Source organism: Thermogemmatispora aurantia (assembly GCF_008974285.1).
GTDB lineage: Bacteria > Chloroflexota > Ktedonobacteria > Ktedonobacterales > Ktedonobacteraceae > Thermogemmatispora > Thermogemmatispora aurantia.
Window position 1 is genome coordinate 1 of sequence record NZ_BKZV01000010.1, and the last position, 57,671, is coordinate 57,671.

44 protein-coding genes, 2 tRNA genes and 2 rRNA genes (1 of these 48 running past the window's edge) are annotated in these 57,671 nt (G+C 61.6%); 25 read left to right on the forward strand and 23 right to left on the reverse strand.

Annotated elements, in window-relative coordinates; genetic code table 11:
- The 5 genes from KTAU_RS20660 to KTAU_RS20680 form a co-directional block, all read left to right on the forward strand.
- A 16S ribosomal RNA gene (locus KTAU_RS20660) occupies nt 1-115 on the forward strand; the annotation flags it as partial.
- Between the two features lie 411 nt (nt 116-526).
- Nucleotides 527-600 (forward strand) — tRNA-Ile (locus tag KTAU_RS20665).
- Between the two features lie 13 nt (nt 601-613).
- Nucleotides 614-686 (forward strand) — tRNA-Ala (locus KTAU_RS20670).
- Between the two features lie 69 nt (nt 687-755).
- Nucleotides 756-872: ribosomal RNA gene (gene rrf / locus KTAU_RS20675) — 5S ribosomal RNA — on the forward strand.
- Between the two features lie 250 nt (nt 873-1,122).
- The gene (locus KTAU_RS20680; protein ID WP_151730141.1) at nt 1,123-1,605 is read left to right on the forward strand and encodes a hypothetical protein; all 483 of its coding nucleotides are present in this window, start codon (nt 1,123-1,125) and stop codon (nt 1,603-1,605) included.
- 33 nt (nt 1,606-1,638) lie between these two features.
- Here the strand turns inward: KTAU_RS20680 and KTAU_RS20685 are convergent, their stop codons facing one another.
- The 3 genes from KTAU_RS20685 to KTAU_RS20695 all read right to left on the reverse strand — a co-directional run bounded on the left by KTAU_RS20685 (nt 1,639) and on the right by KTAU_RS20695 (nt 4,453).
- Nucleotides 1,639-2,766, reverse strand: a complete 1,128-nt coding sequence (locus KTAU_RS20685; protein WP_151730142.1) for a class I SAM-dependent methyltransferase — start codon at nt 2,764-2,766, stop codon at nt 1,639-1,641.
- Nucleotides 2,767-2,899: 133 nt separating this feature from the next.
- Nucleotides 2,900-4,000 carry a DNA polymerase III subunit delta gene (holA, locus tag KTAU_RS20690; protein WP_151730143.1) on the reverse strand — a complete coding sequence of 367 codons (1,101 nt, stop codon included), beginning with the start codon at nt 3,998-4,000 and terminating at the stop codon, nt 2,900-2,902.
- A gap of 81 nt (nt 4,001-4,081) precedes the next feature.
- On the reverse strand, nt 4,082-4,453 hold the full coding sequence (locus KTAU_RS20695; protein ID WP_174844085.1) for a PTS sucrose transporter subunit IIBC: 372 nt from the start codon (nt 4,451-4,453) through the stop codon (nt 4,082-4,084).
- A 273-nt stretch (nt 4,454-4,726) separates the two neighbouring features.
- On the opposite strand from KTAU_RS20695, the gene KTAU_RS20700 reads away from it, so the two are divergent.
- A complete protein-coding gene (locus KTAU_RS20700) occupies nt 4,727-5,095 on the forward strand; it encodes a hypothetical protein (RefSeq protein WP_151730144.1) in 369 nt (122 codons plus the stop codon).
- Here KTAU_RS20700 and KTAU_RS20705 read toward each other — a convergent pair.
- The gene (locus tag KTAU_RS20705) at nt 5,050-6,030 is read right to left on the reverse strand and encodes a DUF92 domain-containing protein (RefSeq protein WP_151730145.1); all 981 of its coding nucleotides are present in this window, start codon (nt 6,028-6,030) and stop codon (nt 5,050-5,052) included. The two genes, KTAU_RS20700 and KTAU_RS20705, sit on opposite strands and share 46 nt — an antisense overlap.
- Nucleotides 6,031-6,511: 481 nt before the next feature.
- On the opposite strand from KTAU_RS20705, the gene KTAU_RS20710 reads away from it, so the two are divergent.
- The 4 genes from KTAU_RS20710 (at nt 6,512) to KTAU_RS20725 (ending at nt 11,859) form a co-directional block, all read left to right on the forward strand.
- Complete coding sequence (locus KTAU_RS20710) at nt 6,512-7,867, forward strand: hypothetical protein (RefSeq protein ID WP_151730146.1); 1,356 nt, start codon at nt 6,512-6,514, stop codon at nt 7,865-7,867.
- 25 nt (nt 7,868-7,892) lie between these two features.
- Nucleotides 7,893-9,767 carry a glutamate mutase L gene (locus KTAU_RS20715; protein WP_151730147.1) on the forward strand — a complete coding sequence of 625 codons (1,875 nt, stop codon included), beginning with the start codon at nt 7,893-7,895 and terminating at the stop codon, nt 9,765-9,767.
- A gap of 174 nt (nt 9,768-9,941) precedes the next feature.
- Entirely contained in the window at nt 9,942-10,985 is a 1,044-nt protein-coding gene (locus KTAU_RS20720) for a hypothetical protein (protein ID WP_151730148.1), read from the forward strand.
- Nucleotides 10,986-11,100: 115 nt separating this feature from the next.
- Complete coding sequence (locus tag KTAU_RS20725) at nt 11,101-11,859, forward strand: methyltransferase domain-containing protein (protein WP_151730149.1); 759 nt, start codon at nt 11,101-11,103, stop codon at nt 11,857-11,859.
- 112 nt (nt 11,860-11,971) lie between these two features.
- On the opposite strand, the gene gpmI is transcribed toward KTAU_RS20725, so the two are convergent.
- Nucleotides 11,972-13,561, reverse strand: coding sequence for a 2,3-bisphosphoglycerate-independent phosphoglycerate mutase (gene gpmI / locus KTAU_RS20730; protein ID WP_151730150.1), 1,590 nt, complete (start codon nt 13,559-13,561; stop codon nt 11,972-11,974).
- Nucleotides 13,562-13,929: 368 nt separating this feature from the next.
- Between gpmI and KTAU_RS20735 the strand changes: the two genes are divergently transcribed.
- Together KTAU_RS20735 and KTAU_RS20740 are read left to right on the forward strand one after the other, a co-directional pair.
- Nucleotides 13,930-15,396: a CCA tRNA nucleotidyltransferase gene (locus KTAU_RS20735; RefSeq protein WP_151730151.1), complete on the forward strand. Its 1,467-nt coding sequence runs from the start codon at nt 13,930-13,932 to the stop codon at nt 15,394-15,396.
- Complete coding sequence (locus KTAU_RS20740) at nt 15,383-15,886, forward strand: hypothetical protein (RefSeq protein ID WP_151730152.1); 504 nt, start codon at nt 15,383-15,385, stop codon at nt 15,884-15,886. The genes KTAU_RS20735 and KTAU_RS20740 overlap by 14 nt, the downstream gene beginning before the upstream one ends.
- Before the next feature lie 98 nt (nt 15,887-15,984).
- Here KTAU_RS20740 and KTAU_RS20745 read toward each other — a convergent pair whose 3' ends face one another.
- From KTAU_RS20745 to KTAU_RS20765, 5 genes are all read right to left on the reverse strand, one after another.
- Nucleotides 15,985-16,668, reverse strand: a complete 684-nt coding sequence (locus KTAU_RS20745) for a helix-turn-helix domain-containing protein (protein ID WP_151730153.1) — start codon at nt 16,666-16,668, stop codon at nt 15,985-15,987.
- A gap of 119 nt (nt 16,669-16,787) precedes the next feature.
- Nucleotides 16,788-18,353 carry an APC family permease gene (locus KTAU_RS20750; protein WP_151730154.1) on the reverse strand — a complete coding sequence of 522 codons (1,566 nt, stop codon included), beginning with the start codon at nt 18,351-18,353 and terminating at the stop codon, nt 16,788-16,790.
- A 580-nt stretch (nt 18,354-18,933) separates the two neighbouring features.
- Nucleotides 18,934-20,277 (reverse strand): hypothetical protein, encoded by a 1,344-nt coding sequence (locus KTAU_RS20755; protein ID WP_151730155.1) that lies wholly within the window; start codon nt 20,275-20,277, stop codon nt 18,934-18,936.
- A 266-nt stretch (nt 20,278-20,543) separates the two neighbouring features.
- Entirely contained in the window at nt 20,544-23,636 is a 3,093-nt protein-coding gene (locus KTAU_RS20760) for an FAD-binding and (Fe-S)-binding domain-containing protein (RefSeq protein ID WP_228026570.1), read from the reverse strand.
- A 183-nt stretch (nt 23,637-23,819) separates the two neighbouring features.
- Nucleotides 23,820-24,770, reverse strand: coding sequence for a nucleoside hydrolase (locus tag KTAU_RS20765; protein ID WP_151730156.1), 951 nt, complete (start codon nt 24,768-24,770; stop codon nt 23,820-23,822).
- 463 nt (nt 24,771-25,233) lie between these two features.
- On the opposite strand from KTAU_RS20765, the gene KTAU_RS20770 reads away from it, so the two are divergent.
- Nucleotides 25,234-26,169, forward strand: a complete 936-nt coding sequence (locus KTAU_RS20770) for a DUF4352 domain-containing protein (protein WP_151730157.1) — start codon at nt 25,234-25,236, stop codon at nt 26,167-26,169.
- Between the two features lie 49 nt (nt 26,170-26,218).
- Here the strand turns inward: KTAU_RS20770 and KTAU_RS20775 are convergent, their stop codons facing one another.
- Nucleotides 26,219-26,797, reverse strand: coding sequence for a pyridoxamine 5'-phosphate oxidase family protein (locus tag KTAU_RS20775; RefSeq protein WP_151730158.1), 579 nt, complete (start codon nt 26,795-26,797; stop codon nt 26,219-26,221).
- A gap of 349 nt (nt 26,798-27,146) precedes the next feature.
- On the opposite strand from KTAU_RS20775, the gene KTAU_RS20780 reads away from it, so the two are divergent.
- Both KTAU_RS20780 and KTAU_RS20785 read left to right on the forward strand, forming a co-directional pair.
- Complete coding sequence (locus KTAU_RS20780) at nt 27,147-30,536, forward strand: Eco57I restriction-modification methylase domain-containing protein (protein WP_170293471.1); 3,390 nt, start codon at nt 27,147-27,149, stop codon at nt 30,534-30,536.
- Nucleotides 30,537-30,837: 301 nt separating this feature from the next.
- Nucleotides 30,838-32,244 (forward strand): DUF512 domain-containing protein, encoded by a 1,407-nt coding sequence (locus KTAU_RS20785; protein WP_151730160.1) that lies wholly within the window; start codon nt 30,838-30,840, stop codon nt 32,242-32,244.
- A gap of 35 nt (nt 32,245-32,279) precedes the next feature.
- Here the strand turns inward: KTAU_RS20785 and KTAU_RS20790 are convergent, their stop codons facing one another.
- From KTAU_RS20790 to KTAU_RS20800, 3 genes are all read right to left on the reverse strand, one after another.
- Nucleotides 32,280-33,041 carry a class I SAM-dependent methyltransferase gene (locus tag KTAU_RS20790; protein WP_228026571.1) on the reverse strand — a complete coding sequence of 254 codons (762 nt, stop codon included), beginning with the start codon at nt 33,039-33,041 and terminating at the stop codon, nt 32,280-32,282.
- Between the two features lie 96 nt (nt 33,042-33,137).
- Nucleotides 33,138-33,776 (reverse strand): biotin transporter BioY, encoded by a 639-nt coding sequence (locus KTAU_RS20795; protein WP_151730161.1) that lies wholly within the window; start codon nt 33,774-33,776, stop codon nt 33,138-33,140.
- A gap of 201 nt (nt 33,777-33,977) precedes the next feature.
- Nucleotides 33,978-34,631, reverse strand: coding sequence for an SOS response-associated peptidase (locus KTAU_RS20800; RefSeq protein WP_151730162.1), 654 nt, complete (start codon nt 34,629-34,631; stop codon nt 33,978-33,980).
- A gap of 277 nt (nt 34,632-34,908) precedes the next feature.
- Between KTAU_RS20800 and KTAU_RS20805 the strand changes: the two genes are divergently transcribed.
- Nucleotides 34,909-36,288: a dipeptidase gene (locus KTAU_RS20805; protein WP_151730163.1), complete on the forward strand. Its 1,380-nt coding sequence runs from the start codon at nt 34,909-34,911 to the stop codon at nt 36,286-36,288.
- A gap of 417 nt (nt 36,289-36,705) precedes the next feature.
- Here the strand turns inward: KTAU_RS20805 and KTAU_RS20810 are convergent, their stop codons facing one another.
- The 3 genes from KTAU_RS20810 to KTAU_RS20820 form a co-directional block, all read right to left on the reverse strand.
- Nucleotides 36,706-37,956: a sigma-70 family RNA polymerase sigma factor gene (locus KTAU_RS20810; protein ID WP_151730164.1), complete on the reverse strand. Its 1,251-nt coding sequence runs from the start codon at nt 37,954-37,956 to the stop codon at nt 36,706-36,708.
- Nucleotides 37,957-38,307: 351 nt separating this feature from the next.
- Nucleotides 38,308-39,024, reverse strand: coding sequence for a DedA family protein (locus KTAU_RS20815; RefSeq protein WP_151730165.1), 717 nt, complete (start codon nt 39,022-39,024; stop codon nt 38,308-38,310).
- Nucleotides 39,021-39,542 carry a hypothetical protein gene (locus tag KTAU_RS20820; RefSeq protein WP_151730166.1) on the reverse strand — a complete coding sequence of 174 codons (522 nt, stop codon included), beginning with the start codon at nt 39,540-39,542 and terminating at the stop codon, nt 39,021-39,023. Before KTAU_RS20820 ends, KTAU_RS20815 begins: the two co-directional genes overlap by 4 nt.
- 42 nt (nt 39,543-39,584) lie before the next feature.
- Here KTAU_RS20820 and KTAU_RS20825 point away from each other — a divergent pair, with 42 nt between their 5' ends.
- Complete coding sequence (locus tag KTAU_RS20825; protein ID WP_112430273.1) at nt 39,585-40,034, forward strand: dUTP diphosphatase; 450 nt, start codon at nt 39,585-39,587, stop codon at nt 40,032-40,034.
- An 8-nt stretch (nt 40,035-40,042) separates the two neighbouring features.
- Nucleotides 40,043-40,408 (forward strand): DnaJ domain-containing protein, encoded by a 366-nt coding sequence (locus tag KTAU_RS20830; RefSeq protein WP_228026572.1) that lies wholly within the window; start codon nt 40,043-40,045, stop codon nt 40,406-40,408.
- 203 nt (nt 40,409-40,611) lie between these two features.
- Here KTAU_RS20830 and plsX read toward each other — a convergent pair whose 3' ends face one another.
- The 3 genes from plsX to KTAU_RS20845 all read right to left on the reverse strand — a co-directional run bounded on the left by plsX (nt 40,612) and on the right by KTAU_RS20845 (nt 45,325).
- Nucleotides 40,612-41,661: a phosphate acyltransferase PlsX gene (plsX, locus tag KTAU_RS20835; RefSeq protein WP_151730168.1), complete on the reverse strand. Its 1,050-nt coding sequence runs from the start codon at nt 41,659-41,661 to the stop codon at nt 40,612-40,614.
- An 86-nt stretch (nt 41,662-41,747) separates the two neighbouring features.
- Nucleotides 41,748-42,119: a response regulator gene (locus KTAU_RS20840; RefSeq protein ID WP_052887378.1), complete on the reverse strand. Its 372-nt coding sequence runs from the start codon at nt 42,117-42,119 to the stop codon at nt 41,748-41,750.
- Nucleotides 42,120-42,661: 542 nt separating this feature from the next.
- Nucleotides 42,662-45,325: a type ISP restriction/modification enzyme gene (locus tag KTAU_RS20845; protein WP_151730169.1), complete on the reverse strand. Its 2,664-nt coding sequence runs from the start codon at nt 45,323-45,325 to the stop codon at nt 42,662-42,664.
- A gap of 433 nt (nt 45,326-45,758) precedes the next feature.
- On the opposite strand from KTAU_RS20845, the gene KTAU_RS20850 reads away from it, so the two are divergent.
- Nucleotides 45,759-47,441, forward strand: a complete 1,683-nt coding sequence (locus KTAU_RS20850) for a DUF4129 domain-containing protein (RefSeq protein ID WP_170293472.1) — start codon at nt 45,759-45,761, stop codon at nt 47,439-47,441.
- 456 nt (nt 47,442-47,897) lie between these two features.
- On the opposite strand, the gene KTAU_RS20855 is transcribed toward KTAU_RS20850, so the two are convergent.
- Entirely contained in the window at nt 47,898-48,566 is a 669-nt protein-coding gene (locus KTAU_RS20855) for a transaldolase family protein (RefSeq protein ID WP_151730171.1), read from the reverse strand.
- A 4-nt stretch (nt 48,567-48,570) separates the two neighbouring features.
- On the opposite strand from KTAU_RS20855, the gene KTAU_RS20860 reads away from it, so the two are divergent.
- Complete coding sequence (locus tag KTAU_RS20860) at nt 48,571-49,647, forward strand: methyltransferase (protein ID WP_170293473.1); 1,077 nt, start codon at nt 48,571-48,573, stop codon at nt 49,645-49,647.
- 2 nt (nt 49,648-49,649) lie between these two features.
- The gene (locus KTAU_RS20865; RefSeq protein WP_170293474.1) at nt 49,650-51,260 is read left to right on the forward strand and encodes an amidohydrolase; all 1,611 of its coding nucleotides are present in this window, start codon (nt 49,650-49,652) and stop codon (nt 51,258-51,260) included.
- Between the two features lie 87 nt (nt 51,261-51,347).
- On the opposite strand, the gene KTAU_RS20870 is transcribed toward KTAU_RS20865, so the two are convergent.
- Nucleotides 51,348-51,878, reverse strand: a complete 531-nt coding sequence (locus KTAU_RS20870) for a protein-tyrosine phosphatase family protein (protein ID WP_151730174.1) — start codon at nt 51,876-51,878, stop codon at nt 51,348-51,350.
- 267 nt (nt 51,879-52,145) lie between these two features.
- On the opposite strand from KTAU_RS20870, the gene KTAU_RS20875 reads away from it, so the two are divergent.
- The gene (locus KTAU_RS20875) at nt 52,146-53,321 is read left to right on the forward strand and encodes an aminotransferase class I/II-fold pyridoxal phosphate-dependent enzyme (RefSeq protein WP_151730175.1); all 1,176 of its coding nucleotides are present in this window, start codon (nt 52,146-52,148) and stop codon (nt 53,319-53,321) included.
- Between the two features lie 67 nt (nt 53,322-53,388).
- On the opposite strand, the gene KTAU_RS20880 is transcribed toward KTAU_RS20875, so the two are convergent.
- On the reverse strand, nt 53,389-54,453 hold the full coding sequence (locus tag KTAU_RS20880; protein ID WP_151730176.1) for a LacI family DNA-binding transcriptional regulator: 1,065 nt from the start codon (nt 54,451-54,453) through the stop codon (nt 53,389-53,391).
- 551 nt (nt 54,454-55,004) lie between these two features.
- Here KTAU_RS20880 and KTAU_RS20885 point away from each other — a divergent pair.
- The 3 genes in view from KTAU_RS20885 to KTAU_RS20895 are tightly spaced (at most 13 nt apart) and all read left to right on the forward strand, a layout consistent with a single transcriptional unit that may run on beyond the window.
- A complete protein-coding gene (locus KTAU_RS20885; RefSeq protein ID WP_151730177.1) occupies nt 55,005-56,528 on the forward strand; it encodes a sugar ABC transporter ATP-binding protein in 1,524 nt (507 codons plus the stop codon).
- A 13-nt stretch (nt 56,529-56,541) separates the two neighbouring features.
- Nucleotides 56,542-57,582: an ABC transporter permease gene (locus KTAU_RS20890; protein WP_151730178.1), complete on the forward strand. Its 1,041-nt coding sequence runs from the start codon at nt 56,542-56,544 to the stop codon at nt 57,580-57,582.
- On the forward strand, nt 57,579-57,671 hold the beginning of the coding sequence (locus KTAU_RS20895) for an ABC transporter permease (protein WP_151730179.1). Its footprint extends 1,098 nt past the window's final position; 93 of the gene's 1,191 nt are visible here — the first part of the coding sequence; it begins with the start codon at nt 57,579-57,581; its stop codon lies off the right edge, out of view. Before KTAU_RS20890 ends, KTAU_RS20895 begins: the two co-directional genes overlap by 4 nt.

Consider the following 57,671-nt stretch of genomic DNA (forward strand, 5'->3'; position numbering starts at 1 on the left):
CCGCTGGGCGAACCCCTCAGCAGAGGGGAGGCAGGCGTCGAGGGTGGGGTCGGTGATTGGGGTGAAGTCGTAACAAGGTAGCCGTACCGGAAGGTGCGGCTGGATCACCTCCTTTCTAGGGAGTCGACTGGAGGATACTGCAGCAGGCAGTAAGAACGCGGAGCCGTCACGATAGAGGCTAGAGCCTCTCCTGTGAATCTTGTTGAGATGCAGATGCATCCGCTCGATTGCTCTGGCTCCGTCTCTGCCGGTGCTCATACCTCCTCTCCCAGGTCGATCCTGTCACTCGACTCGGTGCTCCGGCTTCTCCTCTCTGCGAAGTCGGAAATCCGCTGAAAAACCCTCTTGTCAGAAACACTGACAGGTGGTAAAATAATAAGCGGTGATCGGGTGGCAGCAATGCAGAGAGTACCACTTGCCATAAGGCTGATGCCTGGCAGGTCGGTCGTCACAAACTCGCCTTATCACTCTCCAGGTGTTCGGGTCACCCGGCACCCGTCACGGTGATCTCACCAGTCCTTATTGTGGGCTATTAGCTCAGGTGGTTAGAGCGCAGTCCTGATAAGACTGAGGTCCCTGGTTCGAGTCCAGGATGGCCCACCCACCCGCACAGGGGGATGTAGCTTAGTTGGTAGAGCGCTGCCTTTGCACGGCAGAGGTCAGGGGTTCGAGTCCCCTCATCTCCACCTGAGGGGGTGCCGGTTCTCTAGCGGATGAACTGGCTCGCTCAATTGCCCGCCTGTCCATGCAGGTGGGGCGGTGACTATAGCGGAAGGGAAACACCCGTTCCCATCCCGAACACGGAAGTTAAGCCTTCCAGCCCCGATGATACTGCGGGGGAAGCCCCGTGGGAAAGTAGGACGTTGCCGCCCCACCTGCCTGGATGGGCGCTTTTTTATGTCCCTCCTCCTGCTCCCTTCCTTCCCTATCTTCAGACAAAAGATAATGATAGACACCTACGCTGCGCTTCGCCTATAATAGATTCTGAACCCATGATGAAGGCGTTCTCTCTGCTGCCCCAGCTTGTGGCTGCCATGAAGTCGCTGACGCTGGCTGGTTGCAGATCGCCTTGCTCGCTATCCTCTCTGCCTGGGAGCTTGTTTGACTTGGGGGACTTGTGTGATGAAGCCCTGGAAGCTGTTGACACGCCTCGCTGTGGCTGTTTTCCTCGTGTTGGTCATTGTGGCGATCTTTGGCCCTAACTTGGCCGATTTTGCCAGGGGCCTCCTTGGCAATGTGGGCAAGCCTTTCTCTAACACTCTGTCCTTGTCTTCCTCCAACATCCAGGCTCACCTGGTCCATTCTCCTGATCCGACAGATGCCTCGGCTCCCTCCCCTTCTCACCTGCAAATCGCTGTCCAGGGCCTTAAGCCTTCTACCACTTATTACCTGACCATTGATGAGGACAGCTGTGGCGGCCCCACTCTGCTTTTAGTCGGCTCGCTGACGACTGACGACGTGGGAACCGCCCTCAAGGATTTCTCGCTCAATCTCAGCGATCCTGCGGGCCTGGCCTCGCGCAAGCTGTGGCTCAATTTCCATCGCGGCGACTTCAACGGCACAAGCAGCGCCTGCTCACCTATCGATACCTCACTGCTGCATTAGAGGCTCGTCGGCTTCGGCTGCGGTTGGCCACGGTCAGTGCTGCTCGCGGGATGGGACTCTGCGCCTCATGATGAGCACCTTGAAGTTGCCCAGTCCCGCAGGATCGGTCAGGGCCAGGACTTGTTGACGCAGGTTATACCAGCGCAGCAGAGCAATCTGCCCCTGATCCGTAGCTCGCTCTTGATCCGCTGCCGTGAAGTGGGTGCGACGAAGCTGTTCGAGTTCCTCGAAAATGCCCATGCGTTCTAGCCAAGCGCGCTGCGTAGTGAAGAGACGTAGACGAAGACCGTGACGACGCCCTTCGTCAATCAGCGCACTGAAGTTGACATGGGCTGTGATGTCCTGCTCCCCGGGCCTCGCCAGGGGCTGCTCGTTGATGCGGTGTTTGTGGTAGCAGAGCAGGGTCCCTCGGCGCCGTGCGCGGCTGTAGAGGCGAGACGCCCGGTCTCCGTAGTCGATTACAAGCAGGAAGCCCTGCCGCAGCAACAGGGCTTGCAGTTCTACCCAGCGCAGGGCCTCCAGGTTGATCTCTGCCCGCCAACCATCGGGAAAGCTGCGCCAGCGAATGCAATAGCGGTCGAGATAGGTAACCACTTCCGGAGCTGACGGGACGGCGATCTCCCGCAATCGGCCTTTATCGAGACCCACATAGATCTCGTAAAGCTGCCCCTGGTGTACTTCGACGAGGTGGACCGGAAAAGCGTCGACTAGCTCGTTGGCCAGAATAATATGAGGGGCCCCGTCTTTCTCACTGAGCTGCTGCAGCGCCGTGGCAGACAGCACGTCTTCCCCATGATGAAGATCCAGGCTTCGATAGCTAAGGGCCGCGGCAAACTCTGGCTGCTCTTGCTCTGCCCAGTCATGAACCCCTGTCTCTAACTCGCCTCGCCCGGCTCCCTGCTCCCAGACGCGGAAGGGCTGCGGATGGCCTAGCTCCTCCCACATCTGGAAGAGTTGACGCCCCAGGCAGTGGGCGAAGAAGTACCCGAGGTCGCCGCTCGTGAAGTAATCCCCAGACCAGCCGATACGTGGAGCGCCGGCTGTATAGTAACCGCTCTCTGGATCGTAGAGCGCCATGCGCATATATTCGGCGAAGGGCAGCGGCCCCTCGCGCTCGATGCGGGCGATCAGTCTCTGTTCAAGGAGAGAACTCGTGGCCATCAGTGCATTCCTGTCCTGGGAACAGCTTGATGAAGGGCTGGTGAGCTGCGTCTGGAAGGAGGCTAAATAAGCGCTTGTCGCTGTCAATAAGCTGACGCCCGGATCTGTGGCTGATGAGCCAGGCCAGCCGCCGCTAGGGACGAGCGGAGGTGGTGAAAAAGTGCATGAGCAGCAAATCGAAGGCGACCTCGGGACTGAGGCGACTGCGCTTCAAGGCCGCGTCTGTTTCGGCCAGCTGGCGATAGATGAACTCAAGCTGAGCCAGACTAAACTGCCGCACTTGCTGCGCAGCTCGCTCGGCGATGAAAGGGGCAATACCCAGCGTCGAGGCGATCTCTGCAGCACGCAATCCCTTCTGCGTAAGCTCTTTGACGAGCAGGAGTGTGCGAACCTGCGAGAGCATGAAGCCAAGTAACAGCAACGGCGGCTGTCCCTCGGACAGCAAGCTGTGGAGGATGTCAAGAGCTTGCTGCTGCCTCCGCTGGGCCAGAGCATCGGTCAGATCGAAGATGCGTGTCTCCTGCACCTGGGCAGAGAGGGCCCGCACGTGAGGAACATCGATGGTACCGCCTTCACCGACGTAAGTGGCAAGCTTCTCCAACTCGTTAGCCAGCATGCGCGTCTGGCTACCGATGAAATTCGCCAGCAGCGTCACCGCCTCGCGCGTAATACGGACTTTAAGCCGCGCAGCGCGCTCCTCGATCCAACGTTCGAGGGCTGCCCCTTTGGGAAGCATACTTTTGATCTCCTGGCCGTAACGGCGAGCCGCTTCCACCAGAGGATGACGGGCCTCAAGTGCCTCATCAACCAGGAGGATCAAGGTAGTCGAAGCCGGCATCACAGGCACAAAACTGGCCAGACCTTGCTCAAAGTCAGCGCGCGACGTGCCCCCAGCTTTCTTGCTTCCCTTACGCGTACGGCTGCGCTTGCGCTCCTCGGCACCCTCTCCTGCCGCTGAGGCAGTCCCCTGATCGCTCTCAGTAGAGGGGCTGGCCGCCTCCCGCTCCTGAGCGGTCGAGGAACCACCCCGACGCTTACGGGGCAGCCCCTCGACAATTACTAACCGACCCTCGCTCAGGAAGGGCAACGTACTACACGTTGCCACAATGGTCGCCAGCTCGGTTTCATCGCCGTGGTAGGTATCCTGGTTGTAGCCAAAATCCCCCTGCTGACGAAGGCTTCTCAGCGCTTCGCGGCTGCTGAACTCGTCATCGCCGTGCAGCAAATAGAACATAGCCCACTCATTCACTTACTCACTGGCCCTCAGTGAAAAGAAACACCCCCGGCAACCTTGCTGGCTGGCTACAGCCACGTCTCATTCGGGCAGGAGCGTTGTTTGCCGGCGCGAGCGGCGGCTCTCTGAGCGCGCGGCGAACCAGTCGGCCAGCATACCACCGACTAGACCCAGGACGCTGCACAGGAACAGCGCGCCGAAGAAGGTTGCCCCAACCTGGGCATTGGGCAAAGGTGTATCGAAAATCAGCGTATCGACCCAGCCCAGAATCGCCAGCAAGCCGATAAACGCCCCGATGAAAGCTCCCAGAAGCACAATCCAGCGCCGTCTGACCAGCACCACGCTGACCCAGAAGATCACAAAGAGTGAAAGGGGCAGCGACAGTAAGAAGCCGAAGAGGCTGGCCAGGAAAAGCCCATCGCTGGGATTAATGATGAGTGCTGGTCCTCCCATAGACCTTGCATTGCCTCCCGCTAGCTAGCTTTTGCGTTCGTATTATACTGCAGTGCCAGAGGGCTGACAATAGCAGCTCCTCCTGTCCTCTTCGCTGACAGAGAGGAGGTCGCCTGACTTGTCGGAGTGTCGCCAGAGGGCTGAAATCCTGCCGCTGACGCTCAAAGGCTACCTTCTGGCTCTGCAACACCTCCCGGTGCTCTGCGTATATATAGGCAGTCAAACCCTGGCAATAACCTTGTATCTCAACCGGACGAATTCGAGGAAAAGGCCATGATGAATCGCATGACAACTCTGGGCTTGGACGAGCGTCTAGAACGGGTGCTTGCTTACGCGCTCTTCTGGATCTCGGGCCTGATCCTCTTCTTAGTCGAGAAGAACCGCAATGTTCGCTGGCACGCTGCCCAATCGCTGGTGACCTTCGGCACACTTTCACTGGCGGTTCTGCTGCTTCAGTTCCTTCACGGGCTGTTGAGCCTGCTGCCCCTCTTGGGCTGGCTCATTGGTTTTGGTCTGAGTCTGCTGATCAATCTGCTCGGCTGGCTGACGCTGCTGCTCTGGTTGTGGCTCATGTTGATGGCCTGGCTCAGGCCGGACTATCGACTGCCCTTCTTCAGCCGGCTGGCGGACAGCCTTGTGTAGCCCTGGCAAGGCCCGCTCCGTGGTACAGGGCTACGGCTGAGGACTGCGGCGATCAGGCTACCGCTCAGAGTAGCCAGGAGATTCACAACATCGTTGTTGACTCCTGGCCAGCCACGCACACGCTGGGTAAGGCTACCGCAGCGTCGATGGCGACGCTGCTCAGTCTCCTGTCCACAGCGCGGGCAGCGATAGACGGCCTGCAGAGTGGCACCGAGGAGACTGTCGACCAGACTGCCTGTAAAACCGCTGAGCCAGGTGATGGCGACTAGGAGGAGAGGTCGGTCAGGACCTGGCTCTCCGGTGCCGCCGGGCAGCAGGCGAGCCAGGGTGAGCAAGCCCTGCAGCACTATCCCTAGCGCCAGAGCCCCCGCCGCTGCGGCCAGCGTGCCCGGCCAGGAGACTGCCCCCGAGATACCGGGCGCTACTGGGCGCCCGGTTGTCATCAGGCGTGGAGGGCGACGGGTCAACACGCCCACTTCAGTGGCCCAGGTATCAGCTGTAGCGGTAGCTAGAGCACCGCCAAAGGCGGCCAGCCAGGGATCACAGCATGCGGCCCTGACCTGGTCCGAAGAGATCCTGGAGCGCCGGCGCAGCCCATAGCGCAGCGCACACCAGGTGGCTACACCGCCGTTAGCTGCCACTTGCAGCATGTCGCGAGCGCTGCCCTTGTTGGACTTCTCCGCCGCGATAGTGGCCTTCCGCTGCTGGCGGAAGCGAGAAAGCAAGCTGGAGGAGAGAAAGAAGAAGATAAGGGAGAGGCCCAGCTCCCAGCCACCTGCGCCGGCGGTCACCGTGCCAGTCACGATAGCCGCTGGCACCCCGCTGCGACTAAGAGCGCCGCGGCGCTGAGCCAGCAGGCTGATCCCGCTGCTCACCAGTAGCCAGAGTAGGAGCCGCCACAGCCACGGACGCCGGCTGGCGCTCCTTTTCTCCATCGCTGTTTCTCCTCCTTTGTCTGGCGAATGATAAGCATCTGTCCTATCTTTTGTTACAGAATGTCGACAGGGCCAGTTCTATTGTAAAAAGGGCCTTGCTCGCCTGCAAGGGGCAGGGAGTGTAGTCTGCAGAGGGGAGAAGTAAGTAGTACTTTTGGCTGGGAATTATGGATCTATAGTATCATATCAGTGAGCCTGGTCATGTTTATTATCAGGTAGATATAGCAATCGAGGCAGGCAGCCAGCGCAGTGCGTTGCGTGCCAGCAAAAAGCATGCTACACTGCGAGCGAGCCAGATCCAGGAGCGAAGGTGACGGCCTGGTGAAAGTGAGGAGCAACAGTGATTAGGTGTAGCAACTGTGGAGAGCCAGTCGCTGCCGGCATGGCGACGTGCCGGCGCTGCGGCTTGCCTTTATCTGGCGGAGTTGGAAGTGCTGCAAGTGCTGCAGATGCGCAGAAAGGGATATCTCAGCGGTCAGAGTTGCCGGCCTGGCTGCAATCGTTGCGGGCAGGTGAGCGCCTGCCCGCGGGTGCTACCGGCCCCATTCCTCTGTCTGCCGCTGATTTGATCGACGAGGAGAGCCTCCCGAGCTGGATGCGCGCGGAGCAAAAGGAGGATACAGCGGAATATCAGTTCCCGGGCAGTGCCCAGTTTGGCGGCCCAGCGGACTACGCGGCGGCCCCGCCGGCGCGGGGGATTGCTGCTCGCTCTCTCATCGATGAGCAGGCATTGCCCTCCTGGATGCGTGAGGGGCAGGGGCAGGAGGAAGCGGGAGCGCGCGAGGGAGGACTGAGCGGCCAGAAGGATATTCCCGCCTCTAGCCTGGTAGAACCGGAGGCCCTGCCAGAATGGATGAAGTCTTTAGGGCCGTCAACGCTTGGCTCGGCTGCTACGGAGCCTTCTGCCAGGAAGTTTTCGCGACCCACTGCTTCGGAGTGGGGTCAGGCGGCAGGCGCACAGCCGGGGCTGGCTCCAGCGCCCGGGCAGCCTCTGCAGGCCCATGACCTGATTGATCCGCAGCAGTTACCGGATTGGCTCCGGGGCCAGCACTCGCCTACAGAGGCTGTCACAAGACTGGGTGCTCCTGGAGCCGGGGGCGCTACCCGGCTGGAGGCAGCTTCTCTGATCGATATGAATGCGTTGCCTGCCTGGCTGCGTGAGGGTCAGCTACAGAATGCAGATCCACGACCTGCGTCGCCCTCGCCGGGGGGGCAAGGTGGCCCGGTGGCCCCTCCTCCTGCGCCGTCTCTGCCCGCCGGTGGCCTGACGGCGGCCTCGCTCATCGATATGAATGCTTTACCCGAATGGCTGCGCTCCTCAATGGAAACGCCTGCTCCCGCTGGCTCTAGTGGACAGAATCCAATGACCTTACAAGAGCCTGGGCGAACGCTGCCCGATCCTATGCAACCGCGCGTGGAGAATATGCGCGTGCCCAGCCGACCCCGCACGGAGCTAGGTGTCAGTGAGCAGAGCGAGGCGGCAGCCAATGTTTTTGCTTCTCTGCTGGGGGTGGCCTCAGCTGCGCCTTCGTTGCCTGCTCAAGGTGCTGACCCCCGCTACGGACAGGGGGCGCCAATCTCGCCTTCGTCTGCTCCTGCTGCTGGTGGGGTGATGCCTGCTGCGCCGGCTGCTCCTCCGGGGTATCCCGCTACGTATATTGGTGCCAGCGCGAGCGCGAATCCTGCGCCGGCGGCCTCCGCATATGCGGCGCCACCTCCATCCGCATCTCCTCCAGGGCCAGGCGCTGAGGCTCACGCGCAGTCCCGGGCACAGGCTCAGGCCCGGCCTGCGAAGCGTAGCTTCCTCGATGTGATTCGTAGCTGGTTCCCGCACTAGGTGAGAGAAGAGGGGTGTTCTGGAGATGCAGACGCAGTTGAATCAGCAGGAGGGTCAGGCAACCGCTCATAGGAAAGATGCTGCTGCCGCCAATTCTATTTTGGTTGCCGACTGCGGCAGCGTGCTAACCAAGGTTTCATTGCTGGGCCTGGTCGAAGGGCAGTATCGCCTGATGGCGCGCGGCGAGGCTCCAACAACGCTGGCTGCCCCCCAGGAGGATATTACTCGGGGCATCGTGCAGGCCATCAACGAGATTGAACTGGTCACAGGGCGGCAAATTATTGTCGATGGCCGTTTACTGGCACCGGAGCAGCCGGATGGCAATGGCGTGGATGTCTTTGTGACCACTATTAGCGCCGGTGGCCCGCTTCGTTTGTTAGTGCTGGGTGCAGCCAACCCCACGCTGACAGACCTGGTCCGCCAGGCGGTCTCGGGCCTCTATGCTGAGACCCATGCCTTGCCCTCCCCGACGTTTACCGCGAGTATGGCCGCCGGTCAGCTCGCGCAGCCGGGCGCGACACCGTTGCCGGGTGCAGTGCCAGGTGCTGGCCCCGTACCCTGGACTCCCGAACGCCTGGCCCTGGAATGGCGCCGGCAGATCGATCGACTGCGCGAGCTGCAGCCACACGCGGCTATCATTGTTGGTATGGCTGATGGGCCGACAGGGGCAACTCCTATTCAGGAGGCCTGCCAGCTCCTGGTCAATGCTGCCCAGGAGCAGCGCGAGAAGACGCGGCTTTTCCCTTTGCCGGTACTCTATGCCGCCGCTCCTCAATATGTGGAAGCCTCACGGCGCCTGATCAACGGCGCTGGCGAGGTGATGCGTTTGGACCCGCTGGTCTCAGCCTCTAATCTCGGCTCGATCAGTCTGGCCGTCAGCTCGCTCTACGAGCGCTCGATTCTGCGTCGTTTGCCGGGCAGCGAGACCCTCTGGTCCTGGTCTTCGGCAACCCCTGTGGCGACAGCGACCTCCCTCAGCAGCCTGGTGCGCTTTCTGGCTCACCACTATACAATGAATGTGATGGCGGTCGATGCGGGAGGAGCTAATACAACCTTGCTGCTGGCTGGCGAACGCGGGGAGTTTATCCCGATGGTCAATGCGGGCATTGGGGTCGGCTCCGGCCTGGGCGAGTTGCTGAAGCGCGTCGGCTCTCAGCATATTAGCCGCTGGTTGCCCTTTGATGTCTCCGATGAGGAACTGCGCCAGTTCGTGCTCAATACGATGTTGCACCCCCACGTGGTCCCCAGCAACCAGCGGGAGCTGCAGATCAGCCAGGCGTTTGCACGTGAGGCGATTCTACTGACCGCCGAAGCACTGAAAGCTGGGTCCCTTAGCAATTTCTCGCCCGATCTGGTCCTGGCCACTGGCGGCGTGCTGGCGCATGCCCCGCGTCCCGCTCAGGCTGCCTTGATGCTGCTTGATGCCTTGCAGCCGCGCGGTGTGACCTCGCTGGTGCTGGATCGCACCTTGCTCTTCCAGCAGTTGGGGGCAATTGCCACGGTGAACCCGGTGGCTGCCGTGCAGGTCAATGAGAACGATGCCGTGACCCATCGCCTGGGAACCTGTGTGATCCCCTATGGAACCCTGCCGCCCGACCAGATTGCGCTGCGGGTCGTTGTGGAGTATAGTAATGGACGACAGGTCCAGGTCGAGGTCATGAGCGGCTCGATTGAGGTCATCCCTCTGCGTCTGAATGAGCAGGCACTGCTAACGCTCTATCCTGCCCCAACGGTCGATGTGGGGCTGGGGCCGGGCGAGCGCGCCCGCGCTGCCGAGGAGATCGATGGTGGGCTGGTGGGCTTGATTATCGATGCCCGCGGTCGCCCCTTGGTGCTGCCGGCGGATAAGGCCGAACGCCATGCCCGGTTGTTGCAATGGTCTCAGGCCATTGGCGCTTAGTCGGACACTGGACTGGTCGCCAACCGGCTGGTGAGCAGTAGCCACTACCGCTCAGATCTGATCTTGTTTATGTGTATTGGTATTGTCGTTGTTGCTGTTCAAACGGTTCTCTGAGGTCCACTGTCGTCGGTGATGCTCTTGTGATCTGGCGCGTGCGTGGGAGGCGCCGCTACGATGGCCTATCCTTTGGGGTGGTCTGTACGCTTGCAGGTTGTGGTGCGCAGAGAGCGCTGGCCCGGTGGCTCGCGCGGAGGAGCGGTGGCGCTGGTCTATCCCGGCCAGATGGTCGAGCCAGACCAGCCGGTGATCCGGCTGAAGCGTGAAGAGCGCGGCGAGGAGCTAGGTGGTCTTCTTCGCCTCTCGCTACCAGCGGTAACGCGGAAGCTACCGGCAATCCACCCAACGAGTGCGCATCACCTGAGCGATACGCAAACGGCGCTGGCTGTGCCTGCTCTGGGTGAGGAGACAGTGCCGGCTGGCCTGCGGGGACGTGTTGTCGATGTGACGGCTCGTGGTGGGGTGGTGATCGAAAGTCCGGTGGTGGCTATCCAGGGAGTGCTCGGTGCTGGCCCCCAGGTGGCTGGTGTGCTGACGCTCTGGCAGGCTCTGGGCAACGGCGGTTCACGTTCGGTGCAGCCTATTCCTCCCGGCGCTATTCTGGTAGTACCTGGCCCGCTAAGCTTTCTTCTGCTGCGTCATGCTCTCAATTCCGGCGTAGTTGGCATTATCGCCAGCAGCATCTTTCTGCGCGATCTTGAAGGCTTCCTTCATGCCGACCTGCTGGAGTTGGTGAACAGTCCGGGCGGTGAAGATCTGCAATCCCGCTTGCCGCCCCTGACGATTATGTTAACGGAGGGCCTGGGGAGTTTGGCGATGCCCGCACGCCTGTTGCAGCTGCTGAGTTGCTATCAGGGACGGGTGGCTCTCCTCTCGGGTTTTACATCAGTTCGACGGCATGCGCTGCCGGAGCTGCTGATCTCCCTTACCGCTGCCGAGGCTGAGGCCCTCCCTCGCCAGGAGCCAGATCTGGCGCTGGTACCCGGGGCGCGAGTGCGTGTCTGCTCTGGCGACTACTGCGGCAGGACGGGCGAGGTGCTCTCGCTCTTCCTCCATCGTCAGCGCCTTCCCTCTGGGGTACGTGCTCAGGCCGCTCGTGTGCTTCTGGAGGAGGGCGAGGTGATCGTAGCGGCTCTTTCCTGCCTCGATCGCATCGGGTAGATCCGCGGCGGCTCTCTCCTATGGGGAGTGCACTCTTTCTCGCTAACCGTTGCTCGTCCGTGTTTCTTTTTTGTGTTGGTCGAGCGAGCGAGTTGCAAAAAGCTGAGGTGTTGTCTTGGCTGCCAGTGATTGGAATGCGGCCCTCTATGATGCGAAGCATGCCTTTGTCTTTGCCTATGGCAGCAGCCTGGTAGAGCTGCTGGCGCCACGCCCGGGCGAGCTGATCCTGGATGTGGGTTGTGGAACGGGCCATCTGACGGCCACCATTGCGCGCAGTGGCGCTCAGGTGGTGGGTCTCGACCGTTCGCCGGCGATGATCGAGGTCGCTCGCCAACACTATCCAGACCTCGAATGGCACTTAGGCGATATTCGCTCCTTTCTCTATCCGCGTCCCTTTGATGCCATCTTCTCCAACGCCACCCTGCACTGGATACCCGAGGCCGAGGTGGTAGTCGCAGCACTGGCGCGCTTGCTCAAACCAGGCGGGCGCCTGGTGCTGGAGATGGGAGGGCGCGGTAACGTAGCGGCCCTCTGCGCTGCCGTGCAGGAGGTACTGCAGGAGCGGCTGGCAGTGACGCCGCCCAATCCCTGGTATTTTCCTGCTCTAGGGGAATATGCTGCCTTGCTGGAGGCTCACGGCTTCGAGGTCCAGGCTGCCTGGCTCTTTGAACGACCAACGGCCCTGGAGGAAGGTGAGCAAGGGCTGCGCCTCTGGCTGGAGATGTTTGGCTCTGCGCTGCTGGAGGTGGTACCTGCAGACCGTAAGGAGGAGATCCTGACTGCGATCGAGGCCAAGGTCCGCCCGGCTCTCTTCAGAGAGGGACGCTGGGAGCTGGATTATCGCCGTCTGCGCCTGCTGGCTCGCCGTCTTTGAGGGGACCGTTCTTCCCTCAGAGTTATCCACACCGGTGGAGAGTTATCCACATATGTCACCACAAGATGTGGATAACTCCCCCGATTCCACCACAAGATGTGGATAACTCTGTCTACTGCTGAGGTAGGAGCAAGGAGCGACCGGTCATCTCGCGCGGTTGAGGCAGCCCCATAATCTGCAGAATGGTTGGCGCGATGTCCGCCAGAATGCCATCGCTGCGCAGCCTGGCATCGGCAAGCTGGGGCACAACCAGATAGAGCGGCACCGGGTTCGTCGTGTGGGCTGTCATGGGCTTGCCACTATCGTAGTAGATCATCTGCTCGGCGTTGCCATGATCAGCAGTGATCAGCAGGCCGCCACCTACCGCCAGGGTAGCCTCGACGACGCGCCCAACGCCGGCATCGACCGCCTCGACCGCCTTAATGGCCGCCTCCAGGACACCAGTGTGACCGACCATGTCAGCGTTGGCATAGTTCATGATCACAAGATCATATTGGCCGCTGCGGATGCGCTCAATGGCGGTCTCGGTGACGCCCGGGGCGCTCATCTCAGGCTGCAGATCGTAGGTCGGAACTTTGGGCGAGGGCACCAGCAGACGCTCCTCGCCGGGGAAGGGGGTCTCGCGGCGCCCGTTGATAAAGTAGGTCACATGGGCGTATTTCTCGGTCTCCGCAGTGTGGAACTGGCGCAGGCCGTGCTCGGAAATGACGCGGGCCAGGGGCATCTCCACCTCGTCGGCACGGAAGGCTACTTCTGCCGGCAGCCCCGCCTCGTACTCGGTCATCATGACAAAAACCAGGTCGCGCAAACGTGGGCCACGCTCGAATTTGCCAGCGGCCTGGGGCGGCAGTTCTTCCAGCACAAAGGCTTTGGTTAGTTGGCGGGCACGATCGGGACGGAAGTTATAATGGATGAGGGCGTCGCCTTCCTTGACAAGGGCCAGCGGATGCTCCTCTTCCATAATCACGGTGGGGACGATGAATTCGTCGGTGATGTTGCGTTCGTAAGACTGCTGGATAGCAGCCACCGCCGATGAGGCGCGCTCTCCTTCGCCGCGCGTCATGGCCAGATAGGTTTTGGCGGTGCGCTCCCAGCGATTATCTCGGTCCATAGCGTAATAGCGCCCACTGACCGTGGCCACACGTGCCGGGTGATCGCCACCGATCTCGCGCGCGCGCGTCTCCAGGCGCTTCATGAATTCGATGCCGGCAGTGGGTGAAGTATCGCGCCCATCGGTGAAGGCGTGGATATAGACGCGCTCGATCTCGTGCTGGCGGGCCAGGCGCAGCAGCGCCTCCAGATGATCCTCGTGGGCGTGCACGCCACCGTTGCCCAGGAGGCCGCAGATATGCAGCTGCGAGTGATTGCGTCTGACGTGCTCGATGGCCTTGAGCAGGGCCGGATTCCGGTAGAAGCTGCCGTCCTGGATAGACTCGCTGATGCGGGTGAAATCTTGCAGGACACGCTTGCCTGCTCCGATGTTCTGATGGCCGACCTCGGAGTTACCCATTTGACCGGGGGGGAGGCCGACAGCCTCGCCCGAGGTTCTGACGAGGGTGTGTGGCCAGCGGCGCTCTAGCTCGTCGATGTGAGGCGTGCGGGCCAGAGCGATGGCGTTGCCCTCTGTGCGCGGGTTGAAGCCCCAGCCGTCCATCACGATCAGCACGAACGGGCGTGGTCGCCCAGGAGAAGCCTTACTCATCGTTCCTCGTTCTGCTCCAGTCGAAAAGTTAAGAGGTGTGTCCTATTGTATCATGGCCGCCGCTGACCTTCAGCAGGCTGCAACCAAAAGCTGCGGGGCTGGCACTGGTCAGAGCGAACGGAGAGCAGAAGAGACGACAGGCTGTCTGGCCGGACAGGCAAAGCTGGCTATCGCCTGTGGCCAGAGGCCATGATATAATAAATCCGTTGCACTTGCTGTAACCTGTCCTGGATCAGGCAGAGAGGCAGATCGCTTCCAGCAATTCCCCCGCCAACATCGCTAAAGCTCGAAGAAGGAGAAAACCAATCGTAGCGAACCAGCATAGGAACGACTCTATTAGGGAAGGGAAGCGAATATACACATATTCGATGCGAGAAATCATTTTAGAACTGGCCCGGATCTTTCGCGCACACAACAAACAGCTGTATATGGTGGGGGGGACAGTGCGCGATGTGCTGCTCGGGCGCAGTGAGTCAAGCGATGCCGACTTGGCGACAGATGCCCGCCCCGATGAGATCAAGCGCCTGGTAGGGCCGACGAAGCCGACGGCGATAGTCCTGGTAGGGGAGCGCTTTGGCACGGTGCGCCTCCACTACGGTGAACATATTATTGAGATTACGACCTTCCGCGATGAGCGCTACAACCCGGATTCGCGCAAGCCGGAGGTCTGCTTTGGCACCGTCCTAGAGGAGGATCTGCGTCGGCGTGATTTTACGATCAATGCGATGGCCTATGATCCCCTGACTGGCCAGCTCTATGACCCGTTCGGCGGGCGCCTCGATCTGGCGCGACGTCTCTTACGCGCTGTCGGCAACGAGCCTGATAAACGCTTCGATGAGGACCCGCTCCGCCTCCTGCGCGCTGTGCGTCTGGCGGCCCAGCTCAATTTTACCATCGAGGAGGAGACGCGCCGCGCTATCATCCGTCAGGCAAGCAAGCTACAAAAGATTAGCCGCGAGCGCATTCGAGACGAGATGCATAAGCTGTTGCTCTCGCCTCATCCGGCACGTGGCCTGGATCTGCTGGTCGAGCTGGGACTGATGCAGTGGATTATTCCTGAAGTACTGGAGCTGCGCGGCGTGAGCCAGCAGCAGAGCCAGCGGAGCGTCCCTTCGAAGGATGTCTATGCGCACGTGCTGCGCGTCGTAGAGCGCACTTCGCCGCGCCCGGTAGCCCGGTGGAGCGCGCTGCTGCACGATATTGCCAAGCCGCGTACACGCACGGTCGAGGATGGCAAGGTGCATTTCTTCGGCCATGAGGAGGTCGGGGCGACGATGGCCCGCGATATCTTGCGTCGCCTCCACTTCGATCGCGATTTCTGCGAGCGCGTTGCGCGCGTGGTTCGGCTGCATATGCGCGCCAATGCCTATAGCTCTGATTGGACCGATGGGGCAGTACGTCGTCTGATGCTGGAGGCCAACGATGATCTGGAAGATTTGCTGGATCTCTCTCGGGCCGATATTACCAGCTACCGCGCCGATAAGGTTTCACGCGCCGCCGCTCGCGTTGTGGAACTGGCCGAGCGCTGCCGTCGCTTGAAGGAGGAAGCCGAGCGCGTGCCGCTGAAAAGCCCGCTGGATGGCCATGAGCTGATGGCGATGTTTGGGCGCGGCCCCGGTCCCTGGCTACGACCCCTGAAGGACTATCTGCTCAGTCTGGTTATCGATGGAGTGCTGGCCCCCGACGATAAGGAGCGCGCCGCTCAGTTCGCCAGGGAATTCGTGGCTCATCAAGAGCAACAGGATCATTTACAGCAGAAACAGCAATATGCTCAAGAACAAGAGCAGAGACAGCAGGAAGAGCAACATGAGGGTGTGAGCCATGCCAAAGAATAAACCAGGAGCACAAACGCAGTCGCAGGCGCAGGCTGCTGCCTCGCCCCCATCTCCCTCTTCATCTGCCTCCCAGAAGCTAAAGGCTGGTGAGCAGCCCGCCGAGGCTCGCAAGGGACGGCAAGAGCAGAAGCCCCGCATCGGCGGCCCTGCAGTGCCAGGAGCGAAGTCTACGCTACCGCGCACGGCCACAGCGACTGATCCCCAACAGCAGCAGTATGAGAGCATGAATCGGGAGATGCGTCGTCGCCTGCGCCAGATGAAGGCCGGTCCCTATAGCGAGGCCCCTTCTCCTGCCGAGAAGTATCGTAAAAAACTAGAGAAGCAAAAGCGGAAAAAAGAGCAGCAAAAGAAAGCCGTTGAAAGAATTGCCGAGACGGCTCCGCGTCAGATCCACCTGGGGCGCCGCCTGATCTATTTCGTGGTCGCCATTGTGCTGGTCCTGGTCGTGGTAATTGTTCTGGCCGTACTGCATCACTTCGGCGTCTTCTAGCGTGTGCTCAGCTTATGCTACTTGGGCTGAGACGCTGAGGCCCCTGCGCTCGTGTCTTACCTGTTTTCTCCACTGATGTTCGTTGTCTTGCGCGGTCCTCAGAGTAGCTTGCGGTGGAGGATAGAGATCAGCGTATCGGTCAGAGTAAGAATTTCCTCGAACTGACGCGCCTGCTCCTCCAGAGGAAGGCTGCGGCTCTGCCACCGGGGGAGCAGGGATTGCTCGAAGGCGGCGATCTCGCTGCGTACCAGCTGGCGCAGGTGAAAGCGAATGAGAGTGACCAGGGCCAGCGGCAGGCCCAGCTCCATCAGCCGGCGATAGAGTTCGACCAGCAGAAGATCATCTCCGGTAAACAGAACCTGTTCGCCTTCCTGCACGGGAAAAAGCAGCTCCAGCCGTAGCAGCTCATCGAGCAGCGCGGGCGAGATGCCTGTCTGCTCAAGCAGCAGTTCGCGGCTGAAGCGCGTCTCCTGACTGCTTGTTGCCAGAGGGCGCAGGAGCCTCTGCTTCAGGGCCAGATTCATCTGGATTTCGCCATGTTGGGCGCGAATCTCCAGCAACTGTCTGATCAGGTCAAGTGGCAGGTTATGCTTCTCTTTCAGCTCTTTGATCAGGGTCAGGACGCGCACGTGTTCCCCACTGTAGTAGGCGACGCGGCCTCGCTTCTGGGGTGGTGGCAGCAGACCCTGCGTATTGTAGAAGCGGATGGTGCGGCTGGGTATGCCTGTCACCTGCGATAATTCATCTATACTCAGCTCTCGCTCGATATCTTCTTGCTGCAAGGAAAGCGGACCTCGGCACGTGTGAGATAGTTGCTGTTACATATAACGTGCCGCTGGCCCGCTTTCAAGACTCGCCGGACCACAGGCGAGTGAGCGCTTCGCTGCCGGCCAGCGCTCGCTCAGGCTGAGGCGCTGCTACCGCCGGCTGCATCGCTGGCAGGATTCACGTCCTCGGGCGAGCCGATAACCTCGGCCAGAATTTCCTCGTCGGAGACGTCTCGTCGCATGGTCGCCTGGCCGATAACGTAGATCACGGCCCCAGCCACCAGGGAGATGGCCGCGAAGCCTACCAGCGAGAGATCCCAGGCCAGGGTATTGATCAGCGTCGTCCAGGGCGAGATAAAGATGACGGCTACCCCGAAGGCACTGGCAATGCAGCCGATGACCGCGCACAGGTAGAAAACCCAATCTGGTGCCAGCTGAACGCGCTGGAAGCTCTCGCGGTACTTATAGCGGATATAAATCACATCAATGAAGAGGAAGACCATCGAGATGCACCAGATGATGGTGACCGCAGCCTGGAGAACATCGTAAACAACCGTTGACAGGTCAGAGGGCTTGAGCGCCTGGATAACGAAGGGGGCGATGATGAAGGTGATGACCGTCAGAACGCCCGAAATGATGCTCTGAACCAGCACCGCCACCCAGGGCACACGGTTGCGGTTGACCTTGCTCATCATGGTGGGCAGGCGTCGGTCAAGGCCGGAGACGAAGAGCAGGCGCCCGAAGGAGTAGTTGTAGACGACGGTGTTAAAGAGAAAGAAACCAATGAAGATGAGGTTGACGATAGTGGCTAGCACGTTGCCCGCTGGGCCAAAGCCGTATTTGACCGCTGCTGCTACAACGGAGGGATTGCCCTGGCTCTGAATAGCCGGAGGGACGGCCATCATGACGCCGAAGGTGCCGAGCAGATAGGCCAGCATGACAACGACCGAACCCCAGAGCAGGTAACGGGTGATGGCGCGTGTGTTCTGGATCTCTACCCCCATGTTAAGGGGGACCTCGATGCCGAGCAAGGCCAGAATCACCAGGCCGTAGAAGGTGTAGTTCGTGTTGTTGAGCTGCCAGTGAGCGGCGGAAAAATCGGCCTGGGCCGGATGGCCACTGAGGAGCCAGATCAGGCCAGCGAGACCAACCAGCAGAATGGCGCCGCCATAGGCGACAAAGATGACGTTGACGAGGTTCTGTGTCACGCGGAAGCGCAGCACCGAGAGTACACAAGAAAGGGCAATGACCAGGAGGATCACCAGACCTTGCTGCCAAGGCTCCGCTAGCAGGCTGAGACCGTACTGGCTGCCGAGCTGCTGAATAAGGGAAACAACGGCGTCGCCGGTGGCGATCATCACGAGTACGCCAGGCCACCAGGCGCAGAAGCCGGCGAAGAAGCCCATGAAGGCCCCGAAGGCGCGCGTAGTCCAGACATAGATCGATCCCTCACCGGGGAACATCAGGCCAAGCTGGCCAGTGACAATGGCACCGGGAATGAGAAAGGTCAGAAAGCCTAAGATCCAGTAAATAAAGGCCGCTGCCCCGGCTCCTGTGACAACGCTGGAGTTGCTGATGAAGAGGACGATGGCTACGAAAATCGCGACCATGTCGAAGGAGTTGAGAACCTTCGGAAGAATGCCGCCAGCGATACGCTCGGAGCGCAAGACTGTGCCGCTGTTCTCTGCTGCTGTCTCCATAAGTGCTTGCCTCCCGGCTGAAAAGCTGGTCGCTCTCTCCGTTCGCCTGCTCCTCGGTGCTCCTCTGTTTGCCTGTGTGTGCCTTGCCTCCCTCTCTGCCTCTCTGCCTGCCGTCTGGACAGGGCTGGCAGGTGGGGCCTGGCTGCAGAGCAGAGGAAGGAGGAGAACGCTGGCGAAAGGCAGAGCGGCCCTGACAACGGTCGGTCGGTCAATCGGTCCTGCTTGCTTGAGAGAGGCTGTCGAGGGCGCCTGGCTTGGGTTGCCGTTGATTAGATTTGGGCGCAGGTTGGGCGCGGCGGGAAGGAGCAAAGCGCTGAGGTGCTGGCTGGCTTTACTCCTCCATTGGGGACGGGGCTCCCTCGCTTGCCTTCTTGCTTGGTGGGTCAGGTTGCCTGCTATGCGGCAGGGTTGTCTAGAGTGAAAAAAGATCCCCCCTTTCCCGTGGCTTCCTTTCACAACGGGAAGGTGCGTCCCTGGCCTAACCAGACGTCAGCAATGGTCGGAGCCGTTTAGATGCCGGCACTGGCAGCGAAACGCTCTATACCTAGAGTATAAACGATAGTTGATCCGTGCGCCAGGGTCAGCTTTTCTTGGTCGAAGCGGTGGGCGATGGAGAGGGAGTTGCTTGCTGGCTGCCGGCGTTGAGCTTAGCCTTCTCCTCGGCGAGCGTGCGCTGCACACCGCGCAGGTAGGTTTGAGCGCCGTCGAGGTCGGCGTCGGTAATGGCCTGCAGCTGTTTGGGCATCTGCTTCACCTGCGTTGACCAGCTCTCCAGCACGGTCTGCAAAGCCGCCAGCACCTGGTTATCCTGGCCGATATTCGCCAGCCACTGGCGTGCCTGCTTGAAGGCGCGCAGGGTGACATTCAAGAAATCGCCGGTGACGTTGGCTGCCAGGGTCAGGAGCGGGCTGACGAAGACGTTGTAGGCTGTGCGCAGCAGACGGGCAGCCGCAATGGCGGCATCCAGGGAGACGCCTTCAATGTTCTCCAGAGAGGAGATCAGCTCCTTGCGCACAGAGTCGGCGCCTGCCTGGAAACCGCGATTGAAGGCATCGGCCACCTGGCGCTCGATGTTGCTAGCGGTATTGCCGATAGTCTCGGGGATTTTAGGAGCCAGCTGCGAAGCGGCCACCACTGCCCCACCAGTAGCCGCCACGCCCAAACCGACCAACACGCGGCGCCGCGTAAGGATGCGCTTCTTGCGACGCGGCTTCTCCTCCTCGTAGTACTCCTCCTCTTCGGGAGGCAAGAACTCCTCTGGCTCTGGCTCGGCCAGTCGGCGCGTGGCCAGATGCCTGGTAGCTCGTCGCCTGACCGGCGGCAGCGGCTCGCTGTTGCTGAAGGCGCTCCCTTCCTCTTCGTCCTCTAGCAGCTCATTCTCGTAGCGACCAGCCGCGGCCATCGGTCTGCCGTAGCGCTCCTGGTTGTAGCTCTCCTCAAACTCTGGGGGAGCAAAGCCATACTGCTCCGCCTCGTCTTCGACCAGCGCTATGGCCTCGTCGCTCCATTCTTCGGCCTCTTCCTCCTCTGGCAACTGGCGGCGTGAAGGCAGGCGCGGGGAGCGCGGTCCAGCTGTGGCGTACAGCTCTCGGCTATAGAGCGTATGGCTTCGGTCCCGCACCGATGGCAGCAGCTCCTCCTCCGTCTCTGGGGGCGCGGTCAGGACCCCTTCGCTGTGTAGACTCATCTCCTCGCGTTTGCTCGCCAGAATGCTCTGGCGCATCAGCTGTCGTGTCCGGCGCAGATCAGGGCGTCGTGTTAGCAGAGAGCCAGAGGGGGTGCGGCTGCTGCTAGCGGAGGGCCAGCGCGTCTGCTCCGTCTGACCACGATAACTCTGCGACCTCAGATCCTCGTAATCCTCCTGACTGTACTGGCGGCCCGGGCTTCTGCGGTATAGCCTTCTCTCCATACGCTCGTTTGTCATGCATTCCTCCCAACACTGATCAGGCTGTTTGGTCGGCGGCGTAGTCTCCTTGCCAGCGTCGGTGGCCTGAGTAAGCGTTGAACACTGTGCGCTTTATACTCATTTTACCTCATCGAAGAGCAGTTCGTCTAGCACAGCGCGCTGTTCTACAGAGAAAAAACGCTCGCCAGATGACTCTTTAGCCCTCGCTCTCTCTGGGGCCGGTCGCGATCATGGCCTGTGGATCTGATTATAGCTCAGGTCTCCTTTGATGTCAAACATTTGTTCTAGTTTCGCCGCGGCGGCTGAGGTCTCCGTCCCCGGCGTCGAAGAAGCAGGAAGGTGCCCAGAGCGAGGAGGACGCTACCGGTCAGGGCCAAGGCGCTGCCTAGCCGGCGTCTGGCCGCTGGTAAGGGAGGAGCAAAGAGGGCCGCTCGCTCTGGGTAGGGTCCCAGCCGTGCATTGGTCGGCAGGCGCAGAGCCAGTTGCAAGACTTCGGCCAGGTGCAGGGCGCGGCGTGGCGTGGTCTGGGCGATCTGCTCGCGGCAGCTGAAGCCGTCTGCGACGATCAGAGTTTCCGGGCGGGCCGTGCGCACGAGCGGCAGGAGTAGGCGCTCGCCGACCTCTCGGGAGAGGGTGGCGTGCTGTGCTTCGAAACCAAAGGCTCCGGCCATACCGCAGCAGCCGGCGTCGGGGATCTGTACCTGCAGGCCGAGCTTGCTCAGCAGGGTGCGCTCGGCGGCAACGTTCATCAAAGCCCGCTGGTGGCAATGGGGTTGCAGCAGGACCTGGCCCTCCAGGCGCGGCCAGTGGTAGTCGCGGGCATGCTGCTCTAGAAATTCGCCTAGCAGAAGGACGCGTTCTTTGAGCTGCTGCGCCTCTGGACGCTCGGGGAAGAGGTTGGGCAGCTCATCGCGGAAGACGGAGACACAGCCTGGCTCCAGCCCAACAATGGGGATATCCTGATCCAGATAGGGGCGCAGCACGGCCATCAGCTGGCCTAGCTGCCGTTTGGCAGTAGCGAGCATGCCATAGTCGTAGAGGGGACGCCCACAGCACAGGGCAACTGGTGGTAGCTCAACCTGGAAGCCGAGTGCTTCGAGCACCTCGACCGCAGCACGCGCCGTTTCTGGGTGAAAGTAATTGTTGAAGGTGTCGGGCCAGAGGAGGACCCGCGGGCGCTGGCTCTGACGCAGTGGTTGCGGGCGGCTCTGGAACCAGCTACGAAAGCTGAGTGGAGCCAGACGAGGCAGGCGGCGCTCGGCAGCGATCCCGCCAGCCCACTTGAGCAACTGGCTCAGCAGCGGAGCCTGCGTCAGCAGGTTCACCAGTTCGGGGGTATGTGCTCCCAGGGCTGCCCAACGATGAATGAGGCCGAAGAGATAGGCGCTACGCGGTCGCAGGCGGCCTGCATAATAATGCGCCAGAAATTCGGCTTTGTAGGTAGCCATGTCTACATTGACGGGACATTCGCTTTTGCAACCTTTGCAGGCCAGGCAAAGGTCGAGGGCCTGGCGCACTTCTTCGGAGCGCCAGCCGCCGCGCAAAGGGTTGCCGTAGAGCATCTCGAAGAGCAGTCGAGCTCGTCCGCGGGTGGAATGGGCTTCTTCGCGCGTGACCATGTAGCTCGGGCACATCAGGCCGCCATCGGTGCGGCGGCATTTGCCGACGCCGACGCAGCGCATGACTGCATGGGCAAAGTTGCCGTCGTCGGCGGGGAAGCGAAAGTAGGTGGCGGCGGGACGTGGCAGCGGCAGCGCATGGCGCAGGTCTTCGTCGAGCCGGTAGGGGTTGACAACTTTGCCAGGGTTCATGCGTCCAGCAGGGTCCCAGATCGCCTTGAACTCGCGGAAAGCTTCTAGCAGTTCTGGCCCAAACATTTTGGGCAGCAATTCGGCCCGGGCCTGACCATCACCATGCTCTCCGGAGAGCGAGCCGCCATAGCGCACGACAAGATCGGCGGCCTCTTCCATGAAGGCGCGGAACTGGCGAATGCCCTCCTGACTCTCTAGATCGAAGCTGGCGCGCATATGGACGCAGCCTTCTCCGCAATGTCCATAAAAGTTTGCCTGGTAGCCATAGCGGTCGAGCAGCGCGCGCAGCTCACGCAGGTAGGCACCGAGACGGCTGGGATGGACAGCGGAGTCTTCCCAGCCTTCCCATTTGAGGGGCTGGCCGGGAACAAAGGTGGAGGCGCCAAGGGCTGATTCTCGTACCTCCCATAGGGCCCGTGCTTCGTCCTGGCTGCTGCAAAGGCGCATCTGTGGCGGGGTACTGCTCCGCTGCAGGTGGGCCATCAGAACCCGGGCCTGCTCTTCAGCCTCTGCGCGGGTTTGACCACCGAATTCGAGCAGCAGCCAGCCGCCTCCTTCAGGTAATAGATGCAGGTGCTCAAGATTGAGACCTTTGCGACGGCTGTCGGAGACAAGGCCCTTGTCGAGACCTTCGAGGGCGATAGGCCGAAATTCAAGCAGGGCGGGCACTTCGTCGCAGGCGCGGAAGAAATCGGGATAGCCAAGGACGAGCAAGACTCGCTCCGGGGGACTGGGCACAAGGCGTACGGTGGCCTCCAGTACGGTGACGCAGGTGCTTTCGCTGCCGACGAGGGCCCGGGCGACATGAAAGCCATTCTCCGGGAGCAATTGGTCGAGGTTGTAGCCGGAGACGCGGCGCGGGATGGCCGGGTAGCGCTGGCGAATGAGGTCAGCGTAGCGGTCGCGCAGGGCTTTGAGGCGGGCATATATCTCGCCACGGCGTCCTCCGGCGGCGATGATCTGGGCCAGCTCTTCTTCGCTGGTGGCACCTACGCGCAGGCGTAGGCCGTCGTAGGTCAGGATTTCCAGCTCTTCGATGTTGTCGACCGTTTTGCCGCCCATAAGCGAATGGGTGCCGCAGGAGTTATTGCCGATCATGCCGCCCAGGGTACAGCGGTTATGCGTCGAGGGATCGGGGGCAAAAGTCAGGTGGTGTTGCTCGGCGGCCCGGCGCAAGTCGTCCAGTACTACCCCCGGCTCAACGCGCGCCAGACGCTGCCCGGGGTCAAGGCTGAGAATGTGCTGCATGTGACGCGACAGGTCGAGCACGACAGCAATGTTACAGGTCTGGCCAGCGGTGCTGGTGCCGCCGCCGCGTGCCAGAATGGGGACATCGTAGGCGCGACAGACGGCGATAGCGGCGCAGACGTCGTCGCCGTCGTGTGGAAGCACGACGCCTAGTGGTACCTGGCGGTAGTTAGAGGCGTCGGTCGAGTACATGGCGCGGCTGCCGGCGTCAAAGCGCACTTCGCCGCGTACCTGGGCGCGCAGGGCGCTTGCCAGCTCATGAAGCCTGCGCGAGCTGATTAACTCTTTCCGCGGTGGCTGCTGCTGAACATGCTCCACAGGTTGATCTTCCGTCCTTCCTGGTCCTGGTGGTGCCGGGCCTGAATGCGGGTCGAGGTCAGCAAGATGAATTGCCGGCCCGGCCTGATCAAAGCCCAGGCGCAGAATGGGTCAGAGCGCGTGCGGTTGCTCATTGTTGCGAGGACAGCGACAGACACAGACGAAAGGCCGCTTCCATGCGGCTCAGAGCAGGCGCGCCAGCCGTTCCAGGAAGAAAGTGGTGAAGCCGGTGACGTCGACGGCGGTGGCCGCCAGGACGTTGGCCGGCGGGGTCTCGGGACGGCGACGAAACCAGGCCACAGTGGCCCCTGGGGTCTGATGGCCGCTCAGCTCGACGTCAATGTAGACCGATTCCCACTGAAGCATTTCGGGATGGAAGGCAGCGGCCAGCGCCAGTGGATCGTGCAGGTGAAAGCGATCGTAAGCGGCGCGTGGGGCGAAGTTCTCAAAGTAGTGGGCGAGCATAGCGTCGATACAGCGCCCGATGCGACTCTCGGGCCGGCACAGAGGTGCGAACTGCGTGCGGGTCAGGCCGACCTGCTGGGTGGTGTCGAGACTGACGAGGCGCAGCGGCCAGCCGGCGTGGAAGACGATGTGGGCAGCCTCGGGGTCGGCGTAAATATTGAACTCGGCGGCTGGGGTAATGTTGCCAGGGACGCGCAAGGCTCCGCCCATAATAACCACTTCGCGCACCTGCTGGGCAATCTCTGGGACCAGCCTGACGGCCAGGGCCAGATTGGTAAGCGGCCCTACGGCGACCAGGGTGAGGGCCCCCGGCGCAGCTTTGATACGCTCACAGAGGAAGACGGCGGCAGGCTGCAAGACAGGGGCTGAGGTCGGCTCTGCCAGCTCGGCCCGTCCCAGACCGTGTTGACCATGCACCTCGGCAGCGTGAATCGGCTCGCGCACAAGTGGACGCGCTGCCCCTGCGGCGACAGGGATGTCCTCACGCCCAGCCAGGGCCAGTAAGGCCAGCGCGTTGCGCGTAGTGTCTTCCAGCGGAACATTGCCACTGACGGTGGTGACGCCTTCCAGGCTGACCTCGGGCGAAGCGAGGGCCAGCAGGAGGGCCAGGGCGTCGTCAATGCCTGGATCAGTGTCGAGGATGAGATGCAGCGGCTGCTTGCTTGACATGGATTCTCCCTTGTTGTCTGACCTGGCTGGCTGCCCGGCTGCTGCCCTTCCTGGGGACAACAGCCGGGAGGGTGAGTGAGTAGCCTGGCTGTGTCTGTCGGCTCCCGCTCTTTTTCTTTGTCTATCTTGTAGGTAGCATATCCCTGATCAGGGGCCAGGGTCAAGGCCCTCCTGCCTTCTGGTCTGGGTAGGATGGGGAGAAGCTCGCTCTGCGCTGCCGGGAGCCAGTTCCGTCCCTCCCCTCCCGGTTTTCTTCAGGGCCTCAGTTGAGAAGATAGGAGAGTGTCCATAGAGGAAGATCTATGCTAGAATATAGAGGAGAAGGGTGAGATACTTTTCTCCAGGAAAGAGTGGCCTCAGTCATCTTTCCAGATCCTGATTAAGAAAAGGGTCTCGCCGGAGCAGGATAGCAATGTCTGTCTATTCGGTGAGAGAGCGCCAAAGAGGGTAGAAAGGAACTTGTATGCAGCCGTATCCTCCTCCTGATCAGACGCCGCCTGGGGGTGGCTCTGCTCCGCCGCCGTCGGCGGGCCAGACGCCTCCACCTGGAAGCTCGCCTTCGCTGCCTGGTTATGAGCAGTGGGCCCGGCCAGATCCGTATACGCCGATGTCTGGTGCTCCCGGCATTGTGCCCGCCTCGCCACTGACACCACCGCCACCACCCGGCTCTGGGCAAACACTCTGGCCAACGGTCCCGACAGCGGGCGTGCCAGTGATCCAGACGCCTCCTTCCGCGGCTCAGGCTTCGCGCCGCAACCTGACCTGGCTCTGGATCATTGCTCTGGTCGTGGTTTTTCTGGCTGGCCTGGGGCTGGGAGATGTTATCGGTACGCTGACAGCAGCCCCCAAGGCGAGCAGCACGACGAATCGCTCCGCCCCATCGGCGTCGACGACAGTCGGTAACACCAGCACGACTGCGACCGTTGCTACTGGTAATACTACGACGGGGTCCTCGCCAACAGCTACGCCGGTCTCTTCGTCCTCATCTTCAACATCGAGTAGCAGCGGGAGCGTTCATCATAAGGTGGGCGAGGCGGTCAACTTTAATAACACCTGGCAGATCACCTTAAACTCTGTCCAGACCTCGCCGGGTCAGGGCTTCGATCAGCCCAAGGCCGGTGATCAATACCTGCTGCTCGACGTCACGCTGCTGAATGTTTCGAATGATGAGCAGGAGGTGGCAGCAGACTTCAATTTCACGCTGCGTGATACCGAGGGACGCGAGATTCAGATGGCTTTTGTGGGTTTTGTCAGCCCACCTCCGACAGGAAAAGTGGAGCCGCAGCAGAAGATTCGCGGGACCCTGGCCTATGAGGTCCCGCAAAGTCAGCACGATTTTGTCCTCTCCTTCTCAGATATCATGCAGAGTGGCCAGCTCTTCTGGGACATCCATGTCTGATCGCAGAGCAGGAAAGGAATGTTCTATCGGACGGCCAGCTGATGCAGCGTCAGGACTGCCACCGAGCCTGCTGCTCATCCCCATAGTAGTAGGCTCCCGCGAAATCCGACGCTGCCTCTTTCTTTTTGCCACTCCAGGCGGTGATACGGATCTCGTAGACGCTGGTGCGCTGCAGCTCCTCATCATTGACGGCGCGATAGTCACGTCCCGGTTCCAGGTGTGGGGCATACTTTTTGAGCAGCAGGTGGAGCGCGGCCCGCGCCCGCTCGCGATCCTGGATGATAGCCCCTTGCCCGAAGACGACAACACTGGCGTATTCAACGCTGAAGCCCAGGGCCGTCTTGGCGGGCAAGAGTCGCCCCATTTCGTAGACGGTGAAACAGACGCGCTCGCTGCCTTCGATATTGCGGCGTGTCCGTCCACTGGCGGCGGTGTGGAGATAGATGGCGTGCGCTGCCTCATCGTAAACGAAGAGGTTGCTATTGAGAAAGGGCTGCTCGCCTTCAACGGTAGCCAGTACCCCTACTGGGGCACGGTGGAGAAAGTTGCGTATCCAGCTTTCGTCGTTGACGGCCCGATCACGCCGACGGATGTGATGTAGCTCTTGCTGCTCAGGTGGTTGCTCCATCCAGATGACTCCTTTCACTGGCTCAGAACCTACTGGTCTCAGAGTACCTTACCTGCTGCTGGAAGTGCCGACAAGAGCCAATGTTTTGTTGAGACAAGCAGCCATTGACACTGGCCCTTGGACTGGCGCTTCCTATGGTATTGATAGCAACCACAGACAGGCAGCTCTCTCTTGAGCAGTCAGGATGATGGGCCGAGGCGAGGCGCTGCTCCTTGTTCTTGTACCACTGGAGCTGGTAGGGAGGAGTGGCCTGCCATCCATTCCATTCCATGAGCCGCTGCAGAGGGAGTGCCGCGCGGCTGCCTGTCAGGCTGTGCTTTTCCTGGTGCTCTGGCGAGGGGCGAGGCAGATGTCTGAACAGGCTGCAAGAATGGATCTACCTGCTGAGAGGGAAACGCTGATCAACCAGCGAGAGAGGGAGGCGGCTGTCGGCTTACCGGCGCTGACAGCCTTGAAAGAGCGCACCTGCGAGGCGGTGGTGCTCGTGTTAACAGCGCTGGTCAGGCAAGCACAAAGACTGCTCGCTGGCCAGGCAGAGCAAGAGCAGACGGCCCTCTCTAAGCGCGGACAACTGGCCGGGCTGGCTCTCCAGGATCTGGGTGGCCTCTATGAGCAGACGCTGCGCCTGATCTATCGCCTCTTTGTGACCGAGGCTGTCGCACGCGCCGGTCTCCTGGCCCTGGCGGAAGAGCCTTCCCTGGGGGGGCGAGAGTCGGAGCCAGAAGCTACTGAGGATGAAGAGAACCGTGCTGACCGTCTCTGGGGAGATCTGCAGCGCCGGTGGGCACTGATGCGCGTGGGCTGTCGGCAGTCGGGGCTGACCCTGGCTCCCTATCCTGGCCACCTCTTTGATCCTGAGACGACGCCCTATCTGGAAGCTCTGCCGCTCCCCGATGCAGTGCTGACGCGAGTCCTGGCTCTGCTCGACGGCTTCCCCCTCTCCTGCGAGGTGAGCGCTGAGACCGGCTGGACCTGGCTGCCGGCGGCGCTCTACGAAGATATGCTGGCCTATGAGCCGCGTCTTGCCACGGAGCTACTGCACGAGGTGCAGGATCGAGGTCGACGCCTCGTTATTCCGGCCCGCCTCAATGTCTCGGCGGCCAACGACGGTCAGTTGCTGTATCCCGTAGTGCGCATTATTGCCCCTGGTAGCATCTATCTGGCTCCCAGCAGCGGGCGCAAGAGCAGCGGTAGTTACTCGACGCCTCCCGCCCTGGTCTCCTATCTAGTGCGGCGTACGCTGGAGCCACTGGTGAGGAACTGCCAGCGGGCCGAGGAGGTTCTGGCGCTCAGGGTGGTCGATCCGGCGATGGGCACGGGGGCCTTTCTGGTGGCGGCTTGCGACTACCTGGCTCGGGCCTGTGCCTGCTTACCGGGCAAACTGCCAGCGCCGGAGCAGGCAGGGCTGGAGGAGTCGATGTCCTATCGTCGTCTGGTGGCCGAGCGCTGCCTCTACGGTGTCGATCTCGATGAGCTGGCTGTTGAACTGGCGCGCCTCTCGCTCTGGCTCTTCACTGGCCAGCCTGAGCAGCCAGCCACCTTTTTGCGTCACAACCTGCGCTGTGGTAACAGCCTGATTGGCATGCCCTGGCCGTGGGAGGCCACTGCCAGTGAGGCAGCAATCCAGCCTCACCATCTCGCCAGCTTGCTGCGTCTGATCCCACTGCCGGGCGCAGTTCTGCCGCAGACGAGCGTTGAGCGCGCGCAGGCCCGACGCCTGGCCGATCTCTGGGTGGCCCTCTGGTTTTGGCCACACTCGCAGTCTGCTGCTGAGGGAGGTGGCGAAGCTGTGAGCCTGGAGGCTGTGCCGCCCTTACCGGACAGGCGTACCTGTGCCGCGCTTGTCACTGCGCTGGCGCGCGCTGAAGATGGCCCCCTGTCGGAGGACATCACACAGGAAGAGCAGCTGGCACTCACGCTCTATCTGCGCACCCTTGAGCGCCTGGTCAGACGCCTGCGTCCTTTCCACTGGCCGTTAGAGTTTCCCGCTGTCTTCTTTGCGGAGGATGGTCGTCTGCGCCCCCAACCAGGCTTTGATGCCGTGCTGGGCAATCCGCCCTGGGAGATCCTCAAGCCCAACTCCCGCGAATTCTTCGCTGCCTATGATCCTCTCTACCGTCGGCTGGAGCGCACCGAAGCCGAGCGTCAGCGTCAGTCTCTGCTGGCTGATCGCAGCATCGAGCGCTCCTGGCGACGTCGGACCCACTGGCTTGCAAAACTGAGCCGCTATGTGCGCGCCAGCGGACTCTATCCTGCTCAGCACACTCCCATTGGGGGTAAAGCGGGCGGTGGCGATCTGAACAGTTACAGGCTCTTTGTCGAGCGCTCCTATCGCCTGCTGCGTCCCGGCGGTTACTGTGGCCTTGTGGTACCAGCCGGCCTCTATACCGATCAGAGCAGCACTGGACTGCGCCACCTGCTCCTGGAAGAGGGGCACCTGCTTCTATTGCTGGGCTTTGAGAACCGTGCCGCCCTCTTCCCCATCGACATCCGCTGCAAGTTTGCCCTGCTGGTTTTCGCCCGCGAACACCCTCCGCCCGCTGCTCACGTGCGGGTGGCCTTTATGCTGCGCGATCCTGCCGTGTTGCAAAATGATGAGGAGCAGTTTACTATCCGTCTGCCCTGCACGCTGATTGCCCGCTTCGCCCCGGAAACCCTCTCGCTGCTAGAGCTGCGCACCCAGCGCGAAGCGGACCTCCTCAGCTGCATCTATGGCACCAGGCCGCTCCTTGGCGAGCAGCAGGCGAAGCGAGAAGCCGGTGCCTGGTCAGTGATGCTGATGCGCGAATTTGACATGACGAGCGATCGCCCGCTCTTCAACCGCAGCGGTCAGGGTTGGCCACTCTACGAAGGCAAAACTATTCACCAGTACTGCGCTGCTTTTGCCAAGCCGCGCTATCATATCCTCCCCGCCATTGGGCGGCAGGGCCTGCTGCGCCGCGAGCTGGCGCGTCTGGAGCGGGAGCTGGAGGCGCTGGCCAGGGAGCGCTGGCCTCAGCTCCTGCCTGGTAGTGGCTGCCCCGAGCGTGTGGCGGCTCTGCTGGCCGCTCATGGCCGCGGGCCGCTGAGCGCCGAGGATGTACGCCTCGACTGCGAGGCACCGCGCCTGGTCTTTCGCCGTGTAGCCAGCAGCACTAACGAGCGCAGCCTGATCGCCACCGTCCTTCCCGCGGGCTGCTTTCTCGGCAACACCCTGACCTATATCCGCCCCTGGTGCCTCGATCAAGGCAAGCTGGCGGCCCTGCTGAGGGCTGAACCAGATCAACCGCTCAGTCTGGCCTACGAGCCTGCCCTCTCGCCGACGCTGCTAGCCTGCCTCTGTGGTCTGTTCAATTCCTTTGTGCTCGACTATGTGATTCGGCGCAAGATCTCGGTTGACATCACCATGTTTCAGGTTCGCCAGTTACCAGTGCCGCGCCTTACAGAAGACTGGCCCCATTGTCGGGCCATTGCGCGTCGTGTCGCTCGCCTCGTCTGCCTCGGTCCCGCCTTCGACGCGTTACGCCGCCATCTGCTGGGAAGCGAAGACGCGCCCGTGCTGCCACTGGAGCGACGTCAGGCGCGCCAGCAACTGCGGAACGAAATCGACGCTATCGTGGCTCATCTCTACGGCCTGAGTGCCAGTGATTTACGCTACTTGCTCGTTGCTCCCCACAGCTTTCCCCTGGTGCCTCACACTGTCAAGGAGGGAGTGCTGCGCGCTTTTGCTGCCGTCGAACGATTGCTTGAAAGCGAGTGATCAGCGCGGGGGCGGCCCGTCTGGTCCGAATAGTGAGCGGATTTTGAGGAATACCATAGGACCATAGGACCATTGGGGAGGCGAGCGAGGGGTGGAACGTGCCTGCGCGTGGCCGGCGAGGACAAGGAAGAAGCAAAGATGATTTGACGTCCAGGCCCGGTCAGCCGTATAATCTTGGCCGATATCTCCCAGCGCCGCAGAAGAAAATGCTTACTTAACCTGGTGAACCGGACGTGTCGACCGTCAAAGCGGCAGGCTGCCCGGTCTATTGCCAGCCCGACAAAGGAAGGAAGCAGCGTTCATGCCAAAGCTCTACGGTTGGGTGCGTGAGGTGGTGCCCGACAGCCCTGCTGACCGCGCGGGTCTGCAGCCAGGCGATCTCATTCGCACAATCAACGGTCATCTTATTCGCGACCTGGTCGACTACCAGTTTTACAGCGCCGATGAGGTCCTGACTATCGTGTTCGAACGGCAGCAGGAGCAGCACGAGGTCACCATCGAGCGTCAGGAAGGCGAGAGCCTGGGTCTGATCTTTGGCGAGGAGCCGACGCCTTTTATTCGCCAGTGTGCCAACAAGTGCGTTTTTTGCTTTATTAAAGGCTTGCCGCCGCGCTACGCTGCGCAACCGGGGCTGCCGCATGGTCTGCGCTCCACCCTCTACATCAAAGACGACGACTATCGCTACTCCTTCCTCTTCGGCAATTTTATTACACTGACGAATCTCAAAGAGCAGGACTGGCAGCGGCTGGCCGAACAGCGACTGAGTCCCCTCTATGTCTCGGTTCACACGACCGAGCCGGAGCTGCGGCGCAAGATGGTCGATGGGCCGCGGGCTGGCGAGATTCTCGAGCAGATTCAGCGTCTGGGGGAGCTGCATATCACCTGTCATACTCAGCTTGTCCTCTGCCCGGGCATCAACGACGGCGAGCACCTCGAACGCAGCATTCGGGATCTGGCTGCCCTGCGTCCCATCGTTGAATCAATCTCAGTGGTGCCTGTGGGCCTGACCAAATACAACAACCTGCTCAAGACCGGCGATCTACCGCCGCTGCGTCCCTACACGCGTCAGGAGGCGGAGCAGGTCATGGCTCAGGTTGAGGCCCATCAGCGACGCTTTGCCGCCAGCCATCCCGAGGGCTATCCTTTTGTCTACCTCTCGGACGAGTGGTACTATCTCGCGGGCCGTGAGGTGCCGCCCGCCTCCCACTACGGCGACTACGCCCAGATCGAAAACGGCGTTGGGATGACGCGCTACCTGCTCGAGCAGTGGGAGAGCGCCCGGCGTCGCCTGCCCGCGCGCATGCCGCAGCCGCGGCGCCTCACTCTGGTCACGGGGACGATGGCCCGACCCATTATCGAGCGTCTGGCGGCGGATCTCAACCGCATCGAGGGTCTGGAGGCGCGCGTCATCGCCGTCGAGAATCGCTTTTTCGGCTCTCAGGTCACGGTTGCCGGGCTGCTTTGCGGTCAGGATGTCCTGGCCACGCTGCTGGAACAGGAATGGCTCGGCGATCTGGTGCTCTTGCCACGCATCATGCTCGACAACGCCGGCGAGCGCTTTCTAGACGATGTGACCGTTGAAGAATTTCAGGAACGCCTGCCGGTGCCCTCGCGCTTCGTGCGCAACGCCCAGGAGACTGTCGCCGCTGTTCGCGAGCTGGCCGGACTGCCAGCACCGCGCCTATGGGCGGCTCTGGCCACCCGCTGATGGACGAGCGGGGATCTGTCCCTGCTATCTGCTATCTACCTGGTGGCCACCGTCAGCAGGCGTCGACTCTCCAGGCTGAACGGGGCGCCCTGCTCATTGTAGGCTTCCACCCGGCTGAAACCAGCCTGGCGCAGCCAGTCCGCCAACTCGGGCAGTGTGAGCAGACGCACAAAGAAATGCGTCTCGCGCTGGCGCCCATCGCGCAGGATCACGCGCCTGGTGTGCAGGCGTCCACTGAGCACATCATAGTGCAGCTGATCGATCAGCCAGGCCCCATCGCGCTCTAAGACCATATCCGGCTGAAACACGCGCAGCAAGCGGTCGCGATTCGGCAGCTCAAGCAAGAGCCGTCCGCCGGGCTGCAACACGCGGGCAATCTCGGCCAGCACCTGGCGATTCTCCTCATCGCTGAAGTAGCCGAAGGAGGTGAACCAGCTCAGGACCGCCGCAAAGCGGCCAGTCCACTCCGTTGGCAAGGTCCGCATATCGCCCTGACGGTAGTCGACCGCCAGTCCCCGCTTCTCAGCCTCAGCGCGAGCCTGATCGAGGAAAGCCGCGCTCTGGTCTAGCCCGCTCACCAGACAGCTGCGGGCCGCCAGCCGGTTGGCGATCCTGCCGTAGCCGCAGGCCAGATCCAGCACCGGTAGCCCCGGCTGCAGCCCAAGCAACCGCCAGACCAGGTCTGCCTCCTGCTCGCTGCGCTCCTCCGTCAGGAAACGATCGTAGAAATAGCGGTAGTCGGAAGCCTCAAAGGTGCCTTCGAAATCGAAAGCCTCCGATCCCAGTGGCGAATTCACAATGATCTCCTCGTGTCGGAGCAACGCCGACAACAAATGAGGCTCCCAGCCTGCTGGGAGCCTCAAAGCTTGGCCAACAAGCTTCCTCACCGAGCCTTAGCGGGACCGGGACGGCGCTCCCTGGTCGCGTTGTGGTCCCAGGCGTAGCACCAGCCAGGCCGAGGGCAGCAAGGCCGCCGCCAGCAAGAGTTTCAGCGTGTCGCCCACCAAAAAGGGCGCCATCCCGAGTAGCAGGGCCTGAGCCGGTCCCAGATGCAAGACCAGCGCCAGCCAGGGCACCCCGACAGCGTAGATGATCAGCGAGCCAGGCAGCATGGCCAGCGCCGCCGTCAGATAGCGGCGATCAAGCCCTCGCTCGCACAGCCAGCCCGTCACCCAGGCCGCCAGCGGATAGGACCAGAGATAGCCCCCGGTATAGCCGAGCAAAACCGCCACGCCGCCGGAGCCGCCGGCGAAAACCGGCAGGCCCAGCGCTCCCTCCGCCAGGTAGGCCAGCAGGGCCAAAGCCCCGCGGCGACTCCCCAGCACAGCCCCCGTCAGCAACACACCCAGCGTCTGCAGCGTAATCGGTACTGGCGTAATCCAGGGAATATAAATAGAAAATCGAGCACATAAGGCCATGAATGCACTGAAGCCAAGCACCAGTACCCCATCGCGCAGCAGAGCTGTGAAACGTGACGGCGAGCGAGCCGGCAGTACGCGATCCACCAACGTTGTACCGGACACAGAAGCCATCAAGGCACTCCTTTCTCAGGAACATACGTATCAGCACTGCCTGGAAGGCAGGCAAAGACTGGGACCCGGTCAGGCCGCGCAGATCCGACGAGCTGGTGGCCAGCGGGTCCCTGTTCCTCTGCAACAATTATAGGCAGCCAGGCGTGCTGCTGGCAAGGCGCAGCGGAGTAGAACGAGGTAGGAGGGCCTGGTCCCTCTCACTCAAGCCAGCAGGGCTGCTCCCTCGTTGCGAGGATCGTTGACCAGGCGCGAGACCGGACGGGCCTGCATCTCTGCCGCCGGATAAGGGCGCAACAAAGGTAAGAGCGCCTCCGCCTCCTGCACAGTGGGATCGAGCCAGCGCTCGCAGTCCTCGCGCGGCAGAATCACTGGCATGCGGTTATGGATCGTCGCCAACAACTCATTCGGCTCTGTCGTCACGATCGTGCATGTTCGCAGCAGGCGGCCATCGGCAGCGCTCCACTGGTCCCACAGGCCAGCGAAAGCGAACGGCGAGCCATCGCGCAGCGTAATATACATCGGCTTCTTCGAGCCGTTAGTCTGCTGCCACTCATAGAAGCCGTCAGCCACCACCAGGCAGCGGCGCGAGCGCAGCAAGCGCTTAAAGCTCGGCTTCTCAGCCAGTGTCTCTGCGCGTGCATTAATCATGCGGTTGCCGATTGCCTCCTCCCTGGCCCAGGAAGGGATCAGGCCCCAGCGCAACCAGGCCATCTGGCGTTGTCCCTCATGCAGGATGGCCACCACCTCCTGTGAGGGAGCGATATTATAGCGTGGCTGAGCCTCCAGCGTCGCTGGCACCCCGAAGATCTCAGCAATCGTCTGCAGATCAGTAATCAACGTAAAGCGACCGCACATAGACAGCGCAACTCCTTCCTTAGCGGCCAGCCTCTCTCACCTTCAACTGAGAGCGAGAGAGAGCTGGCAAAGACACGACGGCCCCCAACCCTCTTTCTCTCTCTATTCTGCGCGCTGCCCTCGCAAGCGGCAAGGGCCAGTTCGTCTCAAGCCTCTCTAGCGGAGAGGTCTCCGTGTGGTCGGCCAGAGGAAAGCTCGCTCTGGACAAAGCCGGCCTGACCCTGCTACCATAACAGGCAGATTTCCCTTGCAGACGCTTAAGGAAGGAAGAGTTGTCATGACGCAGATAGAAGCGTATATAGCAGAGCATGAGCAGCGTTTCCTGGAAGATCTCAAAGGATGGCTGCGTATTCCCAGCATCAGTACCCTGCCCGAATATGCTGCCGATGTGCGCCGTGCCGCCGAATATGCCGCTGGCCAATTGCGCAGCATTGGCCTTGACAACGTGCGCCTCATCGAGACCAAGGGCCACCCGCTGGTCTATGGTGAGTGGCTCAAAGCGGCGGGCCGGCCAACTCTACTTATCTATGGACATTATGATGTCCAGCCCGTCGATCCCATCGAACTCTGGCAGACGCCGCCCTTCGAACCGACCATTCGCGGCGAAAACCTCTACTGTCGGGGGGCCTGCGACGACAAAGGGCAGACCATGCTCGTCTTCAAAGCCCTGGAGGCCCTCATCACCACCGAGGGAGGGCTGCCTGTCAACGTGCGTGTCCTCATCGAAGGGGAAGAGGAGGCCGGAGGTGAATCCATCGAGCACTATGTCCGCAGCTATCCTGAGCGCCTGACCTGCGACGCCGCCTTCATCTGCGACACCCACATGCCGGCGCCTGACCTGCCGGCCCTCATCTCTGGCTTGCGCGGCATTATCTACACCGAAGTCGAAGCGCGTGGGGCCGTGCGCGACCTGCACTCCGGCACCTATGGCGGCATCGCCCCCAACCCCTTCCACGCTCTGGCTCTCATCATTGCCGGCCTCAAAGACGCGCGTGGACATATCCACATTCCCGGCCTCTACGACCATCAGCGTGAAGCGCCAGCGCAGGAACAGCGCTTCTGGCAAGAAGATCCCCTTCACCTGGCTGAGACCCTGCGCGAAGAGATGGGCGTGGCCCAGCTCTCCGGCGAACCAGAATATCCGCCACTGCAACGCATCTGGGCCAGACCAACTCTGGAAATTCACGGCTTTGTCGGCGGCTTCAGTGGCGAAGGAGCCAAAACTGTCATCCCTGCCAACGGCAAAGTCAAGATCAGCATGCGCATCCCACCCGACCTTGGACTCAAAGCCGAAGAAGTCTATCGCCTGTTCGAACGGCGCGTCAAGGAGCTGGCGCCGCCCGACGTCGAGGTCACCGTCCGCAAAATCCATGCCGGAGAGGGAGTGCTCGTCTCGCCCGAAGCCTCCGTCATTCGGGCAGCTTCAGCAGCCCTCAAAGAGACCTACGGGCGCGAGCCGGTCTTCATTCGCGAAGGTGGCTCCATTCCCATCGCCGCCCTCTTTAACGATATCCTGCAGGTGCCCATTGTCTTCATGGGCTTTGGCCTGCCCGATGACAATCTACACTCGCCCAACGAAAAATACTCTCTCAAGCAATTCTTCAGAGGAGTGCGCACCGTCGCGCGTTTCTTGCAGCTCTACGGAGCGGGCGCCTGAGTGCGAGTGAGCCGAGCCCGAGCCAACTCGCAGCATCGGGAAAGAACGGAGAGGAAGGCCGGGGCCGGAGCGGCCTGGGCGAAACAAAAAACAGAGCAGGAAAGATAGCTCTCCTGTGAAGAGCTGCCTTTCCTGCTCTGTAATCTACATCCGTTCCCGTGGCACAGATAGGCTCGGTTCCAGTAATGAAGGAAGATCGAATCTGCTAAAAACCAAACGCCTGACCAGCGCAGCTCGCCGACCGCGCTGATCGGGGGATTACCTGGCAAGCGTCGTAGTGCAGACAGATACAAGCCAGCCTGCGCCGCGCACTACACGCCAGAGTCGCGCCTCTGCCCTGGGAAACGACAACCACTGATTGAGGGGGCGCGGCGTGGACTGGGAAAGTCGACCACGACGGTGATCGCACCGGTCATGTCAGCCGCGCAGACGCTCCAGGACCGGCGGTTGGCGCAGTTTCGCCAGAGCGCCGGCCTCGATCTGGCGCACACGCTCGCGCGTAATCCCCAGCTCGCGGCCCACCTGCTCTAGCGGATGAGCCTGGCCATTGCCCAGGCCAAAGCGCAACTGCAGCACCAGGCGCTCGCGCGGCGTCAGCACCGACTCCAGCACGCGCTGGACCTCGTCCTTCAGCGTCTGGGTTGTCGCGATATCTTCTGGTGAAGCGGACTCTGTGTCAGCCAGCACATCGCCCAGCTCCTGCTCCTCATCCTCGCCGACCGGCAATTCCAGGGAGACGGGCGCTCCCGGAGCCGACTGCAGCTCCTGCATGCGGATCGGGTCCAGCCCTGTGGCCTCGGCCAGCTCCTGCTCAGTCGGCTCGCGGCCCAGCTCCTGTAGCAGGCGCTGACGCTCGCGGCGGATGCGGTTCAACGCCGTATTCACATAGACAGGCAAGCGGATCGTGCGCCCTTTATCAGCCACCGCGCGACTGATGGCCTGGCGAATCCACCAGGTGGCATGCGTCGAGAAGCGATGACCCCGACGCCAGTCATAGCGCTGTACGGCCCGAATCAGACCGATGTTGCCCTCCTGGATCAGATCAAGCAGGCTCAGACCGCGCCCGACATAGCGCTTAGCGATGCTCACCACCAGGCGCAGATTGGCCAGAATGAACTGCTTCTTGGCCTCGCGGTCGCCCATCTCGATGCGCTTGGCCAGCTCGATTTCTCGCTCATGCGAGATCATGGGCACGCGCCCGATCTCGCGCAGATATGCCATCACAGCGTCCGATTCGCCGGTGTCTAGAGCGCTCGCCGTGCTCTCGTCCGCATAGTCGGCGCGGCGCCGGCGCCCACCGGAGCGGCGTGCTGCACCCGCGCGCGTCGCCGGCAGGGGAGGAAGAGAGAGCAACGAAGCAGTGTCTTCTAGCTCAGGCGAACCTGGCAATTGCGTCAGATCTTCATGCATATCAGGCATCTCTTCTAACTCCAGGGCTGCTGGCTCCAGACCGCTGAGGTCCTCGTCCAGTTCAGGCTCTTCGTCCTTGCCAGGTTCCTCCTCTCCATCATCAACAACAGCGTCGTCGTTGTCGTCGTCAAAATCTATATATTCAAGATCCTTCGTAAGCAACTGATCAAGCTGCTTCTCCAGATCTGGATTGTCTCGTGTGGGCTGATCGTCTAAGATAAGCGCATTTCCCGTGTCGGCACGCTCCAGGTCTAACATGTGCGCCCTCCATGAAAAGGTAGTGTCTATCTTAAGCAGCAAGATAGCGGCTGTGAGGCTGTCTGACCCTACACGCAGGGAAAGCGAGCCTTCGACCTGAGAGAGACCAGGTCTAACGCCGGGTAGGAGAAAGATGTAAGATGAGACACGTTGCTTCTACCGATAGGAACACAGTACGGCCCAGAAATATTCCAGCGCTATTCCAATTATACCCTAAAGGTTTCCTTCCGTGCCAGTCTGTGGCAGCACTGAAGCTCTAAAGATGTTACATATCAACATAAGGGTACTTTGCTACAAAAGGAGTATGCTTTTTCAACGTTGCACTCACTATTACATACGCGTGAGGGTGGGCTAAAGTGGCAGGGAACCCGAAGAACCGGGGGCGGCCCCTGGAGAGGCGGCCCGCTCTGGCTCTTCCAGCTGTGGTCGGGGCTGTGGCTGTGATTCTGTGTGAGTTGCGCGCAGGCGGCGCAGCAGTAGCAGCAAGCGGTAGCTCAACCAGGTGGCCAGGGCCAGGGCCAGCAAGAGCAGCGAGATTGTACCGAGAATCTCACCCACTGCCTCCCAGCTGGCGCCGAAGAGAAAGCCCAGGCTGAGCGGCAGCCCGACGCCGACCAGCTCGCCGAGCGCATCGAAGAGCAGAAACTTGCGGTAAGGATAGCGCTCCGCTCCTGAGAGGAGCGTAATCGGCACCCCGATGGCCGAGAAGACGGTGCGACCGAGAAAGATCGCCCACCCTCCTCGTTGATGGAAGAGCTGCCGTGCGCGGCTGAGGGCCTGCTGTGGAATCCAGTGCCGCGGCGAGTGTTCCAGGTAATCGAGCAGGCGGCTGCCCCAGCGACGACCAAGGCTATAGCCGACGCTATCGCCGGCCACGGCGGCGCTCATCGCCAGCACTACCAGCAAGCCAAGGTTGTAATCTCCCAGCACGGCGAAGGCGCCCGCGGCCAACAAGAGCAGCGTAATCGGGAGCGGAATGCCGGCGGCCCCCACAAAGACCAGTCCCCACAGGGCTGGATAGCCGTACTCTTGCAACCAGTTGACCAGGTAAGGAAGCAAGGCGCTCATGGCCGTTCTCCCTTTGCCAGTGCAGAGGATGCCGCAGGCTCTCTCGTCGGGGTGCTTTTTGGCCCTGGGTGCTGCTGGCGATAGGTCTCGATGGCCTGTTGCAGCGTGCGAATCAACTCGTCAACGGGACGTTTTGTGCGTAGGGCCAGCGCATGGAGGGTCAGATGTTGTACAGAGGGCGTCTCTGGAATATGCAAGGCCCGGTAAAGGTACGCAGCTGGTACATGGCAGATATGAGCCACGTAGGGTATCGTCATCCAGGGGCGAATGCTGCGCACATCCCCCGCTTTGGCCAGGGCGCTCTGTTGCTGCAGATGCTGCACGGCATGATAGGTTGAATTGGCAGCATACACTGTCGTGCTGACGGCCAGGCAGAGCAGGAGCACCAGCCCAAGCAACTTAAGTTTTAGACTCAGCACCAGGCTGCGGCCCGACATAGCAATGGCAAAGGTAGGAAAGCAGCCGCCAGCGCTCGGCGGCGCTGGCCACCCATTTCTATCAACAAGGAAATCCAGCACCTTCTCTTGACGTCACAGAAGCTCTTTTCTAGAATAGCAGAAATGGACAAGTATCTGCAACCGCTAGATGTGGCGATCAAACGTGTGGACCCAACCTTGCCGTTGCCGACCTACGCCACTGCTGGCTCGGTTGGCTTTGATCTCCTCTGCCGTCAAGATACAGAGATCGCGCCTCGCGATCTCGGTTTCATTCCGGGCAATGTCATTGTGAGCACGCCACCGGGCTATCTGTTGCTGGTGACCCTGCGCAGCAGCACGCCGCGGCGCAAGGGGCTGCTGATCCCTCATGGGGTGGGTATTATCGATCAGGACTACTGTGGCGAAGGTGATGAGGTGCTGATCCAGGTCTACAACTTCCGTGACGAGCCTGTCCTGATCAGGCGCGGCGAGCGCATCGCCCAGGGTATTTTCATTCCAGTGGTCCGGGCCTGCTGGCAGGAGGCGACGGCCCTGGGGCCGGGGCGTGGTGGCTTCGGCAGTACGGGTGAATGAGGCCAGTGATGCAGGACTATTATTCGATTCTGGAAATAGCGCCAACCGCCTCGCCCGAGGAGATCAGGCGCGCTTATCTGCGTCTGGCACGTCGCTATCATCCTGATGCGAATCAGAGCGCGGCGGGTATGCAGGCTAGATATGAGCAGCAGATGAAGCTGATCAACGAGGCCTACGAGGTCCTGGGGGACCCACGACGCCGCGCCGCCTACGATGTGCACCGGGCCGCCGAGCTGCGCGTGCGTGCTCTCCGCGAGGCCCGTCTGAAATATCAGGCTCAGATGGGCAAGCACAACTCCTCGACCGAGATGACCTGGCTCGAAGGTCTGGTCGGCTTCGTGCGTGAATTGAAGCGTAGCCTGCGCGAGAATTAGCTTCTCTCACGAGAGGACGGGAGAGGCCCCCGCTATAGCGGTAGCGACTGCGCAAGCTGCACATGGCAAAATCCAGCGCTGCGCCGGTTGACTGGCGTTGGGTGGCCTCTCTCACAAGCGCTGCTTCTCCTGCCTGGCCGACTGGCTCAGCACTGGTTCTCTCTCCCACCCCTCGCTCCCGGACAGGCCAGCCGGGTAGCAGCCTAGACCCCGGCCTCGGCTCGCTGCTCGCCGCTGGTTCCCAACCTGGCCAGGCCCTCGGCGATGGCCGTCACTACTCCCTGCTCCGCCGTTTCGCGCGCCACCCGCAGCGCGTTTTTGATGGCCTTGGCGTTAGAACGCCCATGAGCAATGACTGCCACACCATTGACTCCCAAGAGAGGGACACCGCCATACTCGGCATAGTCGAGGCGTTTGAAGAGCTGCTTCAGACTCGGCTTGAGCACCGCCGCCGCCAGGGTATTGACTGGGTTGCTGGTCATCTGGCTGCGTAGCATGGCGATCAGCGTCTCGGCCAGTCCCTCGCTGAGCTTGAGAACAACATTGCCCACGAAGCCATCGCAAACCACGACCTCGGCAGCGCCTGCTGGAATATCGCGCCCTTCAATGTTGCCGATAAAGTTCAGCCCGAGCCGCGGAGCGCTCTCTTTGAGCAGGCGATGGGTTTCCTGGACCTGCTGATTGCCCTTGGTCTCCTCTTCGCCGTTGGCCAGCAATGCCACCCGTGGGCGATTGATGTGAAAAATGCGCTCCATGTAGACGGCTCCCATCAGGGCAAACTGCTGCAGGTACTCGGGCTTGCAATCCGTATTGGCGCCCACGTCGAGGACCAGGGTTGTGCCGGTGCGCGTTGGCATGACCGTGCCCAGGGCGGGCCGATCAACGCCGGCGATGCGTTTCAAAACGAACAGCGAAGCGGCCATCATGGCACCGCTATTGCCGGCAGAGACTGCCCCTACAACCTGGCCGCTGCGCGCCAGCTCCAGGGCCACCACCAGCGAGGCATTCTTCTTTCGCCGCACCGCGGTGGCTGGGTGCTCATCCATCGCGATGACCTCATCGGTGGGGGTAATCGCCAGGTCGAGGCCGTGGGTGTCGTAGCGAGCCAGCTCTGCACGGATCTGTTCCTCATGACCCACGAGCTGAACGCCGATGCCGTACTCACGCGCCGCCTCCACCGCCCCCTGCACTGTGGCCCCGGGAGCGTAGTCCCCCCCCATTGCGTCGAGCGCGACGCGTACTTTCGCCTCCATAGCCTTGCTCTCCTCTTGCCCTCAGACTGCTCTTGCTCTCGTAGCTCTTGTTGTTCTTGTTGCCTCTGAAACCGGGATCGTCACCTTCATGGCTCGCCGATGGTCTTGTGCACCAGCTCGACCAGCTCGTCCAGGTTAAAAGGTTTCGAGACAATCTCCACGACGCCAGCGTCGCGGAAGGTCTGCTCTTCGTGGGCCACATTGGGATAGGCCGTCACGATGATCACGGGAATCTTCTTCTCCAGCCACATCTCCATCAGCTTCAGCTCGTCCCGTCCGTCCAGATAGGGCATCATGATATCGAGCAGGATCAGATCGGGATCATGCTCGCGTACGGCGTCGTAGAAGCGTAGGCTCTGCGTCGTCATGTGGGTCTCATAACCCTCGTCGGCGAGCGCCTCGGTCAGGAGATCGGCGATGGTGGGGTCGTCATCCATAATCAAGATCTTTTTGGCCATGTGACCAACAGCCCCCTCGTCTCTCGTCTCGTGAATACAGTAACTACAGGCTCTTTGTACTACGATCAATCTCAAGCTCTCGCCCTCGGCGGAGGGCAAACCGCTCGCTTGGGGAGCGGTCGCGAGCACTTCTCGACCGCTGGCGTGGCGACCTCATTCGCACCCGATGCCATCGGGGCGCATCTGCTGGCTGGGACCTGACCGGCGGAGCAGAGCAGCACGAAACGGGTTGATCAGCTTCCGCTGTGACCTCTCTGCCGTGCCAGCTCCGGCTCAAGGCCGCACAAGACCTGTCTCACTCAGCTCGCCCGAAGCGGCCCTCGCCTTGAGCAAGCTACCCGGCTCAGCGGCAGGTACCTTTGACTTTGCCTGAGTGGACTGGGTGGTAGATGCTCGTATAATTATAGCACCCTGCCACTGTCTTTAGACGTGCCAGCGAGGGTTTTTGCTCAGGCAGTAGGACCTTCTGTCTGGCTGCGCCCTGGCTCTGCTCTCCAGTTGGAGTGGCCCATCAGGTGCTCTCTCACCCCTTCCTTCCCTCTTCAGGGAAGCAGCGCTTCCAGGGCGCTGCCGCTTTGGGCCATCAGCTCCTGCGTCTCAGTGATAATGGCCAGCAGCAGGCGATAGCGCTCATACTCGGCGGGGGTTAGCTCCTGCCCAAGATGCTCCTGCAGCCAGCGTGCGCAGATCTGGTAATGTCCAATGCGGAAGCGCCAGCACTCGGGCGGCAGGCCCTCCAGGGCCTGGCGGGAGTTTACCCAGAGGCGTCCATCCGCTGTATAGTGCACGAATTCGATCCGCAGGTGGGCGGCCTGAGCAGGCGGCAGGACGTAGGCCGAAGGCCGGGGGAGGCTGGTCTGCAGGTGCAGTTTGAGTAGACGGCTTCCGATACGATAGAGCAGACGAAAACTGGCACGATGCGCTGGCAGAGGGCAGCGCGGGAAGTCGCTGCTGAGCTGCTCGCCGTAGCGCTGGCGATAGATGGGCGCATGCAGAATAGCATAGAGGTAAGCCAGTACGGCCTCCGGCCCGAAGCTGGTTAGCAGATCGCCACTCCCCCAGGGCACGAAGTGCAGGTTGAGACGGCTCGCCAGAGCGTTAATGAAGGAGGGGGCTAGATTCGGGCGCGCCGCTCCCGCATCCTCGAACAGGTAGAGAGGAAAGACGTAGGCGCACTCGCGGGTCGCGGTTGAAAGCAGGCACATGTCGGTAAGGGCGCGGCTGACGAAGACGTGCTGGAAGCTGTCTTGACTCAGCTGGCGCGTTGTAGCGAGCAGGATATTAGGTCGCAGGGCATGGCGCATCAGCGCAAAGCGGTGGTCGCCGGCCTCGATGGCGGGAGGCCAGTAGGCGATACGGCGTGTGTCGAAGGGGCGATAGGCGTAGTCGCGGTAGATCTGCTGAGGTGGCAGTGCGCTGAGCCGACGCAGGAGCCGGGCCTTGTGCTGCGGCGTACCGCGGCGTCTATCGCTGGCGGTTGCACTCGTTCCATAGATCTCTTTCTCCTGGCTGTGTTCGGCCAGATAGGCAGCGATTTGTCGGGCGATGGCCTCGTCGGAGGGGCCGACCAGCACGGCGTCAAGGTGGGTTTTGATCCCTGTGCCGTAGAGCGGGAAGATTTCCGGCAGGGCCGCGTACCGTTCCCATTCGGTCTGGTGAGCCAGGGTGCGCGGCACGAAGAAGTAGAGATGGGGTTGCGGCTGCAGGCGCTGCCAGGGGGTGCTCTCCAGGTCCATCCCTGCCAGCCGGGCGTATTTCTCGCCGCGTCTGCCCCGCAGGGCCGCATAGTGGATGATCGCCCGCCTGGGAGCGGTCCGTGGGCTGCAAGCTGGGGCCCGGCGCCTGACAAAGAGACCGATGGCTACGCCCTGGCGGATGGGGAAAACGTTCTCATCGGGTTCTCTCCTCTCGGCAGGGGTTGCTCGCTGGCTGTTGCCGTGCAGGTCAAGCAAGTAAATTTCGTCAAAGCTGGCGAGCAGGCTCTCTCGCATGCGGCGGTGGGTCAGACCGTCAAGATAGGTGCGGCTGGTAATAAAGGCTAGCAAACCGCAGCCCGCTTGCTCGATATACCACTGGCCGCAGCGCATAAACTTGATGAAGTCATCGTCCAGGTTCAGCTTACGTTCGCCCAGATCGCGCTTGTAATCCTGAAGGAGAAGGCGTAGCCAGGGGTAGCGGGTAGGACGTCCGAAGTTGCCATAGGGAGGATTGCCGATGAGCACGGGCAGGCCCGTGCGGGCCGGTTCCCGGACCAGCCAGAGCAGGCCGTCCCCCAGGGAGAGGCTGAGAACCCCGGGCCGCTGGCGCAGGTCGTAGCCGCAAGCTGCCAGCTTGAGACCGAGGCTGAGATGGGCCACCAGCCAGGGGGCTGGCAGAAGTTCGTAGGCGCGCATGTTGGATAAAAGCTGTTCAGCTACGAAATGCGGCCAGCGCTCCAACTCCTCCTGTCGCACGAGCTGGCTATAGAGAAACTCAATCAGGCCATGCAGAAAAGCGCCACTGCCGACTGCCGGATCAATGACCTCGAAATTCCCCAACTCGCTCAGGCCCTGGCGCAGGGCGAAGGCCTGCTTCAGCAGAAGGTCGACGCTGCGCACCATGTAGGAGACCACCGGCGCTGGTGTGGCGTAGATGCCGCCCGCATGGCGCAGGTTGGGGCGGTAGTAATGTAGAAACTGCTCATAGCAGTAGATGAGCGGATCTTGCTCTAGTGCCTGAAACGGAGACGCCATAGCACGCGTCGCGAGCTGCTTGTCTGCCGCGGGGAGGAGGGCCGCTGCGCTCAGCTCCTGCAGCTCGGCGATGGTCTCGGCCAGCGTCGGGGCCAGCAGCATCTGTCTAAAGGGGGGCTGTAGCGAGAGAGGCAGCCACGAGAGCACGGGTATCAGCCCATTGTGCTCACGCTCGCGCTGGCGCTCACTGATCTGTCCGGCCAGGGCGGCGGCCAGAGCCAGAGCGCAGAGACCTTGCGTGTAGAAGTCGGCGCTCTCCTCTGGGGGCAGGTCTGATCCGATCAGTTCGACCAGCGGCTCCCACTCTCCTGCTTGTACAGCCCGCTCACAGAGCGGGCGCACACGGGTAATGGCCAGGGTAGCCAGCTGCTTTGCCAGGCGATTGCACTGACGCACAATCGCTGGCTGGTGCCGGTAGGTGCGCTGGGGGATGGCGACCAGCGCCGCTGCTGACGACAAGGGCTGGAATGACATCGCTCTTCTCTTCCACTCTTGCTGACTAACGGCGACCAGGTTCGGCGCTGCCTCCTTCTACCTCCCTGGCGCAACCCTGGTTGTTTGCCGTTGAGCCTGGCGCCTGCACTGATATATGGGCATGCTGCTCTGAAATTATAGAACGGCCTGGCGCTGATCTCAGGAGCATGGTCCAGATCAAAGCAGGCAGAGAAGTGAGGGGGGGGAAGAGGGCACTTTGCAGCTCCCTCTGGCTGGCGATACAATGAAAAGACAATGCTTCCAGGATGATCATCCATCACCCACACGGCTGTCCGCCAGCGGAACGGGGGCAGAGTGCCCTCGACAGGGATAGCAATTTGCTGTTGCTGCCGGGTGTGTCGTTGGCCGAGGCGACATGCGGAGCAGCGGAGCGGGAAGCGAGTATGAGGCACGTGGTGCCAGGGAGAAAGGCGTGAGATACAAAGATCCTTTGAACGGCGAGCCCGAGCTGCCAGATGATCTGTTAGTGCGCATTGTTCTTGCAGAGCGGAGACGCCGCGAGCGCCTTTCGCAGAGTACCGCCTATCTGCCAGGCGTGCGTACAGCGGGTGAGCGCCTTGTGGCCTATCTCTGTCTCGCTCTTGAGGTCTGTGCCCTGGCCGCCTGGCTGCAGGTGCTGGCTGAGCTGCATCTCTTCATGAGCGCACAGCCACTGCTGCCACTCTGGGTGCTCTTCCCGCTCGGCGCGCTGGCGCTCTGGCTCACGCGCCTATGGGAGCAGCGCCTTGTGCGCCACACGCCGCCGCTCGATGAATTCGACCGTCCTGGCGAGCCGCTGCCGGGCAGAAGTCTCATTGTGGGCCTGCTAATCGCCAGTGCGCTCTGTCTCTGCTGGCTCAACAATTATGCCGCGGCCTTTCCGCTCTATCATCCAGCCTGGCTGCTCGCGCTAGGCAATGACCTCCTTGCTCTACGACCTGCCGCCTATCGCAGCGTGGCCATTCTCCTTTGTACGGCGCTGCTGGTCTGGCGAGGGGCGAAACGGGCACGTCAGGAGGCGGAGCCAGCGCTGGTGCGCTGGGCCTTCATCGGGAGCGGCCTGCTGCTGCTCCTGGCGATGCTCATTCACCTCGGTCACGGCAGTGACACTGACCAGAGCCTGGTCAATGCGGGCACGGTGGTCTTCTTCTTGCTCATCCCGCTCTTTATCTATTGCGCTCTCCTAGCGCAGGCACTGGCGCAGGCTATTGCAGAGCGCCGTCTCCATCCTTTCGGCCTGGAAGGAAGCATGCAAGAGCAAGAGCGAGCCATTCTGCTTCTCTTCTTGGGCCTGGGCCTGCTCATGGTGCTCCTCAGTCTGGCGGTTGCTGCGCTGGCGGGTGCCAGCCTCTTTGAGGTACTCCGTCGTGGACTGGCCTTTCTCTCGATGCCGTATGATTGGCTCGTGCGCGGCCTCGCGCAGCTCATCGTCTGGTTGCTCACGCCGCTTTTCTGGCTGCTGCAAGCCTTCCATTTTCAAACTTCAGAGCCGATCATCTATCCACTGCGAGGGCCGGGCTTGCCGGGCCTGAGACCACCTGGGGAGAGCACCAGCCTGCCAGCAGGCCTGCTTCTGGCCAGCCGTATCCTGGTGCTGCTCATCCTGGTTCTGATCGTGGTTGGCTGCCTTCGGCTGATCGGGAGAACCTTGCGCCAGCGGCGAGTGCGACTCTATGAGCGAGGGGAGCTTGAGGAGCGTCACGAGAGCCTGTGGTCTACGGCCCTTTTCTGGAGTCAGATCTGGGAAGTGCTGCAGATCCTGGCGAGGAAGTTGAGAGATGCTCTTGTACACGGACGGCAGGCCGTCGAAGCCCGCAAGCTGTTGAGGCGAGGGACGCGGCAGGAAGCGGTAAGGAGCCTGGAGAGCATGCGGGCCATTTATCGTGCTCTTCTGAAGGAGGCCAGACAACAAGGCTATCCACGCCTGCCCAACGAGACGCCCCTGGAATATCGGCGACGTCTGGAGGCCGCCACTCCTCTGGCAGATCCGCACCTGGAGTGGCTCACGGTGGCTTATCTGGCATCGCGCTATGGTCGACAAGAGCCTGACGCCACGCGGTTGGCTCAACTACGGGCTGGCTGGCAGGAGCTGCGGAATCGCTGGCACCGGCGCTGAGGGCCTGGTTTGGGTGAGGGATGGCGGGATTGGCAGCGGGAAGGGGCAGGTTAAGAGGATGGGGGGTGATGAGAGGGAGAGCCAGGGCGGAGGCGACGAGATGGGAAAGGGGAGGAGGAGGCGAGAAGCCGGGTGCAAAAAAGCCTGAAGGGGAGGCGCCCTTCAGGCTTCCGAAGTAACCACCCTCACCACGTTGCGCCGATCCGTGTCGAGCAAGTAGTAGTAGTGAGATGACGGAGAACTGCCCAGAGAGACGTGCCACCCTGCCACGTTGCCTGACCCCAGGAGTCCCGTTTCTCTACTATCCCCCCCACATTTGCCTCGCGCCCGCGGAACCGTTCTCTGAAGCTCGTTACGCCTACATAATAGCGCGCTCAGATGAGAATCGCATGAACGTGGGGGGCTAATCAATGAACATTCTTTCATCGTTCGCGTATGCTAGCGAGACGTGAACGATTACAGTTTGTTCATCTTCTCCCAGTCGCGGTTGAAGCGCTGAATGGCCTCCTCGCTGAGGGGGTCGCTGATGAAATCAAGCAAGACCTGGGGAGGGGCAGTCAGGTCGTGAGCGCCGGCCAGGAGAGCGCGGGCGGCCTCCTCGGGTGTCTTAATGCTTGCCACCAGCACGCGCGTGCTGGTTGGCTCCGGGGAGCGGCAGAGCGAGGCCATCTGAGAGATGCGGGTTGTGGCATCGATCCCGGAGCGCTCCAGGCGGTTGTAGTAAGGAATGACGAAATCGGCGCGCACCTGAAGAGCACAATACGTCTGGGGCACGGTGGTGACAGCGGTAAAGGCCAGCGCATAGCCCTGGCTGCTCAGGCGGCGGGCCACGCGCATGCCCACCTGGTTCATAGGGATTTTCGGGATAACACGCTCGGGTGCCATCTCGATGTAGCTGAGGGCCTCACGATACATCTCCTCTTCCTCGCTGGCGCCTGGCTGCATGAAGACATGGCCGCTCAGGGCTTCTAGCAGCGCCTCCAGCACCTGGCGGGGCGAGAGCTGCTGACCGCGCTCACGGGCGGCCAGCAACAGCGTTGGATTGGTGGTCACGCCGGCTAATGGTACCGTGCGGGCCACGTTCGTGATATCATCTATGAAAGCAGTATCAACGTAGAGGGCCATGCGTATGCTCCATCCTCAACTCTTAGCTGACAATGTTCCTTTGCATGCTGAGCAGCGCTTGCTGATCTTAAATTCAGCGGCGGACCCCTTTGTCCAGATAGCCGCGCGTCAGCTCAGCCGTGGGCGAATCATCCTGGCGGAAGACAACGTCGGCGCCCTTGAACAAGCGTACGCTGTCCCTGCCCGCAGCCAGTTACAACACATTCCTTTCCATGAGTATACGCGAGAAACTTCGCCGAATACCATAGATGTCGCGGTCATGAATCTGCTCTATCAGCCCTCCAAAGCCTGGGTCTACTATGGGCTGGAGGCGGCCCGCTATGCCCTCAAGCCCGGCGGACGTCTCTATGTGACTGGAGCGAAGGATCGAGGGATTCTCTCGATTGCGCGGCGCATGCGCGAGTCCTTTGGCAATCTGGAGACGGTAGAGATCAGCAAGGGCTGGCGGGTCGTAGCGGCGGAGAAGACTGCAGAGACGCCTCTCTCTGCGGAGCCGCCGGCCTGGCCGCAGCGCGAGGTCTTTGCTGGTGGTGAGCTGGATGAGGGGACGCGCCTCTTGTTGGAAGCGCTGGAGGTCTATGTGACCGATGTGGCGCTCGATCTCGGCTGTGGAGCCGGCTATATTGGCCTGCATATTGCTGAGCGTGCTCGCAAGGGCAGTGTGACCCTGGTTGATGCCAGCCTGGCGGCGGTCGCCCTGGCGCAGCAGCGGCTGCAGGAGAAGGGCCTGAGCAACGCCCAGGCTTTGCCCAGCGATGCCACCAGTGCCGTGAGCGGGCAGCGTTTCAGCCTGATCGCGACCAATCCTCCTTTCCATGTGTGGGGCGTCAATACGAAGGCCGTCGGCGAACGCTTTATCCGCGAAAGTGCCCGGCTGCTGACGCCGCGCCGTGGGCGCTTCTACCTGGTGGCCAATCGCTTCTTGAAGTACGAGCCGGTGCTGGAGGAGTGCTTTGAGGAGGTGCAGGAGGTGGGCGGCAATAGTCGTTACAAGATCCTGCGCGCTACCTCGCCGCTGCGTCCTGGGCGGCGCAGTGAGCGTGCTGACGAGCTAACCCAGCTCTATAAAGGATGGCGCTGAGGATGAGCCGAATAGTCTATCTCAACGGCAAGCTCTATACGATGGACGCCTCTCGACCCCAGGCCCAGGCGATGGCCGTCGAGCGTGAGAGTGGGCGTATCCTGGCGATCGGAGACAATGTCGAGGTCCGCCAGGCTGCCGGGTCCCGGGCCGAGCTGATCGATTTGCGCGGCAAGACAGTTCTGCCGGGTTTCATCGACGCTCATATCCATCTGCTAGCCACTGCTTACCGCAGCCACGACATCGACGCAGCGGCCTGCAATAGCGCCGACGAGGTGGCTCAGTTGGTGCGCGAACGCGCGGCCCGTACGCCACTCGGTGAGTGGGTTGTTGGCAACCACTGGGATCGCAATCGCTGGCCGTCGCGCGCTTTCCCCACCAGGGAGGTGCTGGATGCGGCAGCGCCCGAGCATCCGGTCGCCCTCTGGAGTAAGGACGGTCACCTGCTATGGGTGAATTCGCTGGCCCTGGCGCGGGCGGGCATCACCGCTGAGACGTCCGATCCGCCCGGCGGCGCTATTCTGCGCGATGGCAGTGGTCAGCCGACTGGCATTTTGCAGGAAGGGGCAGCGATGGAACTGGTCGCTCGCCTGATCTCCCCCCTTTCACCGGTCCTGGCGCGCCAGCTCCTGCAGGAAACGCTCGCGGCGCTCCTGCGCTCCGGCATTACGGCCATCCACGATATCGAAGATCGCGCGACCTACGATTTATTAGCTTCCCTGCGGGCAGAGGGGCGCCTGCCGCTGCGGGTGCGCATGATCCTCCAGCGTCATCCCCTGCCTGAGCTGCGTGCCGGTCTGCTCAAAGCCGACGAAGAGGATGACCTGCTACGCATTGGGGGCATCAAGATCTTCGCCGATGGCACCCTTGGCTCGCAGACCGCCGCCATGCTCGAAAGCTACGAGGGTAGCCTCTCTAATTACGGGATTCTGGCGACGCCCGAGGAAGAGATGCGGGTCCTGGTCAGGGAGGCGAGCGAGCTGAATCTGCTCATTGCCATCCACGCTATTGGTGATCGGGCGGCGCGCGTGGCGCTCGATGCCATTGAACTGGCCGAGCGCCATCTGACCGAGCGGGGCCAGCGCCCTGGCAAGCGCCTGCGCTATCGCCTGGAGCATGTGCAGCTGATCCACGCTACCGATCTGGAGCGGATGCACCGTCTGGGCGTCATCGCCTCGGTACAGCCCTATCATGCCGTGGCCGATCGCGACATTGCCGAACGCTACTGGGGGGAGCGCCATCGGCGGGCCTATGCCTATCGCACCATGTACGAGCGTGGTATTGCTCTTGCGCTGGGCTCCGATGCGCCCGTCGAGCTGTTTGATCCGCTGCGCATCATCTACGCCGCTGTCCAGCGTACCGATCCCGAGAGCGGGCGCCCCTCCTGGTTGCCGGAGCAGGCGCTCTCGCTGGGGGCTGCGCTCTATGGCTACACTCTTGGGGCGGCCTATGCCGGGGCTGAGGAGGCCGACAAAGGCTCGCTCAGCGTCGGCAAGTTTGGCGACGCCGTAGTCTTGCCCGAGGACCCTTTTCAGATCTCGCCTGAGCGCCTGGTCAGCAACGGCATTCAGGCCACCATCGTGGGCGGCCTGCTGGTCTACGGCGAAGTTTAAGCGAGTGTGGCCCCTGACTGACCCTGGTCGCCAGACAGATCATCGCGGAGAGAGCTGCTGGCTGCACTCGGCTCAGCTCGGATCAGTCTAGGCATCGTCAAGAAAAGGCAGGCCCTGCTGGCGATAGTAGCGCTCCAGGGCCTCAATCCACTCCAGCTGCGTCGGCGTCTGTGGCACAAAGCAGCCGCGCGCCGACGAGAGCAGGCCCACGGCCAGCGGCACCGAGTAGCCTGCGCGCACCAGCAGTCCGGCGGCGATCATCGCTGAGCGCCCAATGCCGAGGCGGCAGTGGATAGCAATGTGCTGGCCGGCACTTAGCAGCTCATGCAGCTCGCTCAGCAGGTCTTGGATCTCGCCATCCAGCGGCGGCCCCTCCAGATCAGGGATTGGGAAATGGAAATAGCGCAATCCCTGCTCCTGGCATGTCTGGGCCTCGCGCTGCAGGCCGATCTCTTCAATTTCCTCGCCTGTGAGCAGTGAGACCAGCACATCTACCCCTGCGCTGCGCAGCGTCTTGATGGCCTGCTCCAGCAAGGCGCCGCCCGCCGGATGCCCCATAATGCTCAGACGCTGATCCTTCAACAAATCAACGGTGTACAGTCCTCTCACCACAGCCATCTTGCAACATTCGACTCCCTACCAGATACCAGGCTAGCTAGCTACTAGATAAGACCAGAGAGATGGGAAGGCGGGCGGACCGGCTCAGCTCAATGGCCCTGCTCTGCCCTGATGGACAAAGACATCAGGCCGCTCCGTTGGCTCGGTCGAGTACAGGTCAGCCTTAGCGGGCGCTCGCCTTCCTCCCCCAGAGCGGCATATACTCGGAGTATACCAGAGAGGTATAATAGTCTCAACTGATCAACGCTTTTTGAGGAGCACACAGGCATGGCTACTGCTGCTCGGCGTGTAGCGAGCTTTGGGACTACTATTTTTACGGAGATCAACGTCCTGGCACAGCGGTACAACGCCCTCAATCTGGGGCAAGGGAGGCCCGATTTCGATACCCCACCCGACATCATCGCCCAGCTCGTGGCGGCCTTGCAGGCCGGCCAGTACAATCAGTACGCCCCGGGACCAGGGACGTCCTCGCTGCGCCGCGCCGTGGCCGCTCACGCGGCGCGCTTCTATGGCCTGGAGATCGACCCGGAGCGCGGCGTCATTGTGACCGCGGGCGCTACTGAGGGCATCTTTGCCGCTGTCCTGGGCCTGGTTGATCCCGGCGATGAGGTCATTGTGATCGAGCCATTCTACGATTCCTATGTGCCCAATATCCTTATGGCCGGAGCCACCCCCGTCTACGTGCCCCTACATCCTCCTCAGTGGACCTTCGACCCCGCTGAACTGCGCGCCGCCTTCACGCGCAAAACACGCGCTCTTATCCTTAATACCCCACATAATCCCTGTGGACGCGTCTTCTCACGTGAAGAGCTAACTGGCATCGCTGAACTGTGCATTGAACACGATGTAACTGTCATTGCCGATGAGGTCTACGAGCACCTGATCTTTGACGATGCGCGTCATATTCCCATTGCCACCCTGCCTGGCATGTTCGAGCGCACTGTGACGGTCAGCAGCTCGGGCAAAGCCTTCAGCGCCACCGGCTGGAAGATTGGCTGGGTCTATGGTCATCCCGACCTGGTGGACGGTGTCGCCCGCGCCCATCAGTTCATCACCTTCGCCGTGCACCATCCCACCCAGGAAGCCATTGCCTATGCCCTGGGCCTGCCAGATAGCTACTACTGTGGCCTGAAGGAGCTGTACGAACACAAGCGCCAGTTGCTCTTGCAAGCTCTCGATGCGGCGGGCCTTCCGTATCGGGTGCCCGAGGGCACTTACTTTGTCCTGGCCGACTTCTCGCCGGTCTTCGACGGCACGCCGCTCGAATTTGCACGCTATCTCATCAGCGAGATCGGCGTGGCCGGTATTCCCCCTGAGACCTTCTACTGTCCTGAACACGCCCATATCGGCAGCAAATATCTGCGCTTCTCCTTCTGCAAAAACGACGAGACCTTGCTGCAGGCAGGTGAGCGCCTGGCAAAACTGGCCACCAGGCGGCGTTAGAGAGCGAAGCAGCAGTTGAGGAGAAGCAGCAGGTGGGGAGCAAGGCAAGAGAGGGACGGGCGGGCGCTCAGGGGGAGATAGGAGATGCGTTGGGTCGCGTGAAGTAGGGGCGCCGCGGACGGCGGTAGCTGCTGGATTCGCGCACGATCAGCTCGGGCTGGTAGGTAAGCTGGCGGTGCTCGTGCGTAGTAGGATGGTCGGCCTCATCCAGGAGTAGCTCGGCAGCGCTGCGGCCAAGCTGATACTTCGGCTGGCGCACGGAGGTCAGCGGCGTCGAGAGCATGCCGGCAAAGTCAACATCGTCGTAGCCGACGAGAGCAAAGTCGCGCGGGATCGCAAAGCCGCGCCTGGTGAGGCCGCGCATGACTCCCAGGGCCAGCAGGTCATTGGCGCAGAAGATGGCTGTGGGTCGCTCAGCCTCACTCACACTCAGGATCTGCTCGACAGCGCGCTCTCCTTCGCGGGCATTCAAAAAGGGCCTGGCAACCTCTAAGACTACCTGGGCGGGGTCAGCGCCCACCGCGCGCACTGCCCGCTGCACGCCCTCCAGACGATCAGCGCATTGACGAATCGAATGCGGGCCATTTACAAAAGCAATGCGCTCGTGGCCCTGGGCCAGCAAATGCTCTGCGGCCAGCTCGCCCCCATGTACATCGTCGACGGCCACCGAGCAGAGATCCGATTGCCGACTCGGACGGTCCAGCAAGACCACAGAGATGCCACGCTTGCGCAGGCGATAGAGATGGGTGTGGTCATCCAGCACGGGGGTGATTAGCACGCCATGCGCCCGCTGCTCCTCCAGCACTCGCAGATAGTGGGCCTCGCGCTCGGGCGAATCGTCTGAATTGCAAAGAATGACGACGTAGCCGGCCTCGCTGGCCACATCCTCGACGCCGCGCGCTACCTCAGTAAAGAAGGGATTGGCCACATCGAGCACTACCAGACCGATATAGAGGCTACGCCCGGCGCGAAGCTGGCGCGCCGAACCATTGCGAACAAAACCCAGCTCGTCAATGATGCGCTGCACGCGCTGTCTTGTCTCCTCTGCTACCAGCTCGGGGTGATTCAGCACATTAGAGACGGTCCCAAGCGAGACGCCGGCCCGCTCGGCTACCTCACGAATACTTGGCATGCACGCACTCCATAGACCGAAGCGAAATCCATAGGCATGAAGATGATAATGATAAGGCAAGCCCCGTAGTGCTGCAGGCAGTCCGGCGGTCGCCTCCTCTCAACACGGGCCGCTCCTGCGCGCTGGGGCGGGGTCTCTCGTCGCTGTGCACGGTTCTGCCTGGGTCGAGTCGCAGTCTGCCCGCCGTCTGCCAGGGCAGAAGATCCTCTCCTGGCCCTACCAGCAGCCGGGAGAACTGCTGAGGCCACTTCCTCTGCTGGCTGACCTGACTGTATCACTGTATCACAAGATAGTATGCCACAACTGTTTGCCCTCTGGCCATCTTCCTGCCGTTTGCCTTGCGCACAAGGGCGCTCTGCCCCTTGACAATCGGGCCGGCCTCGATTATACTCTCAGCATTGAAACGTTTCAATTAGCAGCCGGCCCATATACCCCGGCCAGTGGGGGCCAACGACCAGGCTCACTGACTGGCCGATTGCCTGATCGTCGGATTGATCAGCAGATAGAGTGTAACACTGATCGTCAGCGAAAGACACTCACCAGGGGGAACTATGGAAGTTGCCGCGCCGCAGGCGGCGGTGCCCGTGATCGAGCTGGTCGGCGTTAGCAAGCGTTTTGGAGCCATTCAAGCCCTCAAAGAGGTGGACTTGAGCCTCTATGCGGGCGAAGTCCATGCGCTGGTAGGCGAGAATGGTGCCGGCAAAAGCACGCTGGTAAAGATTCTGGCAGGCGTGCACCGCCCCGATCGTGGTCTCCTCAAAATTAGCGGCGAGGCGGTCGAGCTGCGTAGCCCTGCGCAGGCTCAGGCCGCTGGCATCGCTGTCATTCATCAGGAACCGACCCTTTTCCCCGACCTTGATGTGGCTGAGAACGTCTTTATGGGCCATCAACCGCGCGATCGCCTGGGGCGCATCGATTGGCGCCGTATGTATCGCGAGGTAGAGCAGCTGCTGCAATCGCTGGGTGTGGAGCTGAATGTCTATCTACCGGTGCGCGGCCTCTCGGTGGCTGATCGGCAGTTGGTCGAGATTGCGCGGGCCTTGTCGCAGGATGCACGTGTCTTGATCATGGATGAGCCAACGGCCTCGCTCTCGCCGCGTGAGGTGGAGGAACTCTTCACCATCGTCGAGCAGCTGCGCGCGCGGCAGGTGGCGATCCTCTTTGTCAGCCATCGTCTGGAGGAGGTCTTTCGTCTGGCCAGCCGCGTGACGGTCTTGCGCGATGGGCAGCGAGTGATCACTGCCCCTGCTCAGGATCTGACACCCGAAGAGACTGTTCGTCACATGGTAGGGCGAGAGCTGGCGGCTCTCTTCCCCAAGGAGGAGGCAGCAGTTGGTGAGGTTGTGCTGGAGGTACGCCATTTGTCCCGTGCCGGTCTCTTCCGCGATGTGAGCTTCCAGCTGCGGCGTGGTGAGATCCTCGGGCTGGCTGGTTTGGTGGGAGCAGGTCGTACCGAGGTGGCGCGCGTCCTCTTCGGCATCGATCAGGCCGAGAGCGGCGAGATCCTGGTTGATGGGCGCCCGGTCAGCATCCGTTCGCCGCGCGAGGCCATGCGCTATGGCATCGCCTATGTTCCCGAAGATCGCCATCAGCAGGGCCTTGTCCTCGATTTCTCCATCGCTCGAAATATCACTCTTTCTATTTTAAAGCGAGTCGCGCGTTTCTCGCTGATCAGGTCGCGTCAGGAGCTGAAAATTGCCGCCGATTATGCTGAGCGCCTGCACGTACGAGGCGGGCGCCTGACCCAGCCGGTGCGCGCGCTCTCGGGTGGCAATCAGCAGAAAGTAGTGCTGGGCAAATGGCTGGCGACCGAGCCGCGTATCCTCATCCTTGACGAGCCAACGCGTGGCATCGACATTGGTGCCAAAGCGGAGGTCCATCGCATTGTCTCCGAGTTAGCCGCGCGTGGCCTGGCCATCCTCCTGATCTCCAGCGAGCTACCCGAGATACTGGCCATGTCGGATCGGGTACTCGTCATGCACGAGGGCCGCATCAGTGGCCTGTTCAGCCGCGCCGAGGCCGATCAGGAGAAAGTCATGCTGGCAGCAACGGGACAGAACAGACAGAGCAGGTGAGCGAGGTACGTGCATGAGCACAACAACGACCCGTGTAGAGGAGTCGCGCAGGCGCGCGCTCTCGGGCGGCAAGCGCCTTGTGGCCCTGGTGGGCCGCGTGCGAGAGCTGGGTTTGATCGTCGTGCTGCTGGCGATCGTTGCTCTGGTCGGTCTGCAGACGCCGCGCTTCCTGACGCCGGGCAATTTCGAGCAGATCCTGCTCTCGATCGCCATTTTGGCCATTGTGGCAGTCGGCGAGACAATGGTGATCCTGACGCGCAATGTAGACCTCTCGGTTGGCTCGACCGTTGGCATGACCGCTTTTGTCTGCGCCGACGTCCTGAAGAACCATCCACAGACGCCGGTGATTCTGATTGTCTTGCTCGGCTGCGCTCTGGGGGCCGTGCTGGGGGCGGTCAATGGCCTGATTGTGGCCCTGGGACGGGTGCCAGCCATCGTGGCGACACTGGGAACGCTCTATCTGTATCGCGGCCTGGACTCGTATATCGCGGGCGGAACGCAGGTGAGCGCCTACGACGTACCGGATAGCTTCCTCTCCCTGGCAACCACCCATATTCTGGGAGTTCCGGCTCTGATTGTCTTTGCGGCAGCCATCGCCCTGATCTTTGCCTATCTGTTGCGGGCGACCCGCACCGGTCGCGAGCTGTATGCTCTGGGCAGCAATCCTGAAGCGGCGCGCCTGGCTGGCTTGCGCGCTGAACGCCTGATCTTCCTGACCTTTCTGCTCTGTGGCCTCTTGAGCGGCTTCGCTGGGGTGCTCTGGGGCGCACGCTTTGCGACAGTCGATTCAGGGGCGGCAACGGGCCTGGAACTGCAGGTGATCGCCGCGGTCGTTGTGGGTGGAGTGAATATCTTCGGCGGCTCCGGGACCATCCTGGGGGCGATGCTGGGCGCGATCGTGCTCGGGACCATTGATAATGCCCTGACCTTGCTGAAGCTGTCGCAGTTCTGGCTGCAGGCGATCGATGGCGCCGCTATTCTGGCAGCGGTGACGCTGGATGCCCTGATTACGCGCTGGCTCCAGCGCCGCCTGCGCAGTGGGAGGCAACGATGAGTGATTCGTCCGAAGTCAAGCGGCCTGCGCTCAACCTCGATGCTTCCTCAGCAGCCGCTCCTTCGGCGCCGGCACTGGCAAAGGAGGAC

Bases quoted from the DNA above. Each gene is read 5' to 3' on its own strand.
- KTAU_RS20680 (WP_151730141.1), top strand. From the start codon at position 1,123: ATGAAGCCCTGGAAGCTGTTGACACGCCTCGCTGTGGCTGTTTTCCTC.
- KTAU_RS20685 (WP_151730142.1), bottom strand. From the start codon at position 2,766: ATGGCCACGAGTTCTCTCCTTGAACAGAGACTGATCGCCCGCATCGAG.
- holA (WP_151730143.1), bottom strand. From the start codon at position 4,000: ATGTTCTATTTGCTGCACGGCGATGACGAGTTCAGCAGCCGCGAAGCG.
- KTAU_RS20695 (WP_174844085.1), bottom strand. From the start codon at position 4,453: ATGGGAGGACCAGCACTCATCATTAATCCCAGCGATGGGCTTTTCCTG.
- KTAU_RS20700 (WP_151730144.1), top strand. From the start codon at position 4,727: ATGATGAATCGCATGACAACTCTGGGCTTGGACGAGCGTCTAGAACGG.
- KTAU_RS20705 (WP_151730145.1), bottom strand. From the start codon at position 6,030: ATGGAGAAAAGGAGCGCCAGCCGGCGTCCGTGGCTGTGGCGGCTCCTA.
- KTAU_RS20715 (WP_151730147.1), top strand. From the start codon at position 7,893: ATGCAGACGCAGTTGAATCAGCAGGAGGGTCAGGCAACCGCTCATAGG.
- KTAU_RS20720 (WP_151730148.1), top strand. From the start codon at position 9,942: ATGGCCTATCCTTTGGGGTGGTCTGTACGCTTGCAGGTTGTGGTGCGC.
- gpmI (WP_151730150.1), bottom strand. From the start codon at position 13,561: ATGAGTAAGGCTTCTCCTGGGCGACCACGCCCGTTCGTGCTGATCGTG.
- KTAU_RS20735 (WP_151730151.1), top strand. From the start codon at position 13,930: ATGCGAGAAATCATTTTAGAACTGGCCCGGATCTTTCGCGCACACAAC.
- KTAU_RS20740 (WP_151730152.1), top strand. From the start codon at position 15,383: ATGCCAAAGAATAAACCAGGAGCACAAACGCAGTCGCAGGCGCAGGCT.
- KTAU_RS20750 (WP_151730154.1), bottom strand. From the start codon at position 18,353: ATGGAGACAGCAGCAGAGAACAGCGGCACAGTCTTGCGCTCCGAGCGT.
- KTAU_RS20755 (WP_151730155.1), bottom strand. From the start codon at position 20,277: ATGACAAACGAGCGTATGGAGAGAAGGCTATACCGCAGAAGCCCGGGC.
- KTAU_RS20765 (WP_151730156.1), bottom strand. From the start codon at position 24,770: ATGTCAAGCAAGCAGCCGCTGCATCTCATCCTCGACACTGATCCAGGC.
- KTAU_RS20770 (WP_151730157.1), top strand. From the start codon at position 25,234: ATGCAGCCGTATCCTCCTCCTGATCAGACGCCGCCTGGGGGTGGCTCT.
- KTAU_RS20775 (WP_151730158.1), bottom strand. From the start codon at position 26,797: ATGGAGCAACCACCTGAGCAGCAAGAGCTACATCACATCCGTCGGCGT.
- KTAU_RS20780 (WP_170293471.1), top strand. From the start codon at position 27,147: ATGTCTGAACAGGCTGCAAGAATGGATCTACCTGCTGAGAGGGAAACG.
- KTAU_RS20785 (WP_151730160.1), top strand. From the start codon at position 30,838: ATGCCAAAGCTCTACGGTTGGGTGCGTGAGGTGGTGCCCGACAGCCCT.
- KTAU_RS20795 (WP_151730161.1), bottom strand. From the start codon at position 33,776: ATGGCTTCTGTGTCCGGTACAACGTTGGTGGATCGCGTACTGCCGGCT.
- KTAU_RS20800 (WP_151730162.1), bottom strand. From the start codon at position 34,631: ATGTGCGGTCGCTTTACGTTGATTACTGATCTGCAGACGATTGCTGAG.
- KTAU_RS20805 (WP_151730163.1), top strand. From the start codon at position 34,909: ATGACGCAGATAGAAGCGTATATAGCAGAGCATGAGCAGCGTTTCCTG.
- KTAU_RS20810 (WP_151730164.1), bottom strand. From the start codon at position 37,956: ATGTTAGACCTGGAGCGTGCCGACACGGGAAATGCGCTTATCTTAGAC.
- KTAU_RS20815 (WP_151730165.1), bottom strand. From the start codon at position 39,024: ATGAGCGCCTTGCTTCCTTACCTGGTCAACTGGTTGCAAGAGTACGGC.
- KTAU_RS20825 (WP_112430273.1), top strand. From the start codon at position 39,585: ATGGACAAGTATCTGCAACCGCTAGATGTGGCGATCAAACGTGTGGAC.
- KTAU_RS20830 (WP_228026572.1), top strand. From the start codon at position 40,043: ATGCAGGACTATTATTCGATTCTGGAAATAGCGCCAACCGCCTCGCCC.
- plsX (WP_151730168.1), bottom strand. From the start codon at position 41,661: ATGGAGGCGAAAGTACGCGTCGCGCTCGACGCAATGGGGGGGGACTAC.
- KTAU_RS20840 (WP_052887378.1), bottom strand. From the start codon at position 42,119: ATGGCCAAAAAGATCTTGATTATGGATGACGACCCCACCATCGCCGAT.
- KTAU_RS20845 (WP_151730169.1), bottom strand. From the start codon at position 45,325: ATGTCATTCCAGCCCTTGTCGTCAGCAGCGGCGCTGGTCGCCATCCCC.
- KTAU_RS20855 (WP_151730171.1), bottom strand. From the start codon at position 48,566: ATGGCCCTCTACGTTGATACTGCTTTCATAGATGATATCACGAACGTG.
- KTAU_RS20860 (WP_170293473.1), top strand. From the start codon at position 48,571: ATGCTCCATCCTCAACTCTTAGCTGACAATGTTCCTTTGCATGCTGAG.
- KTAU_RS20865 (WP_170293474.1), top strand. From the start codon at position 49,650: ATGAGCCGAATAGTCTATCTCAACGGCAAGCTCTATACGATGGACGCC.
- KTAU_RS20870 (WP_151730174.1), bottom strand. From the start codon at position 51,878: ATGGCTGTGGTGAGAGGACTGTACACCGTTGATTTGTTGAAGGATCAG.
- KTAU_RS20875 (WP_151730175.1), top strand. From the start codon at position 52,146: ATGGCTACTGCTGCTCGGCGTGTAGCGAGCTTTGGGACTACTATTTTT.
- KTAU_RS20880 (WP_151730176.1), bottom strand. From the start codon at position 54,453: ATGCCAAGTATTCGTGAGGTAGCCGAGCGGGCCGGCGTCTCGCTTGGG.
- KTAU_RS20885 (WP_151730177.1), top strand. From the start codon at position 55,005: ATGGAAGTTGCCGCGCCGCAGGCGGCGGTGCCCGTGATCGAGCTGGTC.
- KTAU_RS20890 (WP_151730178.1), top strand. From the start codon at position 56,542: ATGAGCACAACAACGACCCGTGTAGAGGAGTCGCGCAGGCGCGCGCTC.